This window comes from Mycobacterium sp. ST-F2 (assembly GCF_001905655.1).
In the GTDB taxonomy this organism is placed as follows: domain Bacteria; phylum Actinomycetota; class Actinomycetes; order Mycobacteriales; family Mycobacteriaceae; genus Mycobacterium.
The window spans coordinates 56,328-100,204 of sequence record NZ_JMHT01000061.1; the positions used below are offsets into that span (position 1 = coordinate 56,328).

The following is a 43,877-nucleotide window of genomic DNA, read 5'->3' on the forward strand; positions in this document are numbered from 1 at the left end:
CGGGCTGGCACAGGAGCTGTACACCCGTGCGCACATCGATGGACAATTGTCCGTGGCCGGAAAGGGTTTCGTCACCGGGGAGTTCGGGCTCGGACACGTCGCTGTCACCAGCACCAAGCCGCATCAGGTGCGCGGCTACTACAACACGCTGCTCGACGCCCGGCTCAGCGACTTCATCGACGAAACCATGAGCGGCGTCAAGGTCAAGATCCGGTTCCTGCGCGTCAACCGGCGTCACCACTCCGTGGCCATCGCTGCGGTGAATCGGTTGCCCATCAACCCGATTCGGACCCGCGTGCAACACCTCAACATTCAGGTCGCCGAGCTGGACGACCTGACGGACAGCTACCAGCGCGTGCGGGCACTGGGGTTCGACATGGCCCTGGGCGTCGGTCAGCACACCAACGACCGCGAGCTGTCGTACTACGCCGTCACGCCGTCCGGTTTCGAATGGGAAGTGGGATGGAACCCGCTGGTGGTCGACGAAGCGACCTGGAAGCCGACCACTCACCAGGGCATCAGCATCTGGGGCCACGAGATGCAATCCAGCGTCGACAGGCTCGAGCAGTTCACGACCGCAGTCAGGTCATTGCTGCACCGCGAAGACACCGTCCCCGCGCTCGCCGGGGCGGGAATCCCAGACTAGTCCCGCGATTTGTGCACGAAAGTCCGCGGTATGCGCGGAATATCGTGCACGAATCACCGGAGGAGGAAGCATCATGAACCGAATTGACACACACCACCACATGGTTCCGCCGGTATACCGAAAGGTGTTGGACAAGGCCGGCATCGGCGATGCCGGCGGCCGGGCAATGCCGGACTGGACTCCCGAAGCATCCCTGGACGCGATGGCTCGCCTCGGCGTCGCCACGGCGATCCTGTCGGTGTCCGCGCCGGGCACGACGATGCTGCAGGCCGCGGCTGACGCGGCAGCGTTGGCCCGTGACGTGAACGACTACAGCGCCGAACTGGTTGCCGCCCAACCGGATCGGTTCGGGTTCTTCGCCACACTGCCGATGCCGCATCTGGACGCCTCCGTCGCCGAGGCGGTGCGCGCACTCGACGAACTGGGGGCCGACGGAGTGTTCCTGCTCGCCAACAGTGCGGGGACCTATGTCGCCGCGCAGGGCCAGGACGCGTTGTTCGCGGAGCTCGACAAGCGTTCAGCGGTGGTGTTCATCCACCCCGCCGAGCTGCCCGGCCCCACGATCGACGGCGTGCTGCCGTTCGCCGCCGACTTCCTGTTGGACACCAGCCGGGCGGCATATCTGCTGGTGCGCAACGGTATTCGACGCCGCTACCCGAACATCCGGTTCATCCTGAGCCATGCCGGCGGCTTCGTCCCGTATGCGTCCTACCGGATGGCCATGGGTATCACGAGTGATGTCGGCGGCAGCCCGGCCGATCATCTCGACGACTTCGCGAGCTTCTACTTCGACACCGCGCTGTCGTCCACAGCGGCCGCGCTGCCGTCGCTGCTGGCCTTCGCCAAACCGGGGCACGTGACGTTCGGCTCGGACTTCCCGTTCGCGCCGGTCGAGGTGAGCCAGCTGTACGCGGCCGGGCTGGAGACGTACGGGGGATTGGACGACGCCGGGCGCCGCGAGATCGACCGCACCAACGCGCTGGCGCTGTTCCCACGGCTGGGCAGTGCCCCGCTGCCGGCAGCGCCGTCGCTGCTGGCAGAAGTTAGGCATACCGCCAGCCGGACGGTGATGCGGGGCGTGACGCGGTTGCTGACGAGTTAAGGGGCTGATACGCCGAGATTGACGCAATGGCCGGGTATGCGCGCCTTCAGCGACCACTTTGTCAATCTCAAGGGGATGGGGCCTAGAGGCTCCCCACTTCGAGCTCCAGGTACTCGGCGTACTTCGCCTGTGCCGCTTCGCGTTTGCCGGGCAGCCACTCCGTCGGCCACAGCTTGTCGGTGCCCGTGTAGTCCCGCAGCACCTGCTTGGCCACCGTGACCTTGTGCACCTCGGTCGGTCCGTCGGCCAGTCCCATCACGGCGGCGCCGGCGACCATGCCCAGGAACGGCACTTCATTGGTGACCCCGAGTGCACCGTGCACTTGCATTGCGCGCCAAGCGATGTCGTGCAGCACCGTCGGCATGACGACCTTGACCGCCGCGATGTCCTTGCGGACCTTCTTGTAGTCGTTGTACTTGTCGATCTTCCACGCGGTGTGCAGCACCAGCAGCCGGAACTGCTGCAGCTGCGCCCACGAGTCGGCGATGAAGCCCTGCACGGCCTGCTTGTCGGCCAGCAGGCTGCCGGCGGTGTGCCGGGACAGCGCCCGCTCGCACATCATGTCCAGCGCCTTCTGCGCGAGCCCGATGGTGCGCATCGCGTGGTGGATCCGGCCGCCGCCCAGGCGCGTCTGCGCGATTACGAACGCCTGGCCCTCGCCGCCGAGCACGGCCGAATTCGGTACGCGCACATTGTCGTAATGGATGAGGGCGTGCGAGCCGTGGCCGTCGGATTCTCCGTAGATCGCCGAGTTGCGGATGATGTTGACGCCCGGCGTGTTGGTTGGCACGAGGAACATCGACATGCCCTGGTACGGGCTGACGTCGGGGTTGGTCACCACCATGACGATGAGGAACGTGGACGTCGACGCGTTGGACGAGAAGAACTTGTAGCCGTTGATCACCCAGTCGTCGCCGTCGCGCACGGCCGACGTCGTGAACTGTGTCGGGTCGGCGCCGCCCTGCGGCTCCGTCATCGAGTAGCAGGAGAAGACTTCGCCGTCGAGCAGCGGACGCAGGTACTGCTCCTTCTGCTCCGGGGTGCCGTAGTGCGCGATGATCTCGGCATTGCCGGTGTCCGGGGCCTGACAACCGAAGATGATGGGCGCCCACTGCGAGCGGCCCAGGATCTCGTTGAGCAGCGCCAGTTTCAGCTGCCCGTAGCCCTGGCCGCCGAGTTCCGGGCCAAGGTGTGTGGCCCACAAGCCTTTTCGGCGCACCTGGTCCTTGAGGGGGTCGACGACGCGGCGCTGGGTCTCGTCGAGTGCGGTGTATTGCAGGTGCGGCCAGATCAGGTCGAGCGGTTCGACCTCCTCGCGTACGAAGGCGTCGGCCCAGTCGAGGAGTTCCTGGAACTCCGGATCGGTTTCGAAATCCCAAGCCATGCGGCCTCCTTCAGTTCAGCCCCGGCGGGACAGGACACCCGTCTGTCGTTTGTAACGCACCAGCGGCGGTTTGGGAATGCCTAGCGGGGCTAAGCGACCGCCAGCGAGTAGGTGTTGCCGAGGTTGTCCTGCGTGACATGGGCGGCTTCGGCAGTGGTGTCGATGCTGAGGGTGCTGTTGAGGACAGACGTGCGGTACCTCCAGCCTTCGGGTAGCTGCAACCGGGGACCGAGGTCTGGGAGGTCCGCCAGCGACAATGCGTGATCGACGGTCTGACTCCACGACTGCATGACCCAGCGCTGCCCGTCCGGATCGTTCAGCTCGAAGACCGGCCGCCCGGCGCCGAACAGGAACACCGTGCGTCGGCTGACCCTGTTCACGCTGTAGGGCGCGGGGTTCATCGACGACAGTTCCACCGTCGCCTGCTGCAGCATCTCGATACCACCGAACGTCTTCGTCTCGCCGACGTCCTCGCGGGCCTTCACGATCTCGCTCATCAACCAGTAACGCGGACCGTTCAGCAAGACGGCCGCGACGCCGTTCTCGGCGGCGAGGGCCTGGGGGTTGAGCGCGGCCCAGGCATCCTGCGGGCAGTCGTTCAACGGGAAGGTGTTGAACACCGCGACCTGCGGCCCCGAGGGGGTCTGGGAAACCAGCAGCACCTCGCCGTAGCGCTTTCCGAACGTGTCGGTCGGAGAATTTTCCACAGCGTCAACGCTACGGCCGAAATCGGGCGAAAAGACCCCGATTCGTCCCAACTCATGGGAGGTAGAGCCACCTTTTGCGCCGCCGCGCTGGATAAAAGTTTGGCCAGCTAGGTATATTTCGCGCGACAGTGATTGTGTAACGCCGACGAGCTCCATTTCCATGGACCTGCCGGTCCTGATGGAAGGGTGACGCCGATGAGTGCCACCAACACCGAGCGATCCAAGATCGGTCACCTGATCTGGGTGCTCGCCGTACCCATCGTGATCGGGTGGTTCCTGCTCAACGTCGCCACGAACACGCTGGTCCCGCCGTTGGAGAAGGTCGGCGAAGAGCACACCGTCGGGCTCAGCGCCAAGGACGGTCCGGCGATGATCGCGATGAAGCAGATCGGCGCCAACTTCCAGGAGTTCGACTCCGACAGCAACGCGATGATCGTCCTCGAGGGCGACCAGCCGCTCGGCGCCGAGGCACACCACTACTACGACGGTCTCGTCGCGAAACTGACCGCCAACACCGCGCACGTCGAGCATGTCGCCGACTTCTGGAGTGACCCGCTGACCGCTGTCGGCTCCCAGAGCGCCGACGGCAAGGCCGCGTACGTCCAGGTCTACCTGCGTGGCAACCAGGGTGAGACCAAGGCCAACGACTCCGTCGCCTCGGTCCGGGAGATCGTCGCCGATTCCAAGCCTCCGGCCGGGCTCCACGTCTACGTCACCGGCGGTGCCCCGCTGGTCTCCGACCAGCACCACGCCGGTGACAAGAGCGTCGCCAGGGTCACCGCCATCACCCTGCTGGTGATCGCCGTGATGCTGCTGTTCGTCTACCGGTCGCTGATGACCATGATCCTGATCCTGCTGATGGTGTTCCTCGAACTCGGTGCCGCCCGCGGTGTCGTCGCGTTCCTGGCCAACGCGAACATCATCGGCCTGTCGACGTTCGCGGTGAACCTGCTGACGCTGATGGTGATCGCGGCGGGCACGGACTACGCCATCTTCGCCATCGGGCGCTATCAGGAAGCGCGCGGCGACGGCGAGGACCGGCAGACCGCCTACGACACCATGTTCCGCGGGACGGCGCACGTGGTCCTGGGGTCGGGCCTGACCATCGCCGGCGCCATGCTCTGCCTGAGCTTCACCCGGCTGCCGTACTTCCAGACCATGGGTGTGCCGTGCGCGATCGGCACCCTCGTGGCTGTCATCGCGGCCCTGACGCTCGGACCCGCCGTCATCAAGATCGGCAGTCGGTTCGGCCGCTTCGAACCCAAGCGTTCCATCCAGTCCCGCGGCTGGCGTCGCGTCGGCGTCCTGGTGGTGCGCTGGCCGGGACCGGTGCTCGTCGCCACGCTGGCGCTGGCCCTCATCGGACTCGTGACGCTGCCCGGCTACAAGACGAACTATGACGCCCGCCGCTACGTGCCGGCCGATCTGACCGCCAATGTCGGATACGCCGCCGCGGAACGGCATTTCAGCGCCTCGCGCATGAACCCTGAGCTGCTGATGGTGCAGAGTGACCACGATCTGCGGAACTCGGCCGACTTCCTGGTGATCAACAAGATCGCCCGGGCCATCGTGCACACCCCGGGTGTTGCGCGGGTGCAGACCATCACCCGCCCCGACGGAAAGCCCATCAAGCACACAACGATTCCGTTCATCATGGGCATGCAGGCCGTCACGTCGAAGATGACCGAGAAGTACCAGCTGGATTCGATGGCCGACATGCTGCAGCAGGCCAACGACATGCAGGTCAGCATCGACACGTTGACCAAGATGCAGGCCATCACCACCCAGATGGCGGCCACCACGCACGACATGTCGCAGAAGACCGCCAATATGGCGCTCGACGTTGCTGACCTGCGCGACCACATCTCGGATTTCGACGATTTCCTGCGGCCCCTGCGCAATTACCTGTACTGGGAACCGCATTGCTACGACATCCCGATGTGCTGGTCCGCGCGGGCGTTGTTCGACACCCTCGACGGCATCGACGTCATGACCGACGACATCCAGACCCTGGTGCCCGATCTGCTGAAGCTGGACAAGCTGACGGCCGAACTGGTGACGGTGATGCCGCCTCAGATCGAGGTCATGAAGAACATGAAGCAGTACATGCTGACCATGTACCAGACCCAGAAGGGTCAGGTGGATCAGCGTGCGGCCTCGTCGGACAACGCCGCAGCCATGGGCGAGGCGTTCGACAACTCGCTGAACGACGAATCCTTCTACCTGCCACCGGAAGCCTTCGACAACAAGGACTTCAAGCGCGGCATGAAGAACTTCATCTCGCCGGACGGCAAGTCGGTGCGCTTCATCATCCAGCACGAAGGCGACCCGGCAACGCCGGAAGGCATCGCGCACGTCGACCCGATCAAGCAGGCCGCCAAGGAAGCCATCAAGGGCACGCCGCTGGAGGGCTCCAAGATCTATATGGCCGGCACCGCGTCGACCTACAAGGACATGCACGACGGTGCGCAGTACGACCTGATGATCGCCGGAATCGCGGCGGTATCGATGATCTTCATCATCATGCTGCTCATCACCCGTGCCCTGGTGGCGGCCGGCGTGATCGTCGGCACGGTGCTGCTGTCGCTGGGCGCGTCATTCGGTATGTCAGTTCTGTTGTGGCAGCACCTGATCGGCCTCGAGCTGCACTGGATGGTGCTGCCGATGTCGGTCATTCTGCTGCTGGCCGTGGGGTCCGACTACAACCTGCTACTGGTGTCGCGGTTCAAGGAAGAGCTGGCGGGCGGCATGAAGACGGGCATCATCCGGGCCATGGCCGGCACCGGATCGGTCGTCACCTCGGCGGGTCTGGTGTTCGCGGCCACCATGGCGTCGTTCGCGTTCAGTGACCTGAAAGTCATGGCGCAGGTCGGCACCACCATCGCGCTGGGGCTGCTGTTCGACACCCTGATCGTCCGGTCCTTCATGACGCCGGCCATCGCGGCGCTGCTGGGCAAGTGGTTCTGGTGGCCGAAGCGCGTCCGCCAGGAGGCCTCCGAGCGGCGACTGGCGGCCATCGGGATTCAGCCCGCGGCGGCCGGCAAGTAGCCCGCGATCAGCTCGACGGTCATCTGACGGGCCAAGGTGATCGGCGCAGTGGACCGCTCGAGTTTCGATGCGGTGAGCGCGCCGTCGTAGATCAACTGGATACGTTGGGCGGCCGCGGTGGCGTCGGGTACGTCGGCATCCCGGAGTAGTTCGCTCAGCTGCCGGCGCATCCACTGGCGGTGTGCGCGCACGGGTTCGAGGGTTTCGCCCGGGAATTCGGTGGCCGCGTTGGCGTAGAGACAGCCACGGAACTGGCGCTTGCGGGCCGCGGCGGCCGCGAGGTCGAAGAACGACAGCAGCTTGTCCACCGGGTCGACGATGCCGGAAGCCTTGGTCGCCCAGCGCTTGCGATCAGCCTGATCCAATTCATTCAGGTACGCGATCACCAACGCGTCCTTCGAGCCGTAGGAGCTGTACAGGCTGGCCTTGGCGACGCCGGCCTCGCGTAGGATCGTGTCGATTCCGACGGCGCGAATACCCTGTGCGGCAAAGAGATTCGACGCGGTAGCCAGCAGGCGCTGGGCCGGTCCGGCGATGTCGGTGCGGGGTGCCGGCCGGTCGGGACGACGGGTGCGGGTCGCGCTCATATCTGCACCATAGCCGAGGAACGACGATAGACAGACCGGTCTGTTCATGCGAGCGTCGTGGTGTCATCGACGCCGACGAACAGGAACACCGTGACTCTGTACCTCTACGAAATCGCAGGACTGCCCGGCCGGGCCGAAGTGGACCAGGCCATCAAGACGCTCGATGCCGAAATGCACCGGGCCGGTGGTGAACTCATCGAGGCGCAGGTGACCGGGCAGCACCGCGTGTTTGTGGTGGCGGAACTCGGCGACGGCGCGCTGCAGATCGACGCGGCCACGGTCGGGGCGACCGAACTCACCGGGCCGCACGAGGTGCGGCTGGTCGGGGCCGAACTGGACCAGCTCAAAGCCGTCCGCCCGACGGCCGGCTACCTCGTCGAGTGGGACCTGCCGGCCGACCTGGACATGGAGAGCTACCTGGGGCGCAAGAAAGCCAACGCGCCGAAATACGCAGAGGTGCCGGAAGTCAGCTTCCTGCGGACCTACGTGCGGGTCGACATGGACAAATGCCTGTGTTTCTACGACGCCCCGGACGAAGACGCCGTGCGGCGGGCCCGGGTCGCCGTGCAGACCCCGATCGACCGGCTGTACGGACTGGAAAGTGGTGGGCAATGACAACTCTGGTGTCCGACGACGTCGCGACCCGACTGGCTCATGTCACGGCCGGGGTGGACGCCCGGGCCGGTGACCTGGACGCGGGGCACACCGACGTCCGTGACGATCTGCGCGCGCTCGGCGCTGCCGGATTGTTCGGTCTGCCGGATTTTCCCGACACCGTGCGGGTCATCGAGCGGGTGTCGGCGGTGAGCCTTGCGGCCGGATTCTCGGCCTGGGCGCACCAGATGGCGATTCACTACCTCGGCGACCGGCCGGACCTGTCGGAGGCGCTGCTCACCGCGCACCGTCCCGGCGTGACGGCCATGGCCGCGGGCCTCAAGCATGTGGCAGGCCTCGGGCAGCTCCCGATCTTCGCCGGGGAGACGCGTCGTGGTCTGCGGCTCAGCGGTCCAATCCGCTGGGCATCCAACGTCTTTGACGACGCGTTGATCGTGCTGCCGGCACGGACCGTCACGGGCCGTCTGTATGTCGTGGCGGTCGACGTGAGCGCGGTCGGCGTGGTGGTCGATCCGGCGCCCGCGCTGATGGCCCTGGGTAGCACCGGGTCGACGTCGCTGCGCCTGGAGGAAGTCGAGGTGAACGCGGACCGCATCATCAGCGCCGACCTCACCGGGTTCGTCCGCCGGATCAAGCCGACGTTCCTGCTGCTGCAGACCGCATTCTGCGTCGGGGTCACCGGGTCGGCGCTCGACGCGGCCGGGCGGGCGGGCGATCCTCTGGCAGCCCAGTTCGACGACGACCGCATCGAATTGGTCGCGCGCGCCGACGACAACCGGCGACGGCTCTACGAATTCGCCTCGGCGCCAGAGGAAGTCAATCTGGCCGAGATCATCCGGCTGCGGCTGGACGCCGCCAATGTCGCGGTGGCGGCGACCCGACTGGAATCGGCCCTCGCCGGAGGCCAGGGCTATCGCGCCGGGACGGCCGCCAATCGCCGCTTCCGCGAAGCCGCTTTTCTGCCCGTGCAATCACCATCGGAAGGACAACTGAGGTGGGAACTGAAGCAGTACGAGTAACGGCGGGCATCAAGAGGTTCGGTGACAGTGTCGTGCTCGACAACATCGATCTGGCTGTCGAGACCGGGGAGTTCATCGCCGTGCTCGGCCGCAGCGGCAGCGGGAAGTCGACGCTGCTGCGGGTGCTGGCCGGCCTGGAATCGCTGAGCGCGGGCACGGTCAGTTGGCCTGCCGACGGCGAGCGTCCACACATCGGGGTGGTTTTCCAGGACGCGCTACTGATGCCATGGCTGACGGTGCAGGACAACGTCTCCTATGCGCGACGGTTTACCCACCGGCGCAACGGTTTCGATGCCGACTATGCCGCCGAACTGATGCAGCGCTTCGGCGTCGACGGGCTCGCCGACCGGTATCCCGACCAGCTGTCCGGTGGGCAGGCCCAGCGCGTGGCGATTCTGCGCGCGGTGGCGACCCGGCCCCGGCTGCTCCTGCTCGACGAGCCGTTCAGCGCGCTGGACCCCGCGACACGAGCGGACCTGCAGCAGTGGTTGACCACGCTCACAACCGAATTGGGCGTCACGGTGCTGCTGGTGACCCACGATGTCGAGGAGGCGCTGGCCCTCGCGCAGCGCGTCGTGCTGCTGGCCGACGGCGGCCGGATCAGTCGTCAGTGGCACCTGGGTGATGCGGAGCGCTCGGGTCTGCGTGACGAAATCCTCAGCCATTACCGGGTTTCCGAACTGTGGGTGGCATGAGCAAGCTGCTGATCTCGCGGCGGCAGGCCCTCATCGCCGGGGTGGCGGCCGCCGGTGGGGCGTTCGGTCTCGCCGACCTGGCGCACAGTGCCACAACAGATTCGGCGGCCGGAGGGTCGCTGCGGGTGGGCTATCTGCCGATCACCGACGCTGCGCCGCTGTTGATGGCGCATTCGGGGGGACTGTATCCGGCAGGCGTCGGCAAGCCGGTGTTGTTCCGGAGTTGGTCGGCGCTGGGGGAGGCGTTCCTGAACCGGCAATTGGATGTGGTGCACCTGCTGATGCCCATGGCCGTGCAATTGCGGTACGCACTCGGTGGTGGCATTCGGGTCCTGGGGTGGAACCACACCAATGGCTCGGCGCTGACTGTCGCGCCGCATATCCGGGAGTTGTCCGACCTGGCCGGGTCGCAGCTGGCCATCCCGTTCTGGTGGTCGATTCACAACATCGTCCTGCAGAAGCTGTTGCGGGCCAACGGGTTGCAACCGGTGATCCGGCGGTCGGCGTCGCGATCCGCACGGACCGTCGAGCTCGTCGTGATGAGTCCCTCTGACATGGTTCCGGCACTGGCCACCGGCACCATCGGCGGTTACGTCGTGGCCGACCCGTTCAACGCGATGGCGCAGACCAAGAAGGTCGGGCGTATCCACACCTTCCTCGGCGACGTGTGGCGCGACCATGCCTGCTGCGCGCTGGTGACGCGTGACGACGTGATCGCGAGCCGCCCGGCTGCCGTCCAACAGCTCACCGATGCGGTCGTCACCGCGCAACTCGCGCTGTCGAACGACCGGAAATCGGCGGCCGCCAAGCTCGGCGGCGGGAAGTACCTGCCCCAACCGGTGCCGGCAGTGACGCTGGCGCTGACCTATCCCACGGCGCCGTACCCGCTGCGCCACCCCGAGTGGCAGCCGCAGCGCCTCGGCTTTCAGCCGTTCCCGTTCCCGAGCTTCACCACCGAACTCGTGACCGCCATGCACGACACCGTCATCGATGGTGACCGGAGCTTTCTGGCACGGCTGGACCCCGCCACCGTGCACGGCGACCTCGTCGATGACACCTTCGTCCGCAATTCGATTCAGGCCCATGGCGGCCCGGCCGCCTTCGGAGTCGGCGGCGATTTCACCCGAACCGAGCAATTGGAGCTGGTATGACCACAACACCCGTACGCGTCGCAGCCGATCCGCCGGCGGCGGTACGGCGCTGGGTCCCGCCGGTCGGCGCCGTCGTCGTCGCGGTCGGTCTGTGGTGGCTGGCGACCACCGTCCTGAGTGCCCCGCATTCGCTGCTGCGCCAGGCCGCGCCGCAGCGCGTGGCCCCCGCGGTGGTGGACCTGTTCTCCCGTGGTGTGCTCTTGCCCGATATCGGGATCAGCCTGTGGCGGTTGGTCATTGGCCTGGCGATCGCCATCGTCGTCGGGATCCCGGCCGGACTGCTGCTCGGACTCAACGCCACGGCCGAGCGGGCCGCCGCGCCGCTCGTCCAGTTCGTCCGGATGATCTCGCCGCTGTCCTGGGCGCCGATCGCCGTCGCGGTGTTCGGCATCGGCAACGAGCCGGTGATCTTCCTGATCGCGGTGGCAGCGGTCTGGCCGGTGCTCATCAACACCGCGGCCGGGGTTCGCGCCGTCGACCCCGGCCTTCTGGACGTGGCGCGGTCGTTTCACGCCACCCGGTGGGAACTGATCACCGCCGTGGTGCTGCCGGCCATCCGTGGGCAGTTGCAGACGGGCGTGCGCGTGGCGCTGGGCATCGCCTGGGTGGTGCTGGTTCCGGCCGAAATGCTCGGCGTGCGTTCGGGTCTGGGCTATCAGGTACTCAACGCCCGGGACCAGCTGGCCTACGACCAGGTGGTGGCGGTGATCGTGGTGATCGGCGTGCTGGGCTTCCTGCTCGACGTCGTCACCCGCCGGCTCACGTCGTCGAGCCGGCCAGGTGGATGACTGCGCCTCAGCTCGAGAAGGACTCGCTCAGCCCGGGACGACCGAGTCGCCCTGCACCTTGACGGGCTTGGCCTCCAGCGGCTTCTTCGCCGGGCCCTGTTCGACGCTGCCGTCCAACGTGAACTTGCTGCCGTGGCACGGACAGATGATGCTGCCGTCGACGATCTCCGACACGGTGCACCCCTGATGGGTGCAGATCGCCGACAGCCCTTTGAAGTCCCCGGCGGTGGGTTGCGTGACGACGACGTCGCCGACGATCACCCCCGAGCCGACCGGCACCGCCGAGGTCTTGACCAGTGCGTTGCCTGACTCCGCCGGCGGGGCCGCGCCGGACGGGGACGGCCCGGCCGAACTCGGCGCCGCCGACTTGGCCGGCGGCTTCCCATAGGTTTCGCATCCGACGATCGCGGTGGCGCCCAACGCAATTCCAGCGCCGGCCAATAGCTTTCGGCGGCCGACGCCGACTTCGTCCGTGGTCATCGCAGTCCTTTCAGAACTTCAGGCCCTGGCCGGCGAACAACCACAGGGCAGAGGTCAACCAAAGGTAGATCAGGCCGGTGAACACCGCGCCGCCCAGCACGGGTAGCGCCCAGCCCGGTACTCCTTTGCGGCTCAGCACCAACATCTTCGCCACGAACGCGCCGTAGAAGAAACAGCCGAGCAATGAGTGCGTCAGCACGCGCGTATCGCCGGTCTGGAATCCGACGGCGTACAGGCAATGCACCGCCACGGGGACGGTCGCGAGCACCGCCAGCCGGCCCGACCACACATGCGCCGCGCCGATCCACGATGGTGCCGCCAGGGGCAGCTTGCCGTACATCACCAGGGCCGAAAACACCTGGAACAGACCGAGAACCGCGGCGATGGTGGCCAGCCAGGCCTTCGCGTACAGGCCGCTGGAGAACCCGGCGAAGTTCACCGAGAAGAACGTCGGGTCATGCATGGTGCCGTAGACGCCGAGCCCGACCGCGACGAGCGCACCGGCGACCAACGCCAACAGCAGGCCGCTCGAACTGGAACTGACCTGTGCACGCTGCGTCGGGGCGTCAGGCGGGTAGTCAGAAGACATCGCTGTCACCCTCCACGCGGGTTGCATTGGGCGGCAAGGCCGGTGCGGGCGATGTCGCACCGTCGGCGGCGCGTTGCACACCGGTGACCGACTTGTCGGCGTCGACGATCCAGCTGTTGCGGACACCGCCCGCCTGCTCCAGGTACAGGCCCGCCGGCGGCTGGACGGCGGCCGCCGTGAACGGCCAACTCTTCTCGCCGATGGTGAGGGTGCCGCTGACATTGGTGCCTTCGTGGCGCCCCTCGAGTCGGCTGGTCTTGTTCTTGTTCGTCAGCGTGACGGTGCCGGCTTCGGCTGGTCCGGTCAGCCACGTCTCGACCGACTTGCCATCGCAGGCGTAGGCCACGGCCTTCTGGCCGCTGACCGCGATGTCCAGCGTGATGACGCCGGTGCTGGTGTTGATCTTCCCGACGTAATCGGCCTTTGCTGGGAACGGCGCCGGGGGTGGCGGGGTGGGTGTGGTGCTCGTGGTTGTCGTTGCGGCTGCCGATGTCGACGACGCGGCCGGTGGCGCTGCCGGCGGGGCCGTCGGTGAGTTCTCCTTGGACATGTTCACCGCCAGGAGCGCGACGCCCACGGTGGCGACAGCACCCAGGGTGACCAACGGACCCGATACCTTCATGTTCACTCCTAGGTGGCTGTGTACCGGCTGGCAACAATGATCTAACGGTGTGGGATCGCCCCCGGTTCGATTGGCCAAAAATTGTTTGCCAAATCCAGCCGAAGAAACGCACAACGTCCGCTGAACCGTGAATCGGCCAGTGCTGCCGGGATGCCCGATAGGGTGGCGCGGTGACTCTTTCGGCGATCGTGACCGTGCCGGCCGGCTTGGCCCCGGACGACTTCACCGCGCCGATCGCGGACCAACCGGCGCTGGTGCGCGCCGTGCGTGCGGTAAGCGGTGTCGCGCCGGTGGCTGTGGTCGCCGCCGAAGGGTTGGCGAGCGCCGCAGCGGAATGCCTTGCGGCCCATGGCCTGAGTGACGTGCCGGTACTCACCGCGCCGAACTGCCTCGGGGATGCGGTCCTGGTGCACGACGTCCGATATCCGTTGGCCCCGGCGGATTTAGCGGTGCGGGTGGCGGCGGGGCTGGTGGAGCACGACGTCGTCGTCCCTGTGCTGCCCATGATCGACAGCGTGAAAAGCATTGCCGCGCACCACATTGTGCTGGGCAATGTGGACCGTGCCGAACTCGTCACGGCGCAGTACCCGCGGGCTTTCTCGGCAACGGCTCTGGCTCAACTCCCACAGACCGATGACCTCGCCGCGTTGATGCGCGCGGACCTCAAAGTCGGCACCGTCGAGGGTGACCCGAACGCCTTCGCCGTCGACCTCGCGCATGATCGGGAACTGCTGGACGCGATCGTCAGCGCCGGCTGAGCAGGGTCTCCGCGACCTGGACGTCATGCGCGAACGTCACCTTGAAATTCTGGGCCGATCCGGCGATCGCATGGACCTCGACGTCGGTGAAGCGTTCCACGCACGACGAGGTGTCGGTGCCCTCGAAGCCGTTGGCGGCGGCGTCGCGGTAGGCCTGCAACAGCGGCGCCGCCCGGAACGCCTGCGGAGTCTGCACCCGCACCAGTGACTGGTCGATGGCGCTGAGGCCGTCCGCGGACTGTCGCAGCACGTCGCCCGCGGGCAGCACCGGTATGGCGCCGCCCTGCGCGCGGGCGGTCGTGACGGCCGTGTTCATCAACTCGGCACCGGCCAGCGGGCGGGCGGCGTCGTGGATCAGCACGACGTCGACGGTCCCGGCGTCGATATCGGCAGCGAGATAGCTCAGGACGTTGTGTTCGGAACCGTGCCGCGAATCGCCACCCTCGACGAATTCGACTGTGGTGCCCGGGAGTTCGTCGGTCATGAGGCGCACGACCTGGTCGCGCTCACCGCGCCGGAACACCAGGATGGTGCGGGCGATCCGGGGGCTGGCGGCCACGGCCGCCACCGACCACGCCACCATGCTGCGGCCGGCCAGCTGTAGGTAGGCCTTGTTACCGTCGGCCCCGACGCGCGATCCGATACCGGCGGCAAGAACGACGCCGACGGCGATCGGGGGAGCGGACACGTCTTCACGGTAGTGGGACGTAACCGTGGTTCTGCGGCAGGCTTACCGTGACGCGGCCCGGACGGGGCCCGGATCGCTGAAGGGACACGGCATGGATGGGGCAGAACAGCACGCTCCTGACCCACACAGCTCGGTACGCGCGCACCGGTTGACGCCGATGCGCGGACGCGATCCGCACGAAAGGCACCGTGTCGCGACTCCGCTCGAGCTGCTGTTCGACCTGACGTTCGTCGTCGCGTTCGGGGTCGCGGCATCGGAGCTGTCGCACATGATGGCCGCCGGGCACGTCGGCGCCGGCATCACGGGCTTCGTGTTCTCCACCTTCGCCATCTGTCTGGCGTGGATCAACTTCACCTGGTTCGCGTCGGCGTATGACACCGACGACTGGGTGTTCCGGCTGATGACCATGGTCGAGATGGTCGGCGTGCTGGTTCTGGCACTCGGCCTTCCTGCGTTCTACGCCTCGATCGAACACGGCCATCACGTCGACAACGCCGTGCTGGTGGCCGGCTACGTGGTGATGCGAATTGCGTTGGTGGGGCAGTGGTTACGTGCGGCCCGCCAGGACCCGGCGCGCCGCGGGGCAGCGATGACGTATGTCTGGATCGTGTCGGTGGTGCAGGTGGGCTGGGTCGGCACCGTGTTCCTGCCGACCGATGTGCCAGTGACACTGAGTGTCTGGGTGCTGCTGGCACTCGTCGAACTGGGCGGTCCCATGGTGGCCGAGAGAAAGTGCGGCGGTACGCCGTGGCATGCGCACCACATCGCCGAACGCTACGGCCTGCTGGCGATCATCGCGCTGGGTGAAGGTGTCGTCGGGACCGTCGCCTCATTGTCGGCCGTCGTCGGGGAACACGGCTGGTCTCCCGACGCGGTACTGCTGGCGATCTCGGGCACGGCACTGACCTTCGGCATGTGGTGGGTGTATTTCACGGTGCCGGGGGCCGACGCGCTGCACGCGCACCGGGAGCGGGGATTCTGGTTCGGGTATCTGCAGTTGCCGGTGTTCGGCGCCATCGTCGCGACCGGCGCCGGCCTGCACACCGCCGCGTACTACATCCAGCACCACTCGGCGCTTGGGTCGGTGGCGACGGTGCTGAGCGTGGTGATCCCCGTCGGCATCTACATCGTGCTGGTCTACGTGCTGTACGCGCTGATGCTGCGGTCGGTGGACGCCCTGCATCTGCTGCTGGTGGTGCTGACCGCGGTGGTGCTGGGGGCGACAGTGGTGCTGGCCGGTGTCGGGGTGCCCGTGACCTTCTGCCTTCTGGTGGCCAGCCTGGCGCCGATGGTGAGTGTGGCCGGGTTCGAGATCATCGGGCATCGGCACGTCGCCGAGGCGGTCGCGCGCCAAACGTGACGATGAGCAGGCACTTCTGGGACAAAAGCTCGCTGGTGTGGCTAACGGGTCGGAAGAGGTAGCTGTCATATTCTGTGACGCGTGGCAATTTCGCGTCGTGACCTGCTGAAATACGCTGCAGCCGCCCCAGCAGCGTTCGGCCTCGGGGCCGGGTTGCAATCGATTCTCGGCGCGACGACCGCCTCGGCGGCCCCGCACGGCGTGTTGCTGGACTACGCGGCGGGCGTGATCAGCGCGGCCGATATCCGGTCGGCCGGAGCGTTGGGTGCCATCCGGTACGTCTCGGATCGGCGCCCTGGCGGGGCGTGGATGCTGGGCAAGCCCATCCAGATGCCCGAGGCCCGCGACCTCTACAAAGGCGGCTTGAAGATCGTCTCCTGCTATCAGTACGGCAAGGAATCGACCGCCGACTGGCTGGGTGGGCACGCCGCCGGCGTGCAGCACGCCCAGCGCGGCTTCCAGTTGCACACCGCGGCGGGCGGCCCGATCGGTGCGCCCATCTACGCGTCCATCGACGACGATCCGACTCCAGAGCAGTACAAAGCGCAGGTCGCGCCGTACCTCCGGGGTTGGGAATCGGTGTTGGGCCACCAGCGGGTCGGGGTGTACGCCAACTCGAAGACCATCGAGTGGGCCGTGCAGGACGGCCTGGGGTCCTACTTCTGGCAGCACAACTGGGGATCGCCCGGCGGCGCCGCGCATCCGGCGGCAGCGCTGCACCAGGTGGAGATCGACAAGCAACACGTCGGCGGAGTCGGTGTCGACATCAACCACATCCTCAAGCCCCGCTTCGGGCAGTGGGACTGACGGCCGCGCAGATTACTGCTGAGTAGGTTAGCTGGGGCCGACTCTGAGAAATCGTTATCGAACATCAGCAAATGGCGGCGCGGTAACTTACCGCCCGTATAGACACACAGACTGTCAATGTCGACTGTTTTCTGGACCGGGTCTTTTCCTACTCATTAGTAAGGTCCCGTGCCGTCACAAGCATGGTAACGATTTGATAACAATACCGCTTTGATCAGCGATGTTGTTACTACTCGACCGTAACCACCCGCCAACAGGACGTTTGTCCTGTTGGGTACAGGCGGTCCCAGGACGCGGTGTTACCCAGCCGGGTGGTTACCCATCCGTAGAACTCGCGGGTAACCAATTCCGGCCGAAAAGCGCAGCGAATCTTATGACACTCTTAGTGCAGTCGGCCCGGCTCATTTGGCACCCGAAGACATCGGGCGCCAGACGTAGCACGGGCCTGACGCGGTCCGATGTCGCATCGCGTCGCCCCAGGGCCGACACCAAGACCAAGCAGCACCTGACGGTTCGCGCGGCAACGAGGAGAGAGACGAAGTGACGATCAACGAGCACCGCAATGTGACCAGTGGCAACACCGAGGCGGTAGCGGCGAGCGCCCATGCTCTCGTGGACCTGCTCAATGCCGGCGAGCCCTACGCCGTCGCGTTCGGCGGCCAGGGCGCGTCCTGGCTGGAGAACCTCGAAGAACTGGTCAGCTCGGCCGGTATCGAATCCGAGCTCAGCGAGATCGTCGGCGAAGCGGCCCTGCTGCTCGAGCCCGTCGCGCGTGAGCTCGTCGTCGTGCGACCCATCGGCTTCGAGCCCATGCAGTGGGTGCGTGCCCTCGCTGCCGACGAGCCCCTGCCGACCACCAAGCAGCTGACCACCGCCGCCATCTCCGGCCCCGGCATCCTGCTGGCCCAGATGGCCGCCATCCGCGCCGTGCAGCGTCAGGGCCTGGACCTGGCCGGCACCCCGCCGGTCGCGGTCGCCGGCCACTCGCAGGGCATCATCGCCGCCGAGGCGCTCAAAGCGAACGGCACGCGCGACGCCGAGCTGCTCGCGCTGCTGCAGCTCATCGGTGCCGCCGGTTCCCTCGTGTCGCGGCGTCGCGGCATGGTCGGACGGGGCGACAAGTCGCCGATGGTGTCGGTCACCAACGTCGACCCCGAGCGCATCGCCGAGCTGCTCGAAGACTTCTCCCAGGACGTGCGCACCGTGCTGCCGCCGGTTCTGTCGATCCGCAACGGCCGCCGGAGCGTCGTCATCACCGGCACCCCGGAGCAGCTGGCCCGCTTCGAGCTGTACTGCAGCAAGATCACCGAGAAGGACGAAGCCGAGCGCAAGAACAAGCTGCGCGGCGGCAGTGTCTTCAACCCGGTCTTCAGCCAGGTCCAGGTCGAGGTCGGCTTCCACACCCCGCGTCTGGCCGACGGCATCGAGCTCGTCGACCGCTGGGCGGCCAAGTGCGGCATCGACGCCGAGCTGGCCCACGCGATGACCGAAGCCATCTTCGTCAAGCCGATCGACTGGGTCGCCGAGGTCGAGCGCATGCACGAAGCCGGTGCCCGCTGGATCATCGACCTCGGCCCGAGTGACACCGTCACCCGCCTGACCTCGCCGATCATCCGCGGCCTCGGCATCGGCATCGTGCCCGCCGCCACCCGCGCAGGCCAGCGTTCGCTGTTCACCGTCGGCGCCGCCCCGGTCGTGCAGCCCGCGTGGTCCAGCTTCGCGCCGACCGCTGTCGAGCTGCCCAATGGCGACGTCAAGCTGTCCACCAAGTTCACCCGCCTGACCGGTCGTTCGCCGATCCTGCTGGCCGGCATGACCCCGACCACCGTCGACGCCAAGATCGTCGCCGCGGCCGCCAACGCCGGCCACTGGGCCGAGCTGGCCGGTGGCGGTCAGGTCACCGAGGAGATCTTCGAGAACCGCGTCGCCGAACTGACCGAGCTGCTCGAGCCGGGCCGCGCCATCCAGTTCAACTCGCTGTTCCTGGACCCGTACCTGTGGAAGCTGCAGCTGGGCGGCAAGCGCATCGTGCAGAAGGCCCGCCAGTCGGGTGCCCCGATCGACGGCGTCATCGTCACCGCCGGTATCCCCGAACTCGAAGAGGCCGTTGCGCTCATCGAGGAACTGCACGAAATCGGCATCACCAACGTGGTGTTCAAGCCGGGCACCGTGGACCAGATCAAGTCGGTCATCAAGATCGCCGAAGAGGTCCCGAACAAGGAGATCATCGTCCACGTCGAGGGCGGCCGCGCCGGAGGCCACCACTCGTGGGAGGACCTCGACGACCTGCTCGTCAGCACCTACTCGGACCTGCGCAAGCAGGCCAACCTGACCATCTGCGTCGGTGGTGGCATCGGCACGCCCGAGCGCGCCGCCGAGTACCTGTCCGGCCGCTGGGCCGAGACCTACGGCTTCCCGCTGATGCCGGTCGACGGCATCCTCGTCGGCACCGCCGCCATGGCCACCCTCGAGGCCACCACCTCGCCTCAGGTCAAGCAGCTCCTGGTCGACACCAAGGGCACCGATCACTGGGTCGGCGCCGGCAAGGCCCAGGGCGGCATGGCATCCGGGCGCAGCCAGCTCGGCGCGGACATCCACGAGATCGACAACACCGCGTCGCGTTGCGGCCGCCTGCTCGACGAGGTCGCCGGTGATGCCGACGCCGTCGCCGAGCGCCGCGACGAGATCATCGCCGCGATGGCCAACACCGCCAAGCCGTACTTCGGCGACGTCGCGGACATGACCTACCTGCAGTGGCTGCAGCGCTACGTCGAGCTCGCGATCGGCGACGGCAGCAGCACCGCCGACACCAAGCGCGACCACTCGCCGTGGCTCGACGTCACCTGGCGTGACCGCTTCGAGGAGATGCTGCAGCGCGCCGAGGCCCGCCTGAACCCGGCTGACGCCGGCCGCATCGACACGCTGTTCCCGGCCACCGCGGAAGGCGAAGCGCTGCTTGAGGATCCGCAGCGCGCCATCGCCGAGCTGCTGGCCCGGTACCCGGAGGCGCAGACCCTGCGCCTGCACCCGGCGGATGTCCCGTTCTTCATCGCGCTGTGCAAGACGCTGGGCAAGCCCGTCAACTTCGTCCCGGTCATCGACAAGGACGTCCGCCGCTGGTGGCGCAGCGATTCGCTGTGGCAGGCCCACGACGCCCGCTACGACGCCGACCAGGTCTGCATCATCCCCGGCACTGCTGCCGTCGCCGGCATCACGCGCGTCGACGAGCCCGTCGGCGAGCTGCTGGACCGCTTCGAGCAGGCCGCCATCGACGAGGTACTGGCCGCCGGCGTCAAGCCGGTTCCGGCCGTCTCGCGCCGCCAGGCCCGCGCCGACATCACCGGCCCGCTGGCCGTCGTCCTGGATTCGCCCGACGTGCTGTGGGCCGGTCGCACCGCGATCAACCCCGTGCACCGCATCGGCGCGCCCAGCGAATGGCAGGTCAACGAAAACCGTTCGGCCACACACCCGTCCACCGGTGCCCGGCTGGAGCTCGACGGCGACGGTGTCGTCCTGAACGTGCCGCTGTCGGACGTCTGGATCGCCATCCGCTTCACCCTGCCGGCCGCCACCGTCGACGGCGGTATGCCCGTCGTCACCACCGAGGACGCCTCGGCCGCCATGCGCGCCGTGCTCGCCATCGCCGCGGGCGCCGACGGCGTGGACTCGCTGCCGGTCGTCACCGACAACGTCGCGACCGTCACCGCCGACTGGGACCCCGAAGAGGTCGCCGACCACACCGGCGTCACCGCCACCTTCGGCGCGCCGCTGGCGCCGGGCCTGACCCTGGTGCCCGACGCCCTCGTCGGCCGCTGCTGGCCTGCCGTGTTCTCGGTCATCGGCGCTGCCGTCACCGACGACGGCATCCCGGTCGTCGAAGGCCTGCTGAGCCTGGTCCACCTGGACCACGCCGCGCACCTGCTGGCCCCGATGCCGGCCGAGCGCGCCGAATTGACCGTCACCGCAACGGCTTCCGCCGCGTACGACACCGAGGTCGGCCGCGTGGTCCCGGTCTCCGTCAGCATCACCGACGCCGAAGGCACCGAGCTGGCGCGCCTCGAAGAGCGCTTCGCCATCCGTGGCCGCAGCGGTGCCGTCGAGCTGGCCGACCCGGTCCGCGCCGGCGGTGCGATCACCGACAACGCCACCGAGACGCCGCGTCGTCGTCGTCGCGACGTCACCGTCACCGCGCCGGTCGACATGAGCGCTTTCGCCGTCGTGTCGGGTGACCACAACCCGATCCACACCGACCGCGCCGCCGCACTGCTGGCCGGTCTGAAATCGCCCATCGTGCACGGCATGTGGCTGTCCGCCGCGGCCCAGCACGTGGTCACCGCCACCGACGGCCGGGCCACCCCGCCGGCCCGCCTGGTCGGCTGGACCTCCCGCTTCCTGGGCATGGTCATGCCGGGCGACGAGATCGAGTTCCGCGTCGACCGCGTCGGCATCGACCGCGGCGCCGAGATCATCGAGGTCACCGCGAAGGTCGGCGGCAATCTGGTGATGGCCGCGTCGGCCCAATTGGCCGCTCCCAAAACGGTTTACGCGTTCCCCGGTCAGGGCATCCAGCACAAGGGCATGGGCATGGAGGTCCGTGCCCGCTCCAAGGCCGCCCGCAAGATCTGGGACTCCGCGGACAAGTTCACCCGCGACGTCCTGGGCTTCTCCGTGCTGCATCTGGTGCGCGACAACCCGACGAGCATCATCGCCAGCGGCGTGCACTACCACCACCCGGACGGCGTGCTGTTCCTGACGCAGTTCACCCAGGTGGCCATGGCCACCGTCGCGGCCGCCCAGGTGGCCGAGATGCGCGAGCAGGGTGCCTTCGTCGAGGGCGCCATCGCCTGCGGCCACTCCGTCGGTGAGTACACCGCGCTGGCGTGCGTGTCCGGTGTGTACGAGCTGGAGGCACTGCTCGAGGTGGTGTTCCACCGCGGCAGCAAGATGCACGACATCGTCCCGCGCGACGCCAAGGGCCGGTCCGACTACCGCCTGGCCGCCATCCGGCCGTCGCAGATCGATCTCGATGACGACGACGTCACCGACTTCGTCGCAGGCATCGCCGAGGAGACCGGCGAATTCCTGCAGATCGTGAACTTCAACCTGCGCGGTTCGCAGTACGCCATCGCCGGTACCGTCCGCGGCCTCGAGGCCCTGGAGGCCGAGATCGAGCGTCGTCGCGAAATCACCGGTGGCAAGCGGTCTTTCATCCTCGTGCCCGGTATCGACGTGCCGTTCCACTCCGAGGTGCTGCGGGTGGGCGTCGCCGACTTCCGCCGCGCACTCGACCGCGTCATGCCGCACGGACAGGACCCGGAAATCCTTGTCGGCAAGTACATCCCGAACCTGGTGCCGCGGCCGTTCACCCTGGACAAGGACTTCATCCAGGAGATCCGCGACCTGGTGCCGGCCGAGCCTCTCGACGAGATCCTCGCCGACTACGACACGTGGCGTAACGAGAAGCCGTCCGAGCTCATGCGCAAGATGGTCATCGAGCTGCTGGCCTGGCAGTTCGCCAGCCCGGTGCGCTGGATCGAGACCCAGGACCTGCTGTTCATCGAGGAAGCCGCCGGCGGCCTCGGTGTCGAGCGGTTCGTCGAGGTCGGTGTGAAGACCATGCCGACCGTCGCCGGCCTGGCCACCAACACACTCAAGCTGCCCGAGTACTCGCACAACACCACCGAGGTGCTCAACGTCGAGCGCGACGCCGCCGTGCTGTTCGCGACCGACACCGATCCGGTGGAGGACGACGCCCCGGCGCCGGCCCCCGCTGAGGCCGCTGCTCCGGCGGAAGCCGCCCAGGCAGCACCGGTTCCGGCCGCCGCCCCCGCGGCTCCGGCCGGAGGCCCGCGTCCGGACGACATCACCTACGACGCCGCCGACGCCACCATGGCGCTCATCGCGCTGTCGGCGAAGATGCGCATCGACCAGATCGAGCCGCTGGACTCCATCGAGTCGATCACCGACGGTGCGTCGTCGCGACGTAACCAGCTGCTGGTCGACCTGGGTTCGGAGCTGAACCTGGGCGCCATCGACGGTGCCGCGGAAGCCGACCTCAACGGGCTGAAGGGACAGGTCACCAAGCTGGCCCGTACCTACAAGCCGTTCGGTCCCGTCCTCTCCGACGCGATCAACGACCAGCTGCGCACGGTGCTCGGCCCCTCGGGCAAGCGTCCGGCGTACATCGCCGAGCGCGTGAGCAAGGCGTGGGAGCTGGGCCCGGGCTGGGCCAAGCACGTCACCGCCGAGGTGGCGCTGGGCACCCGTGAGGGCAGCAGCGTGCGTGGCGGCGACATGGGCGGCCTGCACGCCGGTGCACTGGCCGACGCCGCCGCCGTCGACAAGGTCATCGATGCGGCCGTCGCCGCGGTCGGCGCCCGGAAGGGCATCGCCGTGTCGCTGCCGTCCGCCGGCGGTGCCGCCGGTGGTGTGGTCGACTCGGCCGCGCTCAACGAATTCGCCGAGAAGGTCACCGGCCCCAACGGTGTGCTGGCCGGGGCTGCCCGCCTGATCCTGGGCGAGCTGGGTCTGCAGGCTCCGGTCTCCGTGCCGGATGCCACCGACTCCGAGCTGATCGACCTCGTGACCGCCGAATTGGGTTCGGACTGGCCGCGTTTGGTGGCTCCGTCGTTCGACGGCCGCAAGGCTGTGCTGTTCGACGACCGCTGGGCCAGCGCCCGTGAAGACCTGGCACGCATCTGGCTGCTCGACGAGGACGACGTCAACGCCGACTGGGCCAAGCTCTCCGAGAGCTTCGAAGGTGCCGGACACGTTGTGGCCACGCAGGCCAGCTGGTGGCAGGGCAAGGCGCTCGCCGCCGGTCGCACCCTGCACGCCGCGCTGTACGGCCGTGCCGCCGCCGGTGCCGAGAACCCGGACAAGGGTCGCTACGCCAACGAGGTCGCGGTTGTCACCGGTGCCTCGAAGGGCTCGATCGCGTCGTCCGTGGTCGGCCAGCTGCTCGCCGGTGGCGCTTCGGTCATCGCGACCACGTCCAAGCTGGACGACGACCGGTTGGCGTTCTACCGGACGCTGTACCGCGACAACGCCCGCTTCGGTGCCCAGCTGTGGGTCGTGCCCGCAAACATGGCCTCCTACAGCGACATTGACGCGCTGGTCGAGTGGGTCGGCAACGAGCAGGTCGAGAACCTGGGGCCCAAGGCCATCCACCTCAAGGACGCGCAGACCCCGACGCTGCTGTTCCCGTTCGCCGCGCCGCGCGTGGCCGGGGACCTGTCGGAGGCCGGCGCCCGCGCCGAGATGGAGATGAAGGTTCTGCTGTGGGCCGTGCAGCGGCTCATCGGTGGGCTCTCGCACATCGGTTCCGACCGCGACATCGCGTCGCGTCTGCACGTCGTGCTGCCCGGTTCGCCGAACCGCGGCATGTTCGGTGGCGACGGTGCCTACGGTGAGTCGAAGGCTGCGCTCGACGCGGTCGTCGCCCGCTGGAAGGCGGAAACCTCATGGTCGCAACGGGTTTCGCTGGCGCACGCCCTGATCGGCTGGACCAAGGGCACGGGCCTGATGGGTCACAACGACGCCATCGTGGGTGCTGTCGAAGAGGCCGGTGTCATCACGTACACCACCGAAGAGATGGCTTCCATGCTGCTGAACCTGTGCAGCATCGACGCCAAGGTGTCGGCTGCCCGTGAGCCCATCCAGGTCGACCTGACCGGTGGCCTCGGCGACATCGAGCTCGACATGGCCGAGCTGGCTGCCAAGGCTCGTGAAGAGATGGTGGCTGAGTCTGCTCCTGGGGGAACGGACGCGGAAGACTCCGCTTCGACGATCTCGGCGCTGCCGTCGCCGCCGCGTGGCTACCAGGCCGCGCCGGCTCCCGAGTGGGCCGACCTGGACATCGACCCGGCCGACATGGTCGTGCTGGTCTCCGGTGCCGAACTCGGCCCGTACGGCTCGTCGCGCACCCGCTTCGAGATGGAGGTCGAAGGCGAGCTGTCGGCCGCGGGCGTCCTGGAGCTGGCCTGGACCACCGGTCTGGTCAAGTGGGAAGACGACCCGAAGCCGGGTTGGTACGACACCAACACCGGTGAGCTGGTTGACGAGTCCGAGCTGGTCGAGCGTTACCACGAGACCGTGCTCGAGCGCGTCGGCATCCGCGAGTGGGTGGACGACGGCGCGATCGACCCCGATCACGCTGCGCCGCTGCTGGTTTCGGTGTTCCTCGACAAGGACTTCTCCTTCGTCGTGTCCGCCGAGGCCGACGCCCGGGCGTTCCACCAGTTCGATCCGGAGCACACCGTCATCGCGCCGGTGCCGGACAGCAGCGACTGGCAGGTCACCCGCAAGGCGGGCACCGAGATTCGCGTCCCGCGCAAGGTCAAGCTGTCGCGGACCGTCGGCGCCCAGGTGCCGACCGGCTTCGATCCGCAGGTCTACGGCGTCACGCCGGACATGACCAGCTCGATCGACCGCCTGGCCCTGTGGAACCTGGTCACCACCGTGGACGCGTTCCTGTCGGCCGGTTTCAGCCCGGAAGAGCTGATGCGCTGGGTGCACCCGAGCCTCGTGGCCTCCACGCAGGGCACCGGTATGGGCGGCATGACCTCGATGCAGACCATGTACCACGGCAACCTGCTGGGCCGGAACAAGCCGAACGACATCCTGCAGGAAGTCCTGCCGAACGTCTTCGCCGGTCACGTCGTGCAGTCGTACATCGGTAGCTACGGCGCGATGATCCACCCGGTCGGCGCCTGCGCCACCGCGGCGGTGTCGGTCGAGGAGGGTGTCGACAAGATCCGTTTGGGCAAGGCCGAATTCGTGGTCGCCGGTGGTTACGACGACCTGACCCTGGAAGCCATCATCGGCTTCGGTGACATGTCGGCCACCGCCGAGACCGCGATGATGCGGGCCCGCGGCATCAGCGACTCGAAGTTCTCGCGCGCCAACGACCGTCGTCGTCTCGGCTTCGTCGAAGGCCAGGGCGGTGGCACCGTCCTGCTGGCCCGTGGTGACCTCGCGGTGAAGATGGGCCTGCCCATCCAGGCCGTCGTCGCCTACGTGTCGTCGTTCGGCGACGGTGTGCACACCTCGATCCCGGCTCCTGGCCTGGGTGCCCTCGGTGCCGGCCGCGGTGGACGTCAGTCGCAGCTGGTGCGCGACCTGGCCAAGCTGGGCGTCACGCCGGACGACATCGCGGTGATCTCCAAGCACGACACCTCGACGCTGGCCAACGACCCCAACGAGACCGAGCTGCACGAGCGGCTCGCCGCCTCGATGGGCCGGTCCCCGGGCAACCCGCTGTTCATCGTCAGCCAGAAGAGCCTGACCGGACACAGCAAGGGTGGCGCCGCGGCGTTCCAGATGCTGGGTCTGTGCCAGGTCCTGCGCGACGGCGTCATCCCGCCGAACCGCAGCCTGGACTGCGTGGACGACGAGCTGTCCAACGCGCAGCACTTCGTGTGGGTGCGCGAGGCGCTGAAGTTCGGCGACCGCCTGCCGCTCAAGGCCGGTCTGGTGACCAGCCTCGGCTTCGGTCACGTGTCGGGCCTGATCGCTCTGGTGCACCCGCAGGCGCTGGTGGCGGCCCTCGATCCGGCCGAGCGTGAGGACTACCTGCGTCGTGCCGGCGAGCGCGTCCTGGCTGGTCAGCACCGGTTGGCCTCGGCCATCGCCGGTGGGCGTGCGCTGTACGAGAAGCCTGCCGACCGTCGCTTCAACCACGATGCGCCGGAGAAGCGTCAGGAAGCCGACATGCTGCTCGACGCCGATGCACGCCTCGGCGAGGACGGTTGGTACGCGCGCTCGTGAGCCCTTGCGTAGCGCTCGGATTCGACAAGCTAGGTTGTTGCCCATGAGCATCCTGGGTGTGGGCATCGACCTGGTCTCGATTCCCGATTTCGCCGAGCAGGTCGACCAGCCGGGCACCGTCTTCGCGGAGACGTTCACCCCAGGTGAACGCCGTGACGCCGCCGACAAGAGTTCGTCGGCGGCACGGCACCTGGCGGCCCGCTGGGCGGCCAAGGAGGCTGTGATCAAGGCGTGGTCGGGCTCCCGGTTCTCGAAGCGTCCGGTGCTGCCCGAGGGCATTCACCGCGACATCGAGGTCGTCACCGACATGTGGGGCCGGCCCAAGGTGCGGTTGTCCGGCGAGATCGCCGAGCATCTCAAGGGCGTGGCCATCCACGTGTCACTGACCCACGAAGGCGACACCGCGGCCGCGGTCGCGGTCCTTGAGCAGGATTAGGTTCCTTCCGGGGTCCACCTTCCTTTTCCGGGGTCACTTTGGCTTCGCGAGCAGACGTAAACCTGTCGATTTCCACTTGGGAAATCAACAGGCTTACGTCTGCTCGGCAATAGGGGCGACGAGCGTACTAGGCGGAGTGGCCCGTCGGCAGCAATTGTGCGAGGTCGGTGACCACGTCGTCGGCGCCTTCGGCTGCGAGTTGCGCGGCCCCCACGCCGCGGTCGACGCCCACCACCCAGTAGCCGGCACGGCTTGCCGACTGCACGCCGGAGATCGCGTCCTCGACCGCAATGGATCTGTGCGGCTCGACCCCCAGCAGGCGAGCGGCGAGAAGGAACATATCGGGTTCGGGCTTGCCGGGCAGCCCGCGTTGCGCGGTGACCTGGCCATCGACGATCCCGGTGAAGGCGCCGAGCAGGTCGGCGTGCTCGAGCACCATTCTGGCGTTCTTGGAGCTCGACACAACCGCCATGGGAACGCGCGCTGCGCGCAGCGCGTTCACAAGGTCTCGCGAGCCCGGAAATACATGCACGCCTTCGGTATCGACGATGTGACCGAAGGCGGTGTTCTTGCGGTTTCCCAGACCATGGACGGTGACGGCATCGTCGGCGTCGTCGGGCCGGCCTTCGGGGAGGTCGATCCCGCGCGACGCGAGCACGGCTCGGACGCCGTCTGCTCGCGACTTCCCATCGACCAGCGTGAAGTAGTCGACGTCCGTGTAGGGCGCGGACTGTGGCGCGTGGTCGGCGAGGAACTCGGTGAACATCGCCGACCACGCGCGGCGATGGACGGCGGCCGTATCGGTGAGGACACCATCGAGGTCGAACACCACCGCTTCGGCGGCCGTGACCGAGATCGGGGCACGCTGCTGCGCTGTCATGCCGTCGCCGTGTCGACCATTGCGGCCTCGCCGGGCCGGAGGACGAGTTCTCGGCCGTCGACTGTGATCGTCTCGGGTGCGCCGTCGCCGACCAGCCGGAACCGAGACTCGTTGTGCCCCAAGTCAACTTCGACCGCGCGGCCACGCCACTGGATGGTGAACCGGAGGCGCTGCCACGATTCGGGTAGCCGGGGCGCGAAGTGAAGGCCGGAGGCGTTCGCCCGAAAACCGCCGAACCCGCACACCGCGATCTGCCACGTGCCGCCCGCGGACGCGATGTGCATGCCGTCCTCGGTGTTGCCCTGATTGTCGTCGAGATCCACGAACGCTGACCGGGCGAAGTACCGCTCTGCCATCGATGAATCGCCTATCTGCAGCCCGACGATCGCGTGGATCGACGGGCTCAACGATGACTTGTGCAGGGTTCGCTTTTCGTAGAACTCGAAGTTCTTACGGCGGGTGGCGGGCGAGTATTCGTCGGGCAGTTGAAACATCAACTGCACCACATCGGGTTGCTTGAGCAGCGTGGTGCCCTCGCAGTTGAAGTGGTTGTACCCGGCGGGGTAGCGGGGCATGTCGTTGTCGTCCCACTCGGTCACCGGTACTTCCTCGCGGTCGAAGTAGCCGTCGAACTGCTCGATGAGTCCGCAGTCGGGGTCATTGGGCGAGACGATCCTGCGAGCGGCCGCTGCCCAGGCATCGCGCTCGTCCTTGTTGATACCCACCGTCACGCAGATCTCGGTGAACTTTTCCGGCTGCTCCCGGGCGAGGTCGTCGAACACCGCTACCGCGAACTCCCAATGCCAGCGCACCATGCGGTTGGTATAGGCGTTGTTGTCGACGAACGAGTGGAATTCGTCGGGTCCCATGACTGTCTTGAGGACCAGTTTTTCGCCGTCGTCCTCGCATCGGTCCAGCCAGAACCGTGCGGTTTCGAAGACGATTTCGGCGCCCTCGTCGAGCAGTTGTTGCCAGTCGCCCGTCACCTCGCGGTAGCGGCCGATGGCGAACGCGACGTTGGCGGTGACGTGCAATTCTTGTTCGCGGGTGTAGAAACGGTTCTGCCCGTCGGGTGTGACGATCGGGCATTCCTCGCGGCCGGTGTCAGCTGACTCCCACGGGTACCGTGCGCCGATGTTGCCGTTCTCGGCTGCGATGGCCCGCGCCCCGTTCAGAGTGTGGAATCGGTATCCGAGAAGCGCTTTCGCCGTGGCGGGCTGGGTGAACAAGTAGAACGGCAGCATCATCACTTCGGTGTCCCAGAACACGTGCCCTCGATATCCCTCTCCGGAAAGGGATTTCGCGCCGATGTTCACGGTGGGGTCGTCCGGGTTCGCCGCGATCAGCAGGTGGTAGATCGAGAACCGCATGGCAAGTGCGGCGCGATCATCGCCGAGCACACGGCAGTCGCAGGCCTGCCACATTCGCCGCCACGCCTCGCTCGAATCAGCCAGCGCCTCTTCGAAATCGGGCACCGAAGACGCCGTCTGCAGGGCGCGCGGCACCGGGCCCGCACCGGTGGTGGATACGTCGCGCGACGTCGCGACGCCCACCGCCTTCTCGATGCCAACGGTCTGGCCTGCTGCCGCGGTGAAAGTCAGTTCGGTGCTGACCGATTCGTGCCGCGAGCGCTGTCGTACGTGCGGCTCACGGCCCAGCGGTGTCAGGCGCATGGCGTACGCCACGTCGATGCCGGAGTCGATGGTTCGGGTCATCACCCAGCCGACGCCGTCGGCGAATCCGTGTCCGACCTCACGCAGGTGCCGAGACAATGCCCATTTCTCCCACTTGCGCTCATGAGTGAATACCGTGTCTGCGGGATAGACGGGGAGGGCCTCCATGTTTCGGCGGTGCGCGTCGATTTGCGTCGCCACGGTGACGGTGGCTGCGGCGTCCAGTGGGGTCACCGTGAGCATGAGGTGGCAGGCGTCGCGGTCGGACATCGACGCGAACCGCCGCGACTGGACCTGGATGCGGGATCCGTCGTTCCGGGTGAACACCGTCTTCCGCTCGAGGACTCCGTTACGCAGGTCGAGCGTTCGGTGATGCTCTGTGACAGTGGCGGTTTCGGTATCGAGCCGCTCGTCGTCGACGTAGATGTCGGTGGACAGCCAATCCGGCGCGTTCACCAGATCGACGACTTGGGAATCGTGGCCGTCATAGACTCCGGCGAGATAGGTTCCAGAGACGCAACCGAGATGTCCTTCCTCAAGCGAGCCTCTGGTGCCGAGCCGGCCGTTGCCCACCGTGAAGATCGTCTCGAAGTAGTTGGACCGCAGCGGCTGCCACGACTCCTCGATGATCTGCCACGGACCGTCAGAGTCCTGTCCCGCAGGGGTGAGGGCGGCGCTGCGCGGTGCGGTGTGGGTCATGCGTACGACTCGTTTGCCGCCGTGGCGTAGACCGCATCGATCTGGGCTTTCGTCTCCGCCAGCGGCAGGTACACGTCGATCTCGCGGCCGGCGCATCTCTGTGCGCCCATGGCGTTGCCGTACCGCGCGGCGGCCACGAAGTCACCGGTCTCGAGATACCCGAACCCCATTCCCGCAGCGAAGGAGTCGCCGCACCCGGTGGTGTCCACCACCTCGTCGACCGGGATACGTGGCACCGTCTCGTGCTGCATGGTCCCGGCGTGATCGAGCCAGAACACCCGACAACCCTCCTCGTCGAGTGTTATGCACACCGCCTTCACACCGTTGCGCAGGCAATGTTCGGCGAACACCGGCAATTCGTCGAGATCGAGCTCTTTGCCCAAGTCGTCGGGATTGTGGCCGGGTGGGGGGAACCAGCTGCAGCCCGCCTCCTCCAGGTTCATCTTGAGGATGTCGATGTTCGGCAGCCACGCGTCCCGGTCGATCCACATGCGCGGCACCCGGTGACCGGACGAGGTCAGTGACACCGTGGGGCCATGGCCGTCGAGCAGGATCACACCGGTGCTGTTCGCCCGGATATACGCCAGAGTCGCTTGTGCGACTTCGTAATCGGTGACGGGCACACAGATGAACGCATCAGAGTCGAGCGCGAATTCGACGTCCTTGGCGGTGATCGGGTGCATGAAGCCCACTTGTCGTTCATCGCGGTAGTTCTGGTCGCGGAACTTCAACTCGATCACATCGCCGCGGTCGGAATCGTCGCGTAGGCCGGTGTAGTCGATGTTGTCGAAGCGGGACAGAATCTCTTTGATGGGCGCCATATCCTCTTTGCGCACATGGACAATCGGCCGGACCACGTCGTCTGTTCCGAGCAGCGAAGCCATCGCCGCGACCGTGTAGAGAACACAGCCGTACTTGTCGAAGACCTCGCCACGGTGGGTGATCACGTGATCGCGGGGAATCGGACCCAGAACAGCGACTTTGCGCGGTTTGCGATCGGTTGTCCGTCCGTTTTCGGGCAGTGCGGAACCAGGGTGGGACATGGTGTGCTCCGAGGTGATTGTGTCGAGTAGCGAATCGAGGTGTAGCCGAGCGGTCCGACGACGCGGATGGTCAGGCGGCCGCCGGATGGGCAAGGCCCGTCGCCGAATCCATGTCTTCCAGAGACATACCCTTGGTCTCCTTGACGAACCGCTTCACGAAGAACAGCGACAAGAGTGCGAACGTCGCGTACATGCCGTACGCGAATACCAGTGAGAGATCGGCAAGTTCGGGGAAAGACACGGTGATGAGCCAGTTCGCGGCCCATTGGCCCGCCGCCGCCAGCGACAGTGCCGCACCGCGGATCCGGTTCGGGAACATCTCACCCAGGAGCACCCACACCACGGGGCCCCAGCTCATCCCGAAGAACACAACGAACAGGTTCGCAGCGACCAGCGCGATCGGACCCCACGCACCGTCGAGGTGCGGGACGACCTCGCCGGCGGCGTTGCGACCTTCAGTTGCGGCACTGAAGCACACCGCCATCGTGGCGAGTGTGACGGTCATTCCCGCCGAGCCGACGAGCAGGAGCGGTTTGCGGCCCAACTTGTCAACAAGGGCGATCGCGACGATGGTCGTAGCGATGTTCACCACGGAGGTGAAGACCGTGATCTGGAATGACGCGCTCTCTTTGAAACCGACCGCCTGCCACAGCATGTTCGAGTAGTAGAAAATGACGTTGATCCCCACGAACTGCTGGAACATCGACAGCAGCAGACCGACCCAAACGATCGGATAGATGCGGCCGCTGGGACTCTTGAGTTCCTTCCAAGACGGCTTGGTGTCGCCCTCGAGGCTCTGCTGGATCCGGGTGATGGTGATCTCGAGGTTCTTCTCGCCGAGCAACAGGGTGAGCACTCGACGCGCCTCGGAAATCCGATGCGTCGCAACGAGATAACGCGGTGACTCGGGAATGGTGGTTGCCAGCACGCCGTACGCGACGGCAGGAATGGCCATCGACAGGAACATCCAGCGCCACGCGTCCAAGCCCATCCACAGCTGGCTGTTCGCGCTTCCGGCCCAGTCCGCGAGCACATAGTCGACCAGCAGTGCGAGGAAGATACCGAGGACGATCGCCAGCTGCTGTAGCGATCCGAGTCGCCCGCGGATGCGAGCGGGCGAGGTCTCCGCGATGTACGCCGGCGCGATCACCGAAGCGATGCCCACTCCCAGGCCGCCGACGACGCGACCGATCACCAGCGTGATGATTTCGGGTGCAAGACCGGCGATCACGGAGCTCGCGAGGAACAGCACCGCAGCGATCTGCATCACCCGCAAGCGACCGATCCGGTCCGCGATACGGCCCGCGGTCATCGCTCCCGCAGCCGCGCCGAGCAACGCCGACGCGACGGCGAAACCCAGCACGGCACCCTTGACCGCGAAGTCTTCTTCGATCGCTTTCACCGCGCCGTTGATGACAGCACTGTCATAACCGAACAGGAGTCCACCGAGCGCGGCGACCGAGGCGATCAGGATGATCCGATTGCCTGCCGACTGCTCATCGTCCCCAAAGATCGATGGTTCATTCGAAAACCCACCGCCGCTTTCCATTCCGGACCTCTCGTGACTGCTGGGCGAACTCCCAGGCGCGTGTGATGCACATCACATACAAGCCGTCAGTCGAGACAATGTCCAAGAATTCGACGAGGTTGGCGGAATTACTGCCGAATTCGTTCAACTTGTGAACGTGGCTTGCGGTGTGCCCTCGAGAGCCAACGCGATGGCGCCGAGGATGTGTGTCCGCGCTCCCAGCTTGGACGGCGCAATTTTCAGAGTCGCCGTGGCCGATGGAACGCCGCATCGGTCAACCACACCGCGGATCGCCGGGATGAGAATCGGCGACGCCTGTGCCAGCTCACCGCCCACGAGGATCAACTCGGGATTGAACACATTGCACAGATCCGCCAAGGCGCGCCCGACCTGACGACCGACATCCTCCAGAACGCGCACGCAGGCACGCTGGCCCAGGCGCGCTTGATCGGCGATCTCGGCGATGGTGGCCCGGCGTCCCAGCGTCGACTCGAGAAGTCGCGCCACTCGGCCGGCGGAGACGACAGTCTCAAGACAGCCTCGATTCCCACATCGACAGACGTCACCGAACTCATCGGTCGTCGTATGCCCGACCTCCCCCGCGGTTCCGGCCATCCCTGAATAGATCTCCCCGTTGATGATGAGCCCGGCGCCAACGCCTTCGGAGAGCTTGAGGTACACCATGTCCGAGACACCGATCCCTGCACCCCAGCGACGCTCGGCAAGCGCTCCGAGGTTGGCATCGTTGCCAACCTTCACGCGGACAGGAAGGTCCAAGATTGCACCCGCGAGTTCGCTCGCATCCACCCCGACCCAGCCAGGCAAGATCGAGGGTGAACCGACTCTGCCCGTCGCCCGCTCGATGGGAGCGGGAAGACCCAGACCGACCCCCACCACGGTCGAGCGGTCCACGCCGGATCGATTCAGCACGCTGGTGAGCAGTGACGCTGCAAGCGTCATCCCCTCCTCTGCCGTCATTTCTGCGGTGAGCTCAGCGCGCGTCTCGGCGAGAATCGAGTGTGAAAGGTCGCTGACAGCGACCCGAATGTGCCGATGCCCATGATCGATCCCCACGACATACCCGGCCTCGCGAGCGAGATGCACCTTACGTCTGCGCCCGGAGTCGTCCACGGCGATCGTCCCGGCTGCGATGAGCGCGCGCACGATGTTCGAAACAGTCGCTGTAGCCAGACCTGTTTCACGAGCCAAGTCGGCCTGAGTAAGGTCACCGTGCGATCTCAGCGCCTGGATCACGCGGCTGCGATTCTGCTCTCGAAGCGCGCTCGGCGCCCCCGGGCGGGCACGGTCGGTCATCCTGCGATCATGCCAGCATCCCAGCCTCCGCACGGCGGACCTGAAACCGAAGGACAGGGGGACACGCCTCGAAGGATCGAGGCTAACGTTGGCCGCATGAGTGATCTCGTCGCCGCTGTCCGCGAGGTGCTGCCGTCGGTGCGTGCCGACCTGGAGGACCTGGTCCGTATCCAATCGGTGTGGGCCGACCCGGCCCGGCATGCCGAGGTACACCGCAGCGCCGCACTGACCGCAAAGCTGTTGTCCGATGCCGGTTTCGGCGAGGTGCACATCGTCCAGGAGGGCGGGGCGCCGGCCGTCATCGCCCGTCACCCGGCGCCGGAAGGTGCCCCGACCGTGCTGCTGTACGCGCACCATGACGTGCAGCCCGAGGGCGACGCCGCACAGTGGGAGTCGGAGCCATTCGAACCGACCGAGCGCGATGGCCGGCTGTACGGCCGCGGCAGCGCCGACGACAAGGCCGGCATCGCCGTGCACCTGGCCGCCATGCGGGCGCACGGCGGCAACCCGCCCGTCGGCGTGACGGTTTTCGTTGAGGGCGAAGAGGAATCGGGCTCGCCTTCTCTGGGTGCCCTGCTGGCTGCGCACCGTGACCTGCTGGCCGCCGACGTCATCGTCATCGCCGATTCGGACAACTGGAGCACCGAGATGCCGGCGCTGACGGTGTCCCTGCGGGGCCTGGCCGACTGCGTGGTCGAGGTGGCGACGCTGGACCACGGCCTGCACTCCGGGCTCTGGGGCGGTGTGGTGCCCGACGCGTTGAGCGCTCTGGTGCGGCTGCTGGCGACGCTGCACGACGACGACGGCAACGTCGCGGTCGAGGGCCTCTACGAGGGCACCGCAGCCGACGTCGACCGGGGCCCGGACTGGGTTGCCGCCGAGACCGGCATGCTCGACGGCGTCCAGCAGATCGGCTCCGGCTCTGTGGTGCAACGACTTTGGGCCAAGCCGGCCATCACCGTCATCGGCATCGACACCACGTCGATCGCCAAGGCGTCGAACACGCTGATCCCGTCCGCGCGGGCGAAGGTCAGCATGCGCGTGGCTCCGGGTGGCGACGCGCTGGCTCATCTGGCGGCACTGACCCGTCACCTGCAGAGCCACGCGCCCTGGGGTGCCAAGGTCACCGTGACGCCCGGCGACGTCGGGCAGCCGTACGCCATCGACGCCAGCGGCCCGGTGTACGACGCGGCGCGGTCGGCGTTCACACAGGCGTGGGGTGTTGCCCCGGTGGACATGGGGATGGGCGGGTCCATCCCGTTCATCGCCGAATTCGCCGAGACCTTTCCCGACGCAACGATTCTGGTGACCGGCGTCGAAGACCCCGGCACGCAGGCGCACAGCATCAACGAGAGCCTGCACCTCGGCGTGCTGGAGAAGGCCGCGATCTCCGAGGCGCTGCTGCTCGGTGCATTGGGTCAGAACGACTCGGGATCTCGCTGAACCGACTCCGGCACCGGGTGCTGGTACAGCCGAGAGGCGTTCTCCCAGGTAATCTTTCGGATTGCGTCGGCGGGCAGGGTGCCGATCTCCTCGTGGATGGTGGCCTGCGTGTGTGGCCAGGTCGAGTCGCAGTGCGGGTAGTCGGCCTCGAGCATGATGTTGTCGACGCCGATGCGGTCGCGCTGCACGAACGACGACTGGTCCTCGACGGCGCAGAACCAGAAATTGCGGGTGAAAACCTCGGCCGGGGTGAGCTTTTCGCCGAGCCGCTCCCAGGTGCCATACATCGAGTGGTAGCTGAGCATGTGGTCCAGCCGGTCGAGCAACCCGGCGACCCAGCCGATGCCGCCCTCGGACAGGCAGATCTTGAGGTCCGGAAAGCGGCTGGGCAGACCGGAATACAGCCAGTCCACCGCTGCTGAGATGGCGTAGGCGAAGAACAGCACGCCCTGCACATCCGGCGGCGCGTCGGGCGTGGTGGAGGGGGAGGAGCCCGACGACCCGATGTGCAGGTTGACGACCGTGCCGGTCTCGGCACAGGCCGCCATCATCGGATCCCAGTAGCCCGAGTGAATGGTCGGCAGCCCGAGCATTGCCGGGTTCTCGCTGAAAGTCATGGCGTGGAAACCACGTTCGGCGTTCTCGTAGATCATCTTGGCGCCGACGTCGGGGTCCAGCAGCCACGGCAGCTGACAGGGGATGATCCGGTCGGGGTACGAGCCGGCCCACACGTCGAAGTGCCAGTCGTTCCAGGCTCGCACCGAGGCCATCGCCAGGTCGCGATCGGTGGTGACCTGCTGCAGCCGCTGGCCGGCGAAACCGGGCAGGAACGACGGGAAGTTCAGCGACGCGTAGACGCCGTTGAGGTCCATGTCGCGGACCCGTTCGTGGATATCCCAAGCGCCCCGGCGCATTTCGTCGAACCGGACCGGTTCGAAGCCGTACTCGGAGACCGGCCGTCCGACCACGGCGTTGAACCCGACATTGGGCAGTTCCTTGCCGTCGTACACCCAGGTCTGGCCGCCGTTGTCGGTGTCGACCACGCGCGGCGCCCGGTCGGCGAACTTGCTCGGCAGCCGGCCGGTGAAGGTGTCGGGCGGTTCGACGATGTGGTCGTCGACCGAGATGACGGTGTACCGGCGCGGGGCACGCGGTGGGTCGGGTAGCAGCGTGACGGTGCGGTCCGCGCCGGTCTTGGCGACGGTGAAGTCGAGATTGGTGGCCAGATCGTCAATGGATTTCATGTCGTACCAGCGCCTTCACTGCAGAACGGACGGATCGGATTTGATGGTCATGCGGGCAGCGCCGGCCCAGTACACGTCGGCCGCGCGTTCGATCAGGGAGGCCTTCATGCCGACCATGTCTGACCACTTCATCTCGGTCGGCTTCAAGTCGGTCAGCAGGACGTCGTAGGCCAGCTTGCAGACCCGTTCGATTGACGCCGCCCGGTACACGGCCTCGGCCAGGTTGCGGCCCGTCGCGATGACGCCGTGGTTGGCCAGGATGGTCAAGTTCGCGTTACCGATGCGGGTGGCCAATTCGGCTGCGCGCGAGGGACTGTCGACCTCGCCGTCGTACTCGTCGACCAGGCACAGATCATCGAGGAACAGCGATCCGGTCTGGTGCACCAACTCTGGAAGCCGACCCAGCGCGGCGAGCACGCACACGTAGTAGGGGTGATTGTGGATCACGACGCGGGCATCGGGGCGGGCGCGGTGCAGCTCGGTGTGGATGTGGATGGCCGGAGTGACGTCCCAGCGGCCTTGGGTCACCCGGGCCTCCTCGTCGACCATGCAGATGTCGGATGCGGTGACCTCCTGCCACCACAGGCCCCACGGGTTGACGTACATGTCGGTCTGGCCGTCGGGCTGAAAGGTGATGTGCCCGGCCAGGTTCTCGGCGAAGCCGATGCTCGCGAGGTGCCGGAACGCGATGGCCATGGCCTGTTCGTCGGTGAGGTCGACGCCGATCGATGGGGTCACCGACGGCGCCCACACCTCTAGGCCGCCGCGGCCTGGGGCCGTTTTGCTCCTCGCGTGCGCAGGCTCAGCTGCGGTCATGTCCGTCTCCCATCCGGGCTCGAATGTCCTCGCGCAGTTGGCCTTTGGCGACCTTGCCGCCCGACGACCGGGGTAGTTCGTCGACCACGATCAACCGCTCGGGCAGCAGTTCCTTCGAAACGTCCTGGGCGAGCAGGTACGTGCACAGCTCGTCGAGGTCCAGCGTCGACGAGCCGATCAATTCGACGTAGACACAGACTTTTTCGCCGAACACCGGGTCGGGCATGGCCACCGCCGCAGCCAGGCCGACCGCCGGATGCGTCATGACGACGTCCTCGACCTGGGCGGCGCTGATGTTCTTGCCGCCGCGCACGATGAAATCGGACGTCCGGCCCGTCACCCGCAGGTAGCCGTCGGCGTCGATCTCGCAGATGTCGCCCATCCGCATCCAGCCGTCGGCGGTGAACAGCTTGTCGTGGTCGGTGCCGCCCAGGTAGCCGAGACTGGTCGCCGGACCGCGGCATGCGGGCTGACCCCGGCCGGTGTCGGTGACGTCGGTGTCGCCGTCGAACAGGCGGACTGCCATGTCGGGGACGATCCGGCCGCCGGTGCGCAGCCGGTGCTCCAGCGTGTCGTGCACGGTGGTGCCGCTGAGCAGGCCGGTCTCGTTGGAGCCGTAGAACTGCAGAATCGTTGCGCCGGTGAGTTTTTCGAACTCGTGGGCGGGCCGGTAGGGCAGGGCCTCGCCGCCGGTGAACACCACTCGCAATGAGCTCAGGTCGTAGTCGCGGGCAACCGGGTCGGCCATGATCATGGTCAATTGAGTACTGACGCAACACAATACGGTGATCTTGTGCTGCTCGATCGCCGCGCACGCCGCCGCCACCGTGAACCGGTCGAGCAGAACGGTGGTGGTGCCCAGGTGGATCGGGGTGATGTGGGTGGTCCACAAGCCGAAGCCGAACGGGGTCGGGATGACCGGCAGGAAGACGTCGTCTGAGGTCAAAAGCCCATTCGCCACTGCCTGCTGATGGAAGTAATACCAACGGTTCTGGGTGTGCACCACACACTTCGGCAGTCCGGTGGTGCCGGAGGTCGAGTTGATCAGGAAGACGTCGTCGGGGCCAACCTGGGTGTCGGGGCTCAACGTCACCGGTTCGGCGCCGACGGACAATGCATCCAGCGTCAGCAGTGGGCAGCCGATGGCAGTGGCGACGGTTTCGGCCTGAGCCCGGCGCGGGGGATCGGTGATCAGCAGCCTGGGCTCCGCACCCTGCAGGATGGCCGTCACCTCACGGATGCCGGCGCGCGCGCCGACGCCGACCACCACTGCACCGCAGCGCTCGATCGCGACGAACAGCACGTGGATGGCTGTGGTGTCGCCGTGCCACACGGCGATCCGGTCTCCGGGGCATACGCCCGCGCCGGCCAGTTCGGCTGCCAATGCGGTTGCCGCGGTGTCGAATTCGCGCCAGCTCAGGGATCGGTCCGGGTGATCCACGTAGGCGGCGCGGTCCGGGGTGCGAGTGGCGTTGACCCGCACCGCGTCCGAGATCGTGGTGCCCGTCCACCAGCCGTTGGCGTAGAAGCGAGCGACGTCGTCGGCCGTGAACGCGGGCGAATTCGTGACCGCCGTCGCCGTCGCCTCCAGCTGCATCTTCAAATCATATGAAAATAAGGCTGTGTCCTGTCAAGGATTCAGGAAGAACGGGTGCGGGTGCGCACCGTCGCGGGATCGACCACCCCGGCTGACCCCGGGTAGTGCTGGGCATCGAGCAGGTGCGTGGCGGCCAATTCGCGGGCGCGTTCGGCGTCACCGGCCTCGATGGCATCGATCAGCGTGCGGTGCTCCTCCAGGGCAGACCGGCGCTCGTCGACGGGAATGCTGGCGTGGTCGGTGAACTGTCGCGACCAGCTCAGCTCGTGCGACGACCACAGCTTTTCCAGCGCGCCGGCGAGGATGATCATCGTCTCGTTGCCGCAGTGCTGGACCAACGCCTCGTGGAAGCGCCGGCTGGCGGAGGTGACCAGCACCAGATCCTCGACGGAGTCGACCGATTCGGCGTGAATCTGCCGAAGGATCGGCACCACCGCGGTTTCACGGTCGCTGCGCTGGGCGCACATCGCCGCGCAGGCCGGCTCCACCTGCTGCAGGGCGGCGCCGACATCGCCCAGGCTCACCTGGTTAGCGCCGAGGACCAGGCCCATCGTGTAGGCCACGTTGCTCGCGCTGGGCCGGTGCACCACCGAGCCGCCGAGCTTGCCGCGGCGCACGCTGAGGAGCCCTTCGGCGTCCAGGATGCGGATGGCTTCCCGCAGTGAGGGCTTGCTGATCGGGAACTCGACCAGTAGCTCGTCTTCCGTCGGCAGCACGCTGCCGTCGGCGAGCTCGCCGCTGAGGATGCGCCGACGCAACTCGTCCGCCACCTGCTCAGCGAGGCGGCGGAAACGGACGTCGGGCGCGGACATGGGGTGAGTGTGCCAGACGAGGGTGGCGCTGCTGTTGATCGCGGAGGGTTGGATTTCGCTGCTGGGATAGGTGCCTGGTTATCCACAGGGAAGTCGGTTATCCACAAAGAGGGTGCCCCAGATGTGGCGTTTCACCGCCGTGTCCGTTCCAGCACCTAGCGTCTGCTGCATGACCCTGACGGACCTGTTGCCCTACATGATTGCGGGATGCATGTTCATTCTGGTGTGCGTGTTAGTTGTGGTGCTGTGCGCTGCGGTCAAGGCGTTTGACCTCGAACACGTCAACCTCAATGCGAACGTCTGGAAGCTGGCCAACTTCAGCTTCACCGTGAAGGGCGGGGCACAACCACGCCGGCCGACAACTCGGCCGCCGTCTAAGTCGCGGTAGGCCGCTCAGTGCGAGAGGAAGACGAGGTACTCGGGTTCCTGAACCAGCATCGCTATGGCGCCCATGAGCGGAAAGACGAGAATGCCGGCCACCAAGGCGGCGAGGTTCCACCGTGTGTTGGCACCTGACCTGACGCCGTGCCGGTAAATGGGCACCGCCGCAATGATCCACAGCACGACAGCGAGGAAGTACCCGTTGTAGATCGCATAGCCGGGCGGCATCCCGGCGAATCCGAGGATGAGACTCGACGCTAGAAACAGCAGCATCCCGACGCCGAGCCCAACGGTCAGCAGGACGCCCCTAATGGCTACTGAATTGAGCGTCATCGATTGGTGTGAGTGCGGCTAGACCGACAGGTCCCGTCGCAACTTCGCGACGTGCCCCGTCGCCTTGACGTTGTACTGGGCGACCTCGACGTTGCCCTTCTCGTCGACCAGGAATGTCGAGCGGATGACACCCTGCACGGTCTTGCCGTACATCGTCTTCTCGCCGAACGCCCCGTACGCGGTGAGCACCTTGCGGTCGGGATCGGACAGCAGCGGGAAGGTCAGGCCCTCGTTGTCGCGGAACTTGGCGAGCTTCTCCGGTTTGTCGGGGGAGATGCCGATGACGTCGAGTCCGGCCTCGTTGAGTTCGGCCAGGCTGTCGCGGAAATCGCAGGCCTGCTTGGTGCAGCCAGGCGTCGAAGCCGCGGGGTAGAAGTAGATGATGACCTTGCGGCCCTTGTAATCCGACAGCTTCACGGTGTTGCCATCGGCGTCGGGCAGGCTGAATGCGGGGGCTTTGGCGCCCACTTCGAGTCGCGGGGTCGGTGCCACCGGGATGTCCCTTCTGTCGGCCAGGCGTTGCTGTTGCGGCAAGCTGCTCTAGGGTAGAGCGCCAAGGTGCAACGCGAGCTGGAGGGCTGAAGTGGCTGACCGGAATCCTGACGAGATCAAGCAGGAAATCGATCGTGCACGCGATCAGTTGGCGTTGACGGTTGACGCCCTCGCGGAGCGGGCAAATCCCCAGCGACTGGCTGACGACGCCAAGGCCAAGGCCATTGCGATCGCGTCCAAGCCGGCCGTCATCGCGTCGTTCGCCGGACTCGGCGTTGTCGTGCTGGTGGTGGTTATCCGCAAGATACGCGGTTAACCCGACTTTCTAGTTACTCCGCCGCGGCGTCAGCCAGCCAAGCAGCCAGCTGCGCGGAGGATTCGCGACCCGGCCGAGCCGGGTGCAGTTATGGACGATGACCAGGGTGTCGTCGGCTGCTGTCGTGACGTCGGCGCTGGGCGCTGCGTAGACGGCAACGGCTGTCGGTGTCATCAGCTAACTCCCATCACGCGTCGTCACCTACATTTCTACACCATCATGCCCTGTTTCAGCTAACTTGAAAATTGCGCGTCGCGTCACAAAATTGCAGGTCCATCTGATTTTTGAGGATTTTCCAGTCGCGACCGCTATTGACGATCATGCCTGCATACAGACGTGCGACCGGTGTCTGGTGGCTACCGCTACATGCCAAAAGAACCGGCTCTCCTGGTCATTTCGAGCTGTATCGCTGGACCCTGTCGTCGGCTGTGACGTTGGCTACAGTTCGGTCCGGTGGCCTGGCGGTCGTGAGTCTCGGCCCAGTGCTGATACCCCGGCTGCGGCCGTTAGAAACGGCGCTGACCATACGATTTCACCCTGCAGCCATCGGACTGTTAATGTCTCTCTCGCGCGCCGTTAGCTCAGTTGGTAGAGCAGCTGACTCTTAATCAGCGGGTCCGGGGTTCGAAACCCTGACGGCGCACAGATACGAAAGCCCCCTCCTTCGGGAAGGGGCTTTCGTCGTTTGTTCACCGTTTTTAGCGCGGTCCATCATGTCTGCAACCGCCCGATGGACTCGTCCTCGTGCCATGTAGCGGTCCCGAGTCATCGACACTTTCGCGCGGCCGAGATGGCCCGCGCCGACGCGCGCTGACTGCCCATCCTCGTCGATGAGTGTTCCGAGTGTCTTGCGGAAGCTGTGCGTCGTGATGTCCGGTACGCCGAGATCCTCGCGAACTTCGCGCCAGATGGCAACGGCGGGTAACCGGGTAGGGCGGTTGTAGTCGCGCCGCGAAGGCTGGCGCGGCGCCACCGGGGTGGTGACCTGACGTCTGTCCGACTGTCGAAGCGCGTCAGATTTTTCGGGCTGGCTTGCATCACGGCCATAGGAATCGGTTCAGCGGTTAGCATTCGCCCATGCCGTTTCGGATCGGTGAGACCTTCGCTGGATACCGGATTCTGCGTTTTCTGGGATCGGGTGGGATGGGCGAGGTTTACCTGGTACAGCATCCCCGGCTGCCACGCCAGGATGCGCTGAAGGTCCTTCGCCCAGATGTTTCCAATGACACCTCGTTCCAGGAGCGGTTCATCCGTGAGGCTGATCTGGCCGGAGGTTTGCGGCACCCACACATCGTTGGGATTCAGGATCGGGGAGAGCATGACGGCCAGATGTGGATCACGATGGACTACATCGAAGGAACCGACGCGGCCCAACTTGTACGCGAGCGCTACCCGGCAGGCATGCCGGTTGAACTTGCCACCACCATCGTCACCGCTGTGGCCAGTGCGCTGGACTACGCACACAAGAAGGGCTTGCTGCACCGCGATGTAAAGCCCGCCAACATCATCGTGGCGGATACCGACGCCGATGATCCGCAGGTATTTCTTGCAGACTTCGGCATTGCCCGACCGGTGGACGACACCAGCGGAATCACGACCACGAACATGACCGTCGGCACGGTGGCCTACGCCGCACCCGAACAACTCATGGGCGAACCGATGGATGGCCGAGCCGACCAATACGCCCTCGCGGCCACCGCATACCAACTCCTGACCGGGATGCAGCTGTTCCCGCACTCCAATCCGGCGGTGGTAATCAGCCGACACCTCAGCACAGACCCACCGCCGTTGAGCCCGCACCGCTCGGACTGCGGAGTCCTCGACGATGTTCTGCAGATCGCGCTGGCCAAAAATCCTGACGACAGATTCAGTTCGTGTTTGGCATTCGCGCAGGCTCTGGCCGATGAATCCCCGGCACGGGAAATTGCGTCGGCAAACGCGACCACTCGGGCAGCCCGGCGACCGGATCGGTCTGTGCTTGCACCCGGCACGCCTACATCGACGGAGGGCCTTGCCCCCATGTAGTGGACACGGGATTTGTGGTTACGCGGCTACT

The 43,877-nt window shown here is 66.6% G+C and carries 35 protein-coding genes, 1 tRNA gene and 1 pseudogene (1 of these 37 only partly in view); 18 read left to right on the forward strand and 19 right to left on the reverse strand.

The features are described 5' to 3' along the window. Positions 1-646 carry the 3' portion of a VOC family protein gene (locus tag EB75_RS21175; protein WP_073697238.1) on the forward strand. Its footprint begins 338 nt before the window's first position, so the window shows 646 of its 984 coding nt (coding positions 339-984); the start codon falls outside the window, past its left edge; it ends in the stop codon at positions 644-646. A 73-nt stretch (positions 647-719) separates the two neighbouring features. Next, positions 720-1,748, forward strand: a complete 1,029-nt coding sequence (locus tag EB75_RS21180) for an amidohydrolase family protein (RefSeq protein WP_073697239.1) — start codon at positions 720-722, stop codon at positions 1,746-1,748. An 82-nt stretch (positions 1,749-1,830) separates the two neighbouring features. Here the strand turns inward: EB75_RS21180 and EB75_RS21185 are convergent, their stop codons facing one another. After that, positions 1,831-3,132: an acyl-CoA dehydrogenase family protein gene (locus EB75_RS21185; RefSeq protein WP_073697240.1), complete on the reverse strand. Its 1,302-nt coding sequence runs from the start codon at positions 3,130-3,132 to the stop codon at positions 1,831-1,833. Between the two features lie 89 nt (positions 3,133-3,221). Further along, the gene (locus EB75_RS21190) at positions 3,222-3,839 is read right to left on the reverse strand and encodes a hypothetical protein (RefSeq protein ID WP_073697241.1); all 618 of its coding nucleotides are present in this window, start codon (positions 3,837-3,839) and stop codon (positions 3,222-3,224) included. 195 nt (positions 3,840-4,034) lie between these two features. On the opposite strand from EB75_RS21190, the gene EB75_RS21195 reads away from it, so the two are divergent. After that, positions 4,035-6,887, forward strand: coding sequence for an MMPL/RND family transporter (locus tag EB75_RS21195; protein ID WP_073697242.1), 2,853 nt, complete (start codon positions 4,035-4,037; stop codon positions 6,885-6,887). Here EB75_RS21195 and EB75_RS21200 read toward each other — a convergent pair. Further along, positions 6,863-7,474, reverse strand: coding sequence for a TetR/AcrR family transcriptional regulator (locus EB75_RS21200; protein ID WP_073697243.1), 612 nt, complete (start codon positions 7,472-7,474; stop codon positions 6,863-6,865). The genes EB75_RS21195 and EB75_RS21200 overlap by 25 nt on opposite strands. A 90-nt stretch (positions 7,475-7,564) precedes the next feature. Between EB75_RS21200 and EB75_RS21205 the strand changes: the two genes are divergently transcribed. Genes EB75_RS21205 through EB75_RS21225 form a run of 5 tightly spaced genes read left to right on the forward strand, consistent with a single transcriptional unit; the run spans position 7,565 to position 11,742 of the window. After that, a complete protein-coding gene (locus EB75_RS21205; RefSeq protein WP_073697244.1) occupies positions 7,565-8,089 on the forward strand; it encodes a DUF4242 domain-containing protein in 525 nt (174 codons plus the stop codon). Further along, a complete protein-coding gene (locus EB75_RS21210; RefSeq protein WP_073697245.1) occupies positions 8,086-9,108 on the forward strand; it encodes an acyl-CoA/acyl-ACP dehydrogenase in 1,023 nt (340 codons plus the stop codon). Before EB75_RS21205 ends, EB75_RS21210 begins: the two co-directional genes overlap by 4 nt. Then, entirely contained in the window at positions 9,084-9,803 is a 720-nt protein-coding gene (locus tag EB75_RS21215) for an ABC transporter ATP-binding protein (protein WP_073697246.1), read from the forward strand. Before EB75_RS21210 ends, EB75_RS21215 begins: the two co-directional genes overlap by 25 nt. After that, the gene (locus tag EB75_RS21220) at positions 9,800-10,954 is read left to right on the forward strand and encodes an ABC transporter substrate-binding protein (RefSeq protein ID WP_073697273.1); all 1,155 of its coding nucleotides are present in this window, start codon (positions 9,800-9,802) and stop codon (positions 10,952-10,954) included. Before EB75_RS21215 ends, EB75_RS21220 begins: the two co-directional genes overlap by 4 nt. Next, positions 10,951-11,742 (forward strand): ABC transporter permease, encoded by a 792-nt coding sequence (locus EB75_RS21225; RefSeq protein ID WP_073697247.1) that lies wholly within the window; start codon positions 10,951-10,953, stop codon positions 11,740-11,742. The genes EB75_RS21220 and EB75_RS21225 overlap by 4 nt, the downstream gene beginning before the upstream one ends. Positions 11,743-11,769: 27 nt before the next feature. Here the strand turns inward: EB75_RS21225 and EB75_RS21230 are convergent, their stop codons facing one another. From EB75_RS21230 to EB75_RS21240, 3 genes are read right to left on the reverse strand one after another with little or no spacing between them, the layout of a single operon-like run. Then, positions 11,770-12,222 carry a QcrA and Rieske domain-containing protein gene (locus tag EB75_RS21230; protein ID WP_073697248.1) on the reverse strand — a complete coding sequence of 151 codons (453 nt, stop codon included), beginning with the start codon at positions 12,220-12,222 and terminating at the stop codon, positions 11,770-11,772. Positions 12,223-12,232: 10 nt separating this feature from the next. After that, entirely contained in the window at positions 12,233-12,811 is a 579-nt protein-coding gene (locus EB75_RS21235; RefSeq protein WP_073697249.1) for a DUF6529 family protein, read from the reverse strand. Next, positions 12,801-13,433 carry a hypothetical protein gene (locus EB75_RS21240; protein WP_073697250.1) on the reverse strand — a complete coding sequence of 211 codons (633 nt, stop codon included), beginning with the start codon at positions 13,431-13,433 and terminating at the stop codon, positions 12,801-12,803. The genes EB75_RS21235 and EB75_RS21240 overlap by 11 nt, the downstream gene beginning before the upstream one ends. Before the next feature lie 170 nt (positions 13,434-13,603). On the opposite strand from EB75_RS21240, the gene EB75_RS21245 reads away from it, so the two are divergent. Then, positions 13,604-14,191, forward strand: a complete 588-nt coding sequence (locus tag EB75_RS21245; protein ID WP_073697251.1) for an IspD/TarI family cytidylyltransferase — start codon at positions 13,604-13,606, stop codon at positions 14,189-14,191. Here EB75_RS21245 and EB75_RS21250 read toward each other — a convergent pair. Then, complete coding sequence (locus EB75_RS21250) at positions 14,178-14,879, reverse strand: IspD/TarI family cytidylyltransferase (RefSeq protein WP_083612482.1); 702 nt, start codon at positions 14,877-14,879, stop codon at positions 14,178-14,180. The two genes, EB75_RS21245 and EB75_RS21250, sit on opposite strands and share 14 nt — an antisense overlap. 157 nt (positions 14,880-15,036) lie before the next feature. On the opposite strand from EB75_RS21250, the gene EB75_RS21255 reads away from it, so the two are divergent. From EB75_RS21255 to acpS, 4 genes are all read left to right on the forward strand, one after another. After that, positions 15,037-16,239 carry a low temperature requirement protein A gene (locus EB75_RS21255; protein ID WP_083612483.1) on the forward strand — a complete coding sequence of 401 codons (1,203 nt, stop codon included), beginning with the start codon at positions 15,037-15,039 and terminating at the stop codon, positions 16,237-16,239. An 81-nt stretch (positions 16,240-16,320) separates the two neighbouring features. Further along, complete coding sequence (locus tag EB75_RS21260; RefSeq protein ID WP_073697253.1) at positions 16,321-17,046, forward strand: DUF1906 domain-containing protein; 726 nt, start codon at positions 16,321-16,323, stop codon at positions 17,044-17,046. A 540-nt stretch (positions 17,047-17,586) separates the two neighbouring features. After that, the gene (locus tag EB75_RS21265; protein WP_073697254.1) at positions 17,587-26,814 is read left to right on the forward strand and encodes a type I polyketide synthase; all 9,228 of its coding nucleotides are present in this window, start codon (positions 17,587-17,589) and stop codon (positions 26,812-26,814) included. A gap of 43 nt (positions 26,815-26,857) precedes the next feature. After that, positions 26,858-27,250, forward strand: a complete 393-nt coding sequence (gene acpS, locus EB75_RS21270) for a holo-ACP synthase AcpS (protein WP_020102278.1) — start codon at positions 26,858-26,860, stop codon at positions 27,248-27,250. A 127-nt stretch (positions 27,251-27,377) separates the two neighbouring features. Here acpS and EB75_RS21275 read toward each other — a convergent pair whose 3' ends face one another. The 5 genes from EB75_RS21275 to EB75_RS21295 all read right to left on the reverse strand — a co-directional run bounded on the left by EB75_RS21275 (position 27,378) and on the right by EB75_RS21295 (position 34,387). Further along, positions 27,378-28,130: an HAD family hydrolase gene (locus EB75_RS21275; RefSeq protein WP_073697255.1), complete on the reverse strand. Its 753-nt coding sequence runs from the start codon at positions 28,128-28,130 to the stop codon at positions 27,378-27,380. Beyond that, positions 28,127-30,502, reverse strand: a complete 2,376-nt coding sequence (locus EB75_RS21280) for a glycoside hydrolase family 65 protein (protein WP_073697256.1) — start codon at positions 30,500-30,502, stop codon at positions 28,127-28,129. The genes EB75_RS21275 and EB75_RS21280 overlap by 4 nt, the downstream gene beginning before the upstream one ends. Next, entirely contained in the window at positions 30,499-31,545 is a 1,047-nt protein-coding gene (locus EB75_RS21285) for a carbohydrate kinase family protein (protein ID WP_073697257.1), read from the reverse strand. Before EB75_RS21285 ends, EB75_RS21280 begins: the two co-directional genes overlap by 4 nt. A gap of 70 nt (positions 31,546-31,615) precedes the next feature. Then, complete coding sequence (locus EB75_RS21290; protein WP_073697258.1) at positions 31,616-33,094, reverse strand: sugar porter family MFS transporter; 1,479 nt, start codon at positions 33,092-33,094, stop codon at positions 31,616-31,618. A 123-nt stretch (positions 33,095-33,217) separates the two neighbouring features. Beyond that, the gene (locus tag EB75_RS21295) at positions 33,218-34,387 is read right to left on the reverse strand and encodes an ROK family transcriptional regulator (protein WP_073697275.1); all 1,170 of its coding nucleotides are present in this window, start codon (positions 34,385-34,387) and stop codon (positions 33,218-33,220) included. 96 nt (positions 34,388-34,483) lie between these two features. Between EB75_RS21295 and EB75_RS21300 the strand changes: the two genes are divergently transcribed. Further along, complete coding sequence (locus EB75_RS21300; RefSeq protein WP_073697259.1) at positions 34,484-35,830, forward strand: dipeptidase; 1,347 nt, start codon at positions 34,484-34,486, stop codon at positions 35,828-35,830. On the opposite strand, the gene EB75_RS21305 is transcribed toward EB75_RS21300, so the two are convergent. From EB75_RS21305 to EB75_RS21320, 4 genes are all read right to left on the reverse strand, one after another. After that, on the reverse strand, positions 35,806-37,074 hold the full coding sequence (locus tag EB75_RS21305) for an amidohydrolase family protein (RefSeq protein WP_073697260.1): 1,269 nt from the start codon (positions 37,072-37,074) through the stop codon (positions 35,806-35,808). The genes EB75_RS21300 and EB75_RS21305 overlap by 25 nt on opposite strands. Before the next feature lie 15 nt (positions 37,075-37,089). Continuing rightward, positions 37,090-37,812, reverse strand: coding sequence for a class II aldolase/adducin family protein (locus EB75_RS21310; protein WP_073697276.1), 723 nt, complete (start codon positions 37,810-37,812; stop codon positions 37,090-37,092). A gap of 64 nt (positions 37,813-37,876) precedes the next feature. Further along, the gene (locus EB75_RS21315; protein ID WP_073697261.1) at positions 37,877-39,487 is read right to left on the reverse strand and encodes a class I adenylate-forming enzyme family protein; all 1,611 of its coding nucleotides are present in this window, start codon (positions 39,485-39,487) and stop codon (positions 37,877-37,879) included. Positions 39,488-39,528: 41 nt separating this feature from the next. Continuing rightward, positions 39,529-40,299, reverse strand: a complete 771-nt coding sequence (locus EB75_RS21320; protein ID WP_073697262.1) for a FadR/GntR family transcriptional regulator — start codon at positions 40,297-40,299, stop codon at positions 39,529-39,531. A gap of 169 nt (positions 40,300-40,468) precedes the next feature. On the opposite strand from EB75_RS21320, the gene EB75_RS21325 reads away from it, so the two are divergent. Further along, positions 40,469-40,687, forward strand: coding sequence for a hypothetical protein (locus tag EB75_RS21325; RefSeq protein WP_073697263.1), 219 nt, complete (start codon positions 40,469-40,471; stop codon positions 40,685-40,687). Positions 40,688-40,692: 5 nt separating this feature from the next. Here the strand turns inward: EB75_RS21325 and EB75_RS21330 are convergent, their stop codons facing one another. Beyond that, positions 40,693-41,013, reverse strand: coding sequence for a hypothetical protein (locus EB75_RS21330; protein ID WP_073697264.1), 321 nt, complete (start codon positions 41,011-41,013; stop codon positions 40,693-40,695). Between the two features lie 18 nt (positions 41,014-41,031). After that, a complete protein-coding gene (gene bcp / locus EB75_RS21335; protein WP_073697265.1) occupies positions 41,032-41,505 on the reverse strand; it encodes a thioredoxin-dependent thiol peroxidase in 474 nt (157 codons plus the stop codon). Positions 41,506-41,596: 91 nt separating this feature from the next. Here bcp and EB75_RS21340 point away from each other — a divergent pair, with 91 nt between their 5' ends. After that, positions 41,597-41,821 carry a DUF3618 domain-containing protein gene (locus tag EB75_RS21340; protein WP_073697266.1) on the forward strand — a complete coding sequence of 75 codons (225 nt, stop codon included), beginning with the start codon at positions 41,597-41,599 and terminating at the stop codon, positions 41,819-41,821. Positions 41,822-41,830: 9 nt separating this feature from the next. On the opposite strand, the gene EB75_RS29385 is transcribed toward EB75_RS21340, so the two are convergent. Then, positions 41,831-41,995, reverse strand: coding sequence for a hypothetical protein (locus tag EB75_RS29385; RefSeq protein ID WP_168176087.1), 165 nt, complete (start codon positions 41,993-41,995; stop codon positions 41,831-41,833). A 396-nt stretch (positions 41,996-42,391) separates the two neighbouring features. On the opposite strand from EB75_RS29385, the gene EB75_RS21345 reads away from it, so the two are divergent. Both EB75_RS21345 and EB75_RS21355 read left to right on the forward strand, forming a co-directional pair. Then, positions 42,392-42,464: transfer RNA gene (locus EB75_RS21345), tRNA-Lys, on the forward strand. A 434-nt stretch (positions 42,465-42,898) separates the two neighbouring features. Next, positions 42,899-43,786, forward strand: a pseudogene (locus EB75_RS21355) (serine/threonine-protein kinase); the annotation flags it as partial. Between the last annotated feature and the right edge of the window lie 91 nt (positions 43,787-43,877).

Excerpts from the sequence above, each read along its gene's own strand:
- EB75_RS21180 (WP_073697239.1), top strand. The coding sequence starts at position 720 with ATGAACCGAATTGACACACACCACCACATGGTTCCGCCGGTATACCGA.
- EB75_RS21185 (WP_073697240.1), bottom strand. The coding sequence starts at position 3,132 with ATGGCTTGGGATTTCGAAACCGATCCGGAGTTCCAGGAACTCCTCGAC.
- EB75_RS21195 (WP_073697242.1), top strand. The coding sequence starts at position 4,035 with ATGAGTGCCACCAACACCGAGCGATCCAAGATCGGTCACCTGATCTGG.
- EB75_RS21200 (WP_073697243.1), bottom strand. The coding sequence starts at position 7,474 with ATGAGCGCGACCCGCACCCGTCGTCCCGACCGGCCGGCACCCCGCACC.
- EB75_RS21210 (WP_073697245.1), top strand. The coding sequence starts at position 8,086 with ATGACAACTCTGGTGTCCGACGACGTCGCGACCCGACTGGCTCATGTC.
- EB75_RS21220 (WP_073697273.1), top strand. The coding sequence starts at position 9,800 with ATGAGCAAGCTGCTGATCTCGCGGCGGCAGGCCCTCATCGCCGGGGTG.
- EB75_RS21225 (WP_073697247.1), top strand. The coding sequence starts at position 10,951 with ATGACCACAACACCCGTACGCGTCGCAGCCGATCCGCCGGCGGCGGTA.
- EB75_RS21230 (WP_073697248.1), bottom strand. The coding sequence starts at position 12,222 with ATGACCACGGACGAAGTCGGCGTCGGCCGCCGAAAGCTATTGGCCGGC.
- EB75_RS21235 (WP_073697249.1), bottom strand. The coding sequence starts at position 12,811 with ATGTCTTCTGACTACCCGCCTGACGCCCCGACGCAGCGTGCACAGGTC.
- EB75_RS21240 (WP_073697250.1), bottom strand. The coding sequence starts at position 13,433 with ATGAAGGTATCGGGTCCGTTGGTCACCCTGGGTGCTGTCGCCACCGTG.
- EB75_RS21255 (WP_083612483.1), top strand. The coding sequence starts at position 15,037 with ATGCGCGGACGCGATCCGCACGAAAGGCACCGTGTCGCGACTCCGCTC.
- acpS (WP_020102278.1), top strand. The coding sequence starts at position 26,858 with ATGAGCATCCTGGGTGTGGGCATCGACCTGGTCTCGATTCCCGATTTC.
- EB75_RS21275 (WP_073697255.1), bottom strand. The coding sequence starts at position 28,130 with ATGACAGCGCAGCAGCGTGCCCCGATCTCGGTCACGGCCGCCGAAGCG.
- EB75_RS21280 (WP_073697256.1), bottom strand. The coding sequence starts at position 30,502 with ATGACCCACACCGCACCGCGCAGCGCCGCCCTCACCCCTGCGGGACAG.
- EB75_RS21285 (WP_073697257.1), bottom strand. The coding sequence starts at position 31,545 with ATGTCCCACCCTGGTTCCGCACTGCCCGAAAACGGACGGACAACCGAT.
- EB75_RS21290 (WP_073697258.1), bottom strand. The coding sequence starts at position 33,094 with ATGGAAAGCGGCGGTGGGTTTTCGAATGAACCATCGATCTTTGGGGAC.
- EB75_RS21295 (WP_073697275.1), bottom strand. The coding sequence starts at position 34,387 with ATGACCGACCGTGCCCGCCCGGGGGCGCCGAGCGCGCTTCGAGAGCAG.
- EB75_RS21300 (WP_073697259.1), top strand. The coding sequence starts at position 34,484 with ATGAGTGATCTCGTCGCCGCTGTCCGCGAGGTGCTGCCGTCGGTGCGT.
- EB75_RS21305 (WP_073697260.1), bottom strand. The coding sequence starts at position 37,074 with ATGAAATCCATTGACGATCTGGCCACCAATCTCGACTTCACCGTCGCC.
- EB75_RS21315 (WP_073697261.1), bottom strand. The coding sequence starts at position 39,487 with ATGCAGCTGGAGGCGACGGCGACGGCGGTCACGAATTCGCCCGCGTTC.
- EB75_RS21320 (WP_073697262.1), bottom strand. The coding sequence starts at position 40,299 with ATGTCCGCGCCCGACGTCCGTTTCCGCCGCCTCGCTGAGCAGGTGGCG.
- EB75_RS21325 (WP_073697263.1), top strand. The coding sequence starts at position 40,469 with ATGACCCTGACGGACCTGTTGCCCTACATGATTGCGGGATGCATGTTC.
- EB75_RS21330 (WP_073697264.1), bottom strand. The coding sequence starts at position 41,013 with ATGACGCTCAATTCAGTAGCCATTAGGGGCGTCCTGCTGACCGTTGGG.
- EB75_RS29385 (WP_168176087.1), bottom strand. The coding sequence starts at position 41,995 with ATGACACCGACAGCCGTTGCCGTCTACGCAGCGCCCAGCGCCGACGTC.